Origin of the sequence: Plantibacter sp. M259 (assembly GCF_006065115.1) — a bacterium.
In the GTDB taxonomy this organism is placed as follows: domain Bacteria; phylum Actinomycetota; class Actinomycetes; order Actinomycetales; family Microbacteriaceae; genus Plantibacter; species Plantibacter auratus.
Window position 1 is genome coordinate 2,898,382 of sequence record NZ_CP040750.1, and the last position, 55,514, is coordinate 2,953,895.

The following is a 55,514-nucleotide window of genomic DNA, read 5'->3' on the forward strand; positions in this document are numbered from 1 at the left end:
GTGTCGTCGTCTCGGCCGGTGGCACCCGTGAGCCGCTCGACCCGGTGCGGTTCCTCGGGAACCGCTCGAGCGGTCGGCAGGGGCTGGCCATCGCGCAGGCGGCCGCCGAGCGCGGGGCCGACGCGGTGCTCGTCGCGGCGCACCTGGACGCCGACGTCGCGGCCGAAGCGGCTGCGGTCGACGGTCTGCGGGTCGTCCCGGTCGGCACCGCAGCGGAACTCGCAGCGGCCATGGAAGACGAGGCGGCCGACGCGACGCTCGTGGTCATGGCGGCAGCCGTGGCCGACTACCGCGCCGCCGAGATCGCCGAACGGAAGATCAAGAAAGACGACACCGGCGACGAGCTCACCCTGCGACTCGTGCGCAACCCCGACGTGCTCGCCGGACTCGCCGCGGCGCGGGTGCCGGGACGACTGGTCGTCGGGTTCGCCGCGGAGACCGCCGCCGACCGCGAGGAGCTGCTGGCCCTCGGCCGAGCCAAGGTGGCACGCAAGGGCGCCGACCTCCTCGTGCTCAATCGCGTGGGGTGGACCGACGGCTTCGGCACGCCCGACAACGAGGTCGTCGTGATCGACGGCGCCGGCGAGGTGGTCGGCGAGGCGACCGGCTCGAAGCGCAGCATCGCCGACCGGCTGCTCGACCTCGTGCGCGCCCACCGGGCCGAGCCGGTTCGTTCCCAGGCGGGCGAGCCTCCCCCGAACAGGGCTGACCACTGCCACGATGGCACCATGCCACGCCTCCGTCCCGCGCGCCGTCGCGCCTCCATCGCCGCGGCCCTCGCCGGAGTCATCGTCCTCTCGATGGGTCTCGCCCAGCCGGCCGCCGCTGCGGAGTACCCCAGCTGGGAGGACGTCGAGGCGGCCCGCTCGAGCGAGTCCTCCAAGCAGTCGACCATCGGGCAGATCGAAGGGCTCGTCCAGCAGCTGAAGACCGCTGCGGCGCTCGCCGAAGCTGAGGCCGTCCTCCGTGCCGACGAGTACGAGGCTGCTCAGCTGGCCGTCGACGAGGCGAGCTACCGTGCCGTCTCGCTCCGCGAGCAGGCCGTCGCCGCGACGACCGCGGCAGAGGCCTCCAAACGCCAGGCCGGCGCGCTCGTCGCCGCGTGGTTGCGGTCGGGGAACATCGACCTCAGCACCGCCGCATTCCTCGACGGCCAGGAGCCGGAGTCGCTCCTCGGGCGCTTGAGCACGATCACGAAGCTCAGCGAGTCGACGGACGGCACCTACGACCGGGCGAGGACCGATGCGAACACGGCGTCGCTGCTCACCGAGCAGGCGACCATAGCCGAGGCCGCCCTCGGCGAGCTCGCCGCTGCGGCCGAGACCGCCCTCGGGGACGCGGTCGCAGCCCGTGCCGACGCCGAGACCGCCGTGTCCGAACAGCAGGAGTACCTCGCGACGCTCGAGGCCCAGCTCGTGGTCCTCAAGGAGAACCGCGCAGCCACCGAGGCCGACTACCGCAAGGGCGAGGAAGTGAAGGCGGCTGCGGCCGCCGCTGCTGCAGCCGCTGCGGGTGCGGCTGAGGCTGCACGGGCGGCTGCCGAGGCCGCTGCGAACGCCGGCGGCGGCGGCGGCGGAGGTGGCGGAGGCGGAGGCGGCGGTGCCTCGGGTGCCGTCGGGAGCCAGGGGTGGGCCCTGCCGATCTCCGGCCGGATCACCGACAGCTACGGACCGCGACCCGGTCGCCCCGTGCCCGGCGTCAACCCGTTCCACTCGGGCACCGACATCGGAGCAGGTTGCGGGCGAGCGGTCTACGCCGCGAACGCCGGCACGGTCGTCTACGCGGGCTGGCTCGGCACCTACGGCAACTGGGTCCTCGTCGACCACGGTGGCGGCGTCATGACCGGGTACGCGCACAACAGCAGCATCCTCGTCGGCGAGGGGCAGTGGGTGTCCGCCGGTCAGAACATCTCGCTCGTCGGGACGACGGGTGCCTCGACCGGCTGCCACGTGCACTTCGAGGTCAGGATCGGCGGTTCGCGCGTCGATGCCGTCCCGTTCATGGCGGACCGGGGCATCCGCCTGGGCTGAGCGGCGACGAGCACCGGGGCGTCAGAGCCCGAGGCGCTCGAGCTCGGCGTCCATCCGCCGAGCCATCTCCGCGTACCCCTCGTCGTTCGGGTGGAGGCCGTCCGCGGCCATCCACTCCGGGTGCCCCTCGATCCAACGAGACGCCCCGGGGATGGTGTCGGCGTCGATCTCCTGCGCGGCGTCGGCCACCCAGCCGATGATCGTCTCGATCGACTGCGGGCGCTCGTCGGTGTACCAGAACGGTTCGACGACGATGAAGCGGGCCTCCGGGAGGGCGTCGCGGAGGCGATGCAGGTCCGTCGTGATCTGTTCGTGGATCCGGTCGGCGGCATCGTCGAAACTGAACGCGTCGTTGAGGCCCATCGTGACGAAGACGATGTCGGGCTGCTCGGCGATGATGAGGGAGGGCAGGTCGCCGCTGCCGTCGCCGAAGCGGTCGCGGTGGTTCACGAACCCGAGGCCGTTGACGCTGGGGTTGAACTCCCACCAGCCGCGTTCCTCGCTGACGACGGTGGACCAGCGGTCGGCCGGGTCGCTCGCTCCGGTGCCGAGGGTGTACGAGTCGCCGTAGAACGCGACGAGCGGTCCGTCGCCCGTGGCGCCGCCGGTCCCCGAGCCGGGGGACGCGCAGGCGGTGAGGCCGGTGGCGAGGGCGAGCAGGGTGACGGCGGCGAGCAGTCGTGATCTCATGCGGATGCTTCGGAGCGGTGGGCGTCGCGGAGGGCCGAAGCACCGGTCGACTGCCGGCGACTCGAAGCGCGAATGCGGATGCAGCTAGGTCGTGTCAACGCGAATGCGTGCACTAGCCTGTCTCCATGCCGCAGATCCGTATCCGAGACGCCGCCCTGTTCCTCGGGGTCAGTGATGACACGGTCCGTCGCTGGATCGACCAGGGCGCACTCGTCAGTGCGAAGGACGAGGCGGGCCGAGCGGTCGTGGACGGCCTGTCGCTCGCTCGGCTGGCCCGGGAGAACGCCGTCCTCCCCGTCGACCCCTCGGAGATCGGACGCTCGGCACGCAACCGCTTCGTCGGCATCGTCACCGACATCACGATGGACACGGTCATGGCACAGGTGGAACTGCAGTGCGGGCCGCATCGCGTGGTGTCACTCATGAGCAGTGAAGCTGTGCGCGAACTCGGTCTTGAACTCGGCTCCACGGCCATCGCCGTCGTGAAGGCCACGACGGTCCTCATCGAAACCCCGAAGGCGAGCTCGTGAACCGCATCGCACCCCGTCGATCCCTCCGACTGCTCAGCGCACTGGCCATCGGCACCGGGGTCCTGCTCGCAGCGTCCGCCTGCGCCGCCCCAGCGGCGACGCCGACCCCCACCGCCTCGACCACCGCGGACGAGCTCAGCGGCTCCATCACGGTGTACGCGGCGGCGTCGCTCAAGACGACCTTCACCGCGCTCGCGGAGGACTTCGAGGAGGCGCACCCCGGTACGACCGTCGAGTTGACCTTCGCCGGCTCCTCCGACCTCGTCACGCAGCTCACGAACGGTGCTCCCGGCGACGTGTTCGCCTCCGCAGACGAGAAGAACATGGCGAAGCTGACCGATGCCGATCTCGTCGAGGGCGACCCGGTCGACTTCGCGACCAACGTCCTGCAGATCGCCGTGCCCCCGTCGAACCCCGCCGGTGTGAAGACCTTCGCCGACCTCGCCCGTCCGGGCGTCAAGACGGTCGTGTGCGCGCCGCAGGTCCCCTGTGGAGCGGCCACCGTCGTCGTCGAGGACGCCACGGGTGTCGCACTCAGCCCGGTCAGCGAGGAGTCGTCCGTGACCGACGTCCTCGGCAAGGTGACCTCGGGCGAGGCCGACGCGGGGCTCGTCTACGTGACCGACGTCATCGCGGCCGGCGACGCCGTGCGGGGCATCACCTTCACGGAGTCGTCGAAGGCCGTCAACACCTACCCCATCGCGCCGCTCGCAGGGAGTGCGAACCCCACCGTCGCGGCCGCCTTCGCGGCCTACGTCGTGAGCGCCGAAGGACAGCGGGTGCTCGCCGACGCCGGCTTCGGCGCACCGTGACGCCGTGAGGGAACTCGGCTCGGGGGTGCCCCGCTGGATCGTCGTCGTCGCCATGGTCGGCGCGGCGTTCGTCCTGCTGCCGCTCGTCGCGATCGTCCTGCGGGTGGACTGGGCGGACTTCGGTGCACTCGTCACCTCCGAGTCGTCGGTCGCGGCGCTCGGGCTGAGTCTGCGGACGTCGTCACTCGCGACGGCCCTCTGCATCGTGTTCGGCGTGCCGCTCGCCCTCGTCCTCGCGCGCACCCGGTTCCCGGGGCAGCGCCTGCTGCGGTCGCTCGTCCTCCTCCCGCTCGTGCTCCCGCCCGTCGTCGGCGGGATCGCCCTGCTCTACACCTTCGGTCGGCTCGGCCTGCTCGGACCGGCACTCGCGGATGCCGGGATCAACATCGCGTTCTCCACGACCGCCGTCGTCCTCGCCCAGACGTTCGTCGCCCTGCCGTTCCTCGTGTTGAGCCTGGAGGGGGCGATCCGCACGACCGGCTCGCGGTACGAGGCCGTCGCCGCGACGCTCGGCGCACGTCCCACCACGGTCTTCCGCACCGTCACGTTGCCGCTCCTCGCGCCCGCCGTCGTGTCGGGCGCGATCCTCTCGTTCGCGCGGGCCCTCGGCGAGTTCGGGGCTACTCTCACGTTCGCGGGCAGCCTGCAGGGGGTCACGCGGACGCTGCCGCTCGAGATCTACCTGCAGCGCGAGTCCGACCCCGATGCCGCGGTCGCGCTGTCGCTCGTCCTCGTCGTCGTGGCCGTGCTCGTCGTCGGCGTCGCTGGGGCGCAGGGGTCGATCCGCCGTGGACGGACCGTCGCCGGAGTGGTGCGATGACCGGGGCGGCCTTGGAATTCCGAGCGACGTTGCGTGAACGCGACTGGGAGCTCGCCGTCGAACTCGCCGCGGGGGAGACCGTCGCCGTGCTCGGCCCCAACGGCGCCGGCAAGTCGACGCTGCTCGCGGTCCTCGCCGGGCTCCTGCGTCCGGACACGGGTCACGCGACCCTCGCCGGTCGCGAGCTGTTCGCGGTCGGTGGATCGGGTCGGGACCACTGGCTGCCGCCGCACCGGCGAGGGATCTCGCTCCTGGCGCAGGAGGCGCTGCTCTTCCCGCACCGCTCCGTGCTCGACAATGTCTCCTATGGCCCGCTGGTCGCCGGTGCGTCGCGCGGCGAAGCTCGGGACATCGCCCGACGACGACTCGCGGAGGTCGAGGCGTCCGAGCTCGAGGGGCGCCGTCCTGCCGAGTTGTCTGGCGGCCAGGCGCAGCGGGTGGCGCTCGCCCGCGCGCTGGCCCCGGATCCGGCCCTCCTCCTCCTCGACGAACCGATGGCCGCGCTCGATGCGACGGTCGCCCCGCACCTGCGCCGCATGCTCCGTGAGCAGTTGCGAGGGCGCACGACCGTCCTCGTGACGCACGAGGTGCTCGACGCGTACACGCTCGCGGACCGGGTGATCGTCCTGGACGCCGGGCGCATCGTCGAGCAGGGGCCGACGGTGGAGGTGCTCGAGCGGCCGCGGACGGCGTTCACCGCGGACCTCGCGGGACTCGAACTGCTGACGGGCGTCCGCACGGCACGCGGACTCCGTCTCCCGGACGGAACGGAGGTCGACGTCGACTCCTCCGCGGAGGCCGACCCGATCCCTGTCGGGGTCGCCGTCGCGTGCGCGTTCCGCCCGTCCCGCGTCGAGGTGCGCGAGGCCCGCGAGGCTGGCGGCCCGACCACGTCAGGAGCCGTCCGCGCGGCGATCACCGACCTCGAACCCAGGGGCGACGTCGTCCGAGTCCGCTCGGCGGTCATCACCGCCGACGTCGCCGTGCAGCAGCTCGCGGCCGCGGGGTGGTCGACGGGCGACGTCGTCGACTTCGTGGTCGACCCGCGGGCAGCGGTCCTCTACCCGCGCTGAGGCATCCTGCACCGGGACACGGCCGGGACGTGACAGAGTGAGTCGATGAACCGATTCTGGAGACACTGGTGGCCGCTCGTCGTCGGGGCCGCCGGCACGCTCGCGATCGGCGGGATCTGCGTGGCGCTCGTCGCCATGGGGCTGGTGCGGCCGAACGCCATCCTGGCCGCCTCGTACGCGGTGCGCGGTGTCGACGTCTCCTCGTACCAGGGCGAGATCGACTGGGACGTCCTCGCGGCTCAGCCCATCGACTTCGCGATCATGAAGGCGACCGAGGGATCCGGCGATCAGGACGAACGGTTCGCCGCGAACTGGGCGGGCGCACAGCGGGCGGCCGACGAGACCGGCTTGCTGATCGGGGCGTACCACTTCCTGAGTTTCGACAGCCCTGCCGAGACGCAGGCGCAGAACATCTTCGACACCGTGCCGGTCACGGCGGGCGCTCTCCCGATCACCATCGATCTCGAGTGCTACGCCGATTACTGCCGGACGCCACCGAGTGCGGAGCGGGTCGCCGCCGTACTCGATCCGCTCCTCGCGGCACTCGAGGAGCACTACGGTCGGCCGCCGATCATCTACGCCACCATGCGGTACTACGACGCGTTCCTCGCGGGCTCGTACGAGCGGAACCCGATGTGGATCCGCTCGGTCATCACGCCGCCGGTCTTGTCGGACGGGCGGGCGTGGGACCTCTGGCAGTACACCAGCCGGGAACGGATGCCCGGGTACGTCGGCAAGGAGGAGTTCATCGACGTGAACGTCTTCGACGGCTCCCTGCACGACCTCCGGGCACTCGTCGGCCCCTGAGCCGAGGCGTCCGGAGGTGCCTCGGGTTACGGGGCGGGAGCGGGACCGGTGGTCGGCTCGGCGACGGGGAGGAACGTGTCCTCGCCGTCGACCTCCTGCTCGATGGAGTCCTCGGTGGTCTCGTGGTCCTCGGGGAGGTTGTCGTCGTTCGCTGCGTGCTTGCTCATACGACCACGATACGACGGGTGTCGCGCTGGGCAATGGGGTTGCGTGCCGACGCCGGGCGCCGGTCGACGATCGCGCTCAGGAGGCGAAGGCGAGCGAGCGGGTTGCGAGTTCGGCGGTCAGGACGTCGACGGCCTTCGGGCCGACGCCATGGATGCGGAGCAGGGCGGCGGGGGAGACCCGCGCGAGCTGCTCGAACCGGGTGAAGCCGTGCGCGCCGAGCGCCTCGTGGGCGACCGAGCCGATGGTGGCCGGGAACTCGGACGCCTCGGCGGGCACGAGTTCGACGAACAGCGCGGCGATCCGCTCCTCGATGTCGTCGCGGATGCGGCGGACGGCCTCGATGCCCTGTCCGGCAGGGTCCTCGAGTTCCCAGTCCTCGTAGCGCTTGCCGGGGAAGATCGGGCAGGCGTCGCCGCAACCCATCGTGATGACCGCGTCGGACGCTCGGACGGCATCGGTCGTGAGGATGCGGGGGACGGCCGCGGTGATGTCGATGCCGTGTTCTGCCATCGCCTCCACCGCCACGGTGTTGATCCGGTCCTTCGGCTCGCTCCCGGCCGACAGCACGTCGACCCGGTCGCCGGCGAGGGCGCCGAGGAAGCCGGCTGCGATCTGGGAGCGACCAGCGTTGTGCACGCAGACGAAGAGGACGGTCGGGATCGTGGTGGTCATGGCGTCTCCTGGAGGTGGCGTGAGCCGAGCGCGGACGAATGGTCGAGCAGGTCCACGAGGGCAGCGTAGCTGGTGGCGGGGTCGGCACCGCGGGTGAAACCGCCGACGAGCTCGAGGGACACGAAGCCGTGGAGGGCCGCCCGGACGATGCGTCCGGCGTCCGTCATCGCCACACTGTCGAGACCGCGCCCCGCGAGGGCGCGTTCGACGAGCATCACGAGCTCACGGTCGGCCGGCTCGCCGGTGTCGGTGCGGACGTCCTCGATCGAGAACGCGAGGGCGTACCGACCGGGGTAGGCGAGGGCGAAGCGGCGGTACCCGTCGGCCAGTGCGGTGAGTGCGGGGGATCCGCTCAGGCTGGTCGTCGCGATGTCGAGCCCACTGGCCAGTTGGGCGAGGGCGAGCTGGGCGACAGCGGCGCGGAGGTCCTCGGTGCTGCGGACGTGCTTGAGCAGGGCCGGTGCCGAGGTGTCGAGCTCGCGGGCCAGGGCGGCGAGCGTGAGGGCGTCGGCGCCGTGCGTGTCGGCGAACTCGGCGGCTCCGACGATCACCCGTTGGCGGGAGAACTTCGTCCGGGGAACGGGTGCATCGGTCATCGGATCGAGCCTAACGGCCTGCGGCCCTGATGCCGTGCGGCGTCAGACCGTCGGCGGTGTCGCCTCGTGGTGGGGTGCGCCGTGCGTGCGGCGGTCCTCCTTCATGGCGGCTTCCGCGAGGTGGCGTCGGCCGCCCGCCAGTTCGTTCCGGACCTCCGCCTCGAGCGTGCGGAACGGTTCCCAGTAGTTGCCGTCGTAGTCCTCGACGATCTGGAACGTCCAGCGTCCGTCGATGACGTTGCGTCCGACCAGCTCGGTGTCGATCCGGTCGGCGAGGGCGTCGTGTCCTGCTTCGCGCAGGGCGTCCGCGGCTTCGCCGAGCGCGAGGTCCGCCTTGCCGGTCAGGCGATGGAATCCGTAGAGCATGCCGCGCGCCTGCTCGACCACCTCGAGCGCCTCGGTCACTTTGCCGACCGCTTCCACGGTCGCGTCGTCGACCCCTGCGGGGACTCGGTGCGCGTCGTCGGGGCCGTCGGTGGTGCGGTCGTCTGCAGAACTCATGCGACCAGTCTGTCCCGATCGGCGCCGGATGTCTGGGGCTTGCGGACGGAGGTGCACGATGTGAGCCGGCGGACGTCCTGCCGCGCTCCGAGCTGGTGGACAGGCTCAGGGACCGGAGCGTCGCCGGTGGACTTCTCCCGGTCACTGAGCTTGTCGAAGTGCCCACGAGCACGCCTCAACGTTCCGGGCACACCTCTCCCGGTCACTGAGCTTGTCGAAGTGCCCACGAGCACGCCTCATCGTTCCGGGTGCACCTCCTCCGGTCACTGAGCCTGTCGAAGTGCCCACGAGAACCCCTCATCGTTCCGGTGTACTTCTCCCGGTCACTGAGCCTGTCGAAGTGCCCACGAGGAACCCTTCGACAGGCTCAGGGACCGGTGGAGGTTAGAACGGTGCGGGATCAGGTTCCGTCCGATGGTGTTTCCCGTCGGGTGTCGTCCACTCGAGGACCCCGCCGGGACCGTGGTCGAGGTTCCAGTCGGGGAGGTGCTTCATCCGGTGGTGATGTCGGCAGAGGCAGGCGAGGTTGCCGACATCCGTCGTGCCGCCGTCTTCCCACGCGACCGAATGGTCGAGGTCACAAGCCCTGGCGCGTCGCCCGCAGCCCGGTGCCCGACACATGCCGTCCCGGAGGCGCACCGCGCGTTGCAGGTCGGCCGGAACGCGGTACTGGTTGCGACCGACGGAGAGCACCGCGCCGGTCTCGGGTTGGACGAGGATCCGGGTGAAGCTGGGCGCGTTCACCGCGATACGTGCCGCGGTCTCGGGGTCGATCGGACCGTAGCCGTCGAGCGTGGCCGGGGCATCGCTCACGCCGGCCATGCTGAGTGCCGGGACGGTGATCTGCACGGTCGGCGTGATGTGCTCCTGCACCTCGACCGGGTGCGGGAGGACCAGGCTCGTCATCACGTCTTCCGGGGTCACGCCGGTGAGCGCGAGGGCCGCGAGGGCGTCGGCCTGCAGCTGGGCGCAGGTGCGAGTGTCACCCGCAGCGCGTGACTCTGCCGCCGCAGCCTCGACCCGCTCGATGAGCCCCTGCGCGATGGGTGCGGTCGTGAACAGGTGCACCCACGCCATGCCGTCGGCGGCCGGTTCGAACTCCACCCGACGGTCTGCTTCTGATCGGACCGTGCGGGCGGTGATCGACTCGGGGTGGAGACGCTCGCGGAGCACGCGGGCACGCCTGCGGAGGTTCGCGTTGGTGGACTCTTCCGCAACCGGCAGAACCTCAGCAAGGAACACCGCCCGGCCCGCGACCGGCACGTCACTGAGCTGATCGATGATCGTCTGCGCGTGCCGGGCTGAGATGCGGCCGGCCTCGAGTGATGCCAGGACCTCCGGCGCTTCGTTCACGAGGCGCTCGGCGTCGTTCGTCGCCCGCTGGACCGTCTGCTCGGGGGTGCGGGTCGCCATGGCGAGGGCTGCGCAGGTGGAGCGGCGGGAGAGCGCCAGGCGCTCGGCCGGCGGGAAGATCGCCGGGACCGTGGCGTCAGCGAAGGCGTCCGCATAGGCGGCAGAGCGGGCGAGGAGGCGGGCCTCCTCGGCGTCGAGAGCCGCGCGCCGACGCTGGATGTCCGCGTAGCGGTCCGAGAACTCCGCGAGGCGCGCGGCGTATTCGTCGCCAGCGCGAACTGCGGCGGCGGTGGTCTCGGTCATGGAACAAGTCCACCATGAACCACTGACATTCCAGATGGTGAGTCGAGTCGGTTGTGGAAGTTGCTCGTGTGCCCTTCGACAAGCTCAGGGACCGGGAGGAGATCACCGGAGCGGGAGGGGCCTCGTGTGCCCTTCGACAGGCTCAGGGACCGAAGGGGATAGCTCAGGGACCGGTGGAGGGGTGCCGGATTCGTGAGGTGCTCCGCGGGCCCTTCGACAGGCTCAGGGACCGGAGGGGGGTCCACCGGAGTGGCAGGGGTTTCCTCATGTGCCCTTCGACAGGCTCAGGGACCGGTGGGGGTAGCTCAGGGACCGGTGGGCGTTGCCGGGTTCGGCAGGTGCTCCGTGGGCCCTTCGACAAGCTCAGGGACCGGAGGGGGTAGCTCAGGGAGCGGAGGGGGGTCAGGGATCGGGCGGGCGAGACTCGTCTGCCCGCGCGGTCGCTGGGTCCGGATGGGCTAGTAGTTCAGGCAGCGATCCGGATCCTCGGTCTCCGGAGGGTCACCCTGATACACGGTGAAGAAGTTCTCGGCCGGGCCGGACAAGGATCCGCGGGCGTGGACGCACAGGCGCGCGAGACCGTCGTCGCTCCGCACGTCGGACGTGATCCGGGACGTCTCGCATGCGCCGTCGCCGGGATGCAGGACGAGGTCTCGGTGGGTCCCCTCGTTGTCAACCATCCAGGTCCCGGAGAAGTCGATCGGGTCGTCCACGCGTGGGTCGTCGTCAAGACTGCACTGAACCTCCGAGGGCCAGGCGGTGGCCTCGAAGGTCCCGTCGTCGGCGAGCTCGAGCCGTGTGTCCCCGCTGCGCCAGGTGCCGACGGCCTCATCACGTGGCAGTCCGTACCTCGTGCCCGAGCACGCCGCGAGCGACGTCCCCAGCAGGACCGCGAGCACGGAGGCGGTCACCCAGCGTGACGGTTTCGATTCCACAGTGCGAGTCTGTCCGCCGTGGGCCAGGAGTGGCAACTCAGGTGGTGGCGTGGGTGTTCACGGGCATCCGGGCAAAAAAAGAACCCCCACCATGTAGAAGCTAGGTGGGGGTTCCGTGGCTCCGACGGGCGTCGATCCCGTGACCTCACGATTTTCAGTCGTGCGCTCTACCAACTGAGCTACAGAGCCGAGTACATCAGCTGCACGAACGGCGACGATGTCTCAAAAGCAGAAGCCCTCCCTTGCGAGAGGGCTTCCGACCTTTTGCGACCCTGACGGGACTTGAACCCGCGACCTCCGCCGTGACAGGGCGGCACGCTAACCAACTGCGCTACAGGGCCATACATGTTGAATTGCTGGTGATTCGAACTGCGGTGATGCTGGCGTTACTCGGTGCTTCTCGCAGTCGCGCAGATTCACTATACCTGAATCCGAGCGGCTGTTTTTCCAGTAGTCGGTGGTGACCCCAACGGGATTCGAACCCGTGCTGCCGCCGTGAAAGGGCGGTGTCCTAGGCCGCTAAACGATAGGGCCGCGAAGCCCTGAAGCTTCATGACTACCGAGCGACAAGCATACGGATGAAACGGCCGAATCCAAAATCGGGTTCGCGGAGCAGCGATCTGCGCTCCATGCCGGATGTGACGACAGGCACCGAATGACCGCTCCACGGCCCCCGGCCGGGGTTAGCCTCTGGCGTGGACCACTCCCGGATGCCGCGGCCGACGGGAGTGTCCGCAGCCGGTCCCGACCCCCGTCGGGCTAGCGTGGACAGTGGTACCGATGTGACCGATGTGACTGCAGCGAACCGAGATGGGCCCCTACTTCATGAGCAAGAAGCTTGCCGGCGCTTGGCGCCGAAGCCGGACGACCAACGCCGGATCGGCGTCCTCCGTGCGGTGGCGAGGACGCCTCACCGCCGCCATCGTCATGTCGCTCGCGATCGTCGGCTCGTTCGGCGTCGCCGGTCCGGCGTCAGCAGCCGACTACCCCTCGTGGGACGACGTCCAGGCCGCGAAGGGCAATGAGGCCGCCAAGGCCGCCGAGGTCACGAACATCAAGAACTTCATCGTCCAGTTGCAGGACGAGCTGCAGGTCGCCCAGGACGAGGCCGAGAAACGCGGTACCGAGTTCCAGGCCGCTGAGGAGGCCTTCTTCGAGGCCGACGCCCGGGCCACCGCGATCCAGTCGCAGGCCGACGCCAAGACGACCGAGGCCGACACCGCCACGAAGCAGGCCGGTCGGGTCGCTTCGCAGCTCTACCGCTCTGGCGGCGCCGACCTCAGCCTGAGCCTCTTCCTCGACGGCGAGAGTAAGGGCGCGACCGACCTGCTGTCCAAGCTCGGCAACATGAACCAGGTCGCCGAGCACAGCAACGGCGTCTACGAGCAGGCGGTCGCCGCACGCAACACCGCGGCTGCGCTCGGTGAGCAGGCCGGTGTGGCCCGCGACGAGCGCGAGTCGCTCCGGCAGGCGGCGCAGACGGCCATGGAGGCCGCCCAGGCGGCGGCGTCCGCGGCAGCCGACAAACTGGAGCAGAACCAGGAACTGATCGTCACACTCAACGCGCAGCTCAGCGCCTTGCAGGACTCCACTGCGAAGACCGTCAAGGATTACGAGGCGGGCGTCGCGGCCGCGAAGGCGAAAGCCGCGGCCGAAGCGGCGGCGCGTGGACAGAGTGCCGACGGCGGTCAGCTCAGCAGCCAGGGCTGGGCGATCCCGGCCTCCGGCAGCATCTCGGGCACCTACGGCTACCGTGACCCGATCTCCACCGGAGGCGGCAGCTCGGGCAGCTTCCACCGCGGGACCGACATCGCGGGCGGCTGCGGGATCCCGATCTACGCGGCGACCGGGGGCACCGTCAGCTACGCCGGCTGGTACGGCACCTACGGCAACTTCATCCTCATCGAGCACGGGGCCGGCGTCTCGACCGGCTACGCACACATCGTGAACGGCGGCATCCAGGTCGCTGTCGGTAGTCAGGTCTCCGCCGGACAGGTCATCGCCTACGTCGGCACGACCGGCGCCTCCACCGGCTGCCACCTGCACTTCGAGGTCCGGATCAACGGCAGTGCGATCGATGCGCAGCCGTTCATGGCCGACCGCGGGGCGCCGCTCGGCTGATCGAGCGCATCGCACCGCATGACGAAGCGGCCGGCACCCGAGGGTGCCGGCCGCTTCGTCATGCGGTGTGCGGAGATCCGCAGTGGGTCAGTGCCCCTCCGCCTTGAGCTTGTCGAAGCCCGCGAGGATGATCTTCTCGGCCGCGGCGGCGTCGCCCCAGCCGTCGATCCGCGCCCACTTGCCGGGCTCGGTGTCCTTGTAGTGGACGAAGAAGTGCTCGATCTCGTCGCGCGTCGCCTGCGGGATGTCGTTCAGGTCCTGGATGTGCGACCAGCGCGGGTCCTTGTACTGGACGGCGATGACCTTGTCGTCGCCGCCGCCGTCGTCCGTCATGTGCAGCACACCGACGGGGCGGACCTTGATGCCGACGCCCGGGAAGGTCGGGAAGTCGAGCAGCACCAGGACGTCGACCGGGTCGCCGTCCTCGCCGAGGGTGTTCTCGAAGAAGCCGTAGTCGGCGGGGTAGACGAAGCTCGTGAACAGGACGCGGTCCAGGAAGACCCGACCGGTCTCGTGGTCGATCTCGTACTTGTTGCGGCTGCCCCGCGGGATCTCGATGACGGCGTCGTACTCGGCCATAAGCCTGCTCCTTGCGCGGTTGGATGACGTGGAGTCGGCGCGGTCGCCGACGAGGACCAACCATAACCGATGCGTCCCGGAGCGAACGGTGTGGGGAGGCGCTCGGCGCGGTGCAATAGCGTGGTCCGCGTGAACGACGTCCGACCCCCGCTCCACCCGTCCGTCGCCGCCCTCCGGAAGGCGGTGCGCGACGCGATCGCGGGCACGGCGTCCACGCCGTCGCGTGACGCCGTCGGTGCCGACCTGCTCGTCGCGCTGAGCGGCGGTGCGGACTCGCTCGCGCTCGCCGCCGCGACCGCGTTCGAGGCCGGGAAGGCCGGTCTGCGGGCCGGCGCCGTGATCGTCGACCACGGACTGCAACCGGGCTCGGCCGATGTCGCGGCGCGTGCCGCGGACCAGGCGCGTGCCCTCGGGCTCGACCCCGTCCTCGTCCGGGCCGTCGAGGTGGGCTCCGAGGGGGACCGGAGGCCGCCGCACGGGCGGCCCGGTACACCGCACTCGACGCCGCGCGAGTCGAGGTCGGTGCGTCCCTGGTGCTGCTCGCGCACACCCTCGACGACCAGGCGGAGACCGTGCTCCTCGGCCTCGCCCGAGGGTCGGGCACGGGCAGCCTCCAGGGCATGGCGCCCGTCTCCGGTGCGCTCCTCCGACCGCTGCTCGGGATCCGGCGCTCCCAGACCCGCGAGGCGTGCGCGGCCGAAGGACTCGAACCGTGGCACGACCCGCACAACACGGACGACGCCTACGCGCGGGTCCGGGTCCGGGAACGGGTCCTGCCGGTGCTCGAGGCGGAACTCGGGCCGGGGATCGCCGAAGCCCTCGCCCGCACCGCCGACGCCGCTCGCGAGGACGCGGACGCGTTCGAGGAGATGATCGAGGAGACCATCGAGGAGCTCGTCGAGCACGCCGAGGCCGGGATTTCCGTCAGCGCGGGGGCACTCGCCGCCAATCCGGCGGCGCTCCGCCAGCGGATCATCCGCTACATCGTGCAGAGCGAGTTCGGTGTCTCGCTCACGAGGTCGCAGACGATCGAGGTCGCGCGGCTCGTCACCGATTGGGCGGGCCAGGGTCCGATCGACCTGCCCGGCCTGACGGCGTCCCGGCACGCGGGGCGCGTCGTCTTCGCGGCCCGCTGACCCGGGGCTCCCCGAGCAGGAGGCGCACGGGCGTCCGGGTCATCTCGCATACACTCGACGCATGGAGCAGAGCGACATTTCCGACGACCTCACGACCATCCTCGTCACCGAGCAGGAGATCCGCGACAAGCTCGCCGAACTCGCCCGGCAGATCGAGAGCGACTACGCCGGGAAGGACGTCCTGCTCGTCGGCGTGCTGAAGGGTGCGGTCATGGTCATGGCCGATCTCGCGCGCGAACTCCGCATCCCGCTCTCGATGGACTGGATGGCCGTCAGCTCGTACGGCGCCGGCACCAAGTCGAGCGGTGTCGTCCAGATCCGCAAGGACCTCGACGCCGACCTCACGGGCCGTCACGTCCTGATCGTCGAGGACATCATCGACTCCGGCCTCACCCTCTCCTGGCTGCTCGAGAACTTCGCCTCGCGCGGCGCAGCGTCCATCGAGGTCTGCGCGCTCCTGCGGAAGCCCGAGGCAGCCAAGGTGCACGTCGAGTGCAAGTACGTCGGTTTCGACATCCCGAACGACTTCGTCGTCGGTTACGGTCTCGACTTCGACGAGAAGTACCGCAACCTCCGCGACGTCGGTGTCCTCGCCCCGCACGTCTACGCCTGAACCACTCCACGAACCTCACACCGCACCCCCGTTAAGCCCACGGCAAACACAGGGGAGGCATCCAGCGGCGAGGGGGTAGCCTGATTTGCGACGCGGCTCCGCCCGTCGACCCCTCCTGCAGAAAGGGAACGGGCCAGCCCCGGCCTCTCAACTTATGAACGTCAAGCGTCTCTTCAAGGGTCCCATCCCGTACCTCATCATCGCCGCCTTGGTCTTCTGGATCGGCATCAGCCTGATGAGCATGAACGGCTTCCGTGAGGTCTCCACGCAGGAGGGTCTCGCCTTCCTCGAGAAGGGTCAGGTGAAGGAGGCCGTCATCACGGACGGCGACCAGCGCGTCGACCTCACGCTGACGAAGGCCGACGACGAGTTCGGCAAGCAGGTGCAGTTCTACTACGTCGGCGCCCGCGCGGCCGACGTGGTCGAGGCCGTCGACGCGGCAGACCCCTCCGGTGGCTACAACGACAAGGTGCCCCAGCCCAGCTGGCTCCTGTCGATGCTCGGACTCCTCCTCCCGTTGCTCCTCATCGGTGTCTTCTTCTGGCTGATGCTCTCCGGCATGCAGGGCGGCGGCAACAAGGTCATGCAGTTCGGCAAGTCGAAGGCGAAGCTCGTCTCGAAGGAGTCGCCGAAGGTGACCTTCGACGACGTCGCCGGCGCCGACGAGGCGATCGAAGAGCTCGAGGAGATCAAGGACTTCCTCAAGGAGCCCGCGAAGTTCCAGGCTGTCGGCGCCCGCATCCCGAAGGGTGTCCTGCTGTACGGTCCTCCCGGAACGGGTAAGACGCTCCTCGCCCGCGCCGTCGCCGGTGAAGCCGGTGTGCCGTTCTACTCGATCTCCGGTTCCGACTTCGTCGAGATGTTCGTCGGTGTCGGTGCGAGCCGCGTCCGCGACCTCTTCCAGCAGGCCAAGGAGAACTCGCCCGCGATCATCTTCGTCGACGAGATCGACGCCGTCGGTCGTCACCGCGGTGCCGGCATGGGCGGCGGCCACGACGAGCGCGAGCAGACCCTCAACCAGCTCCTCGTCGAGATGGACGGCTTCGACGTCAAGACGAACGTCATCCTGATCGCCGCGACCAACCGTCCCGACATCCTCGACCCCGCGCTGCTGCGCCCGGGCCGCTTCGACCGCCAGATCGGCGTCGACGCCCCCGACCTCGCCGGCCGCAAGAAGATCCTCGAGGTGCACGGCAAGGGCAAGCCGCTCGCCGCGAGCGTCGACCTCGAGGTCGTCGCCCGCAAGTCGCCCGGCTTCACCGGTGCCGACCTCGCCAACGTCCTCAACGAGGCCGCGCTGCTCACAGCGCGCTCCAACGCCCAGCTGATCGACAACCGCGCACTCGACGAGGCCATCGACCGCGTCATCGCCGGTCCGCAGCGCCGCACGCGCGTCATGCGCGAGCAGGAGAAGCTCATCACCGCCTACCACGAGGGCGGTCACGCGCTCGCAGCGGCAGCGATGAACAACACCGACCCCGTCACGAAGGTCACGATCCTCCCGCGCGGCCGTGCCCTCGGCTACACGATGGTGCTGCCCCTCGAAGACAAGTACTCCGTCACGCGCAACGAGCTGCTCGACCAGCTCGCCTACGCGATGGGCGGACGCGTCGCCGAGGAGCTCGTGTTCCACGACCCGACCACGGGTGCGTCGAACGACATCGAGAAGGCCACGGGCATCGCTCGCAAGATGGTCACCGAGTACGGCATGACCACCGACGTCGGTGCCGTCAAGCTCGGGCAGTCCTCGGGTGAGATGTTCCTCGGCCGCGACATGGGCCACCAGCGCGACTACTCGGAGGAGATCGCGCAGCGCGTCGACGCCCAGGTCCGCGAGCTCATCGAGGCCGCGCACGACGAAGCCTGGCAGGTCATCACGACCAACCGGGCCGTGCTCGACCGCCTCGCCGCCGAGCTGATGGAGAAGGAGACCCTCGACCACAACCAGCTGGCCGAGATCTTCAAGGACGTCAAGAAGCTCCCGCCGCGCCCCGTCTGGTTGTCCAGCAAGAAGCGTCCCGTCGGGTCGGGTTCGGCTGTCGGTTCCGCATCGTTCACCGCCCCCATCGACTCCGGTGCGGCCGACGGCGGCGTGAGCTCGGAGCCCGAGCCCGAGGCACCCGTGAAGCCCAAGCGCACCCGCGCGACGAAGCCGCGACCGGCGACCGCCTAGCCCGCATGACCCACGGCGAGCACACCGCGGACGACGCGGTCGCAGCCGCGCAGGCCGAGCCCGATCAGGGCTCGGCCTCGCGGTCGTCGGTGGACCGCGAGCGGATCGCCGCAGCGATCCTCGAGATCCTCGAGGCGATCGGCGAGGACCCCTCCCGCGACGGCCTCGCCGACACCCCGACGCGTGTCGCCGACGCGTACGCGGAGTTCTTCGGTGGCGTCGGCCAGGACGCCGGTGTGCACCTGGCGCGCCCCATCCCGATCGAGGAGGGCGCGACCAGCGACGTCGTGCTCGTCCGCGACATCGCCTTCCGTTCCGTCTGCGAACATCATCTGCTCCCGTTCCTCGGTACGGCGCACATCGCCTACCTGCCCGACGAACTCGTCATCGGACTCGGTGCCCTGCCGAAGCTCGTCGACACACTCGCGTCGCGCCCGCAGGTCCAGGAGCGCCTGAGCGAGCAGATCGCCGACACCCTCGTCGAACGGCTCGCGCCCCGCGGCGTCCTCGTCGTGCTCCAGGCCGCACACGGCTGCGTCTCGATGCGTGGTTCACGCCAGCTGACGAGCACCACCGTCACCATCGCCAGCCGTGGAGCCCTGGCCGATCCGGCCGCACGGGCCGAGCTGATGGTCCTGATCGGCGCGTCCGCCGACCAGGCGGGGTGATCGCATGTTCCAGATCATGGGCGTCGTCAACGTCACACCCGATTCGTTCAGCGACGGCGGTCGGTACCTCGACGTCGACGATGCCGTCGCCCACGGGCTCGAGCTCATCGCGGCCGGCGCGACCATCATCGACGTCGGCGGCGAATCGACGCGGCCCGGTGCCGCCCGGGTCGACACCCGTGAGGAGCAGCACCGGGTCGCACCCGTCATCGCCGCACTGGCCGCCGCTGGCGCGCGAGTGAGCATCGACACGATGAACGCGGAGACCGCCCGTGCCGCGGCCGACGCCGGTGCCTCGATCATCAACGACGTCTCCGGTGGCCTCGCCGACGATCGCATGCCGGGCGTCATGGCGGCGTCCGGTCTCGACTGCGTCATCAGCCATTGGCGCGGGCACTCGGCCGACATGGCGAGCCGTGCCACGTACACCGACGCGGCGGTCGACGTCGCTCGGGAACTCGACGACCGGGTGACGACCCTCCGCGGTCAGGGCGTCGACCCCGGCCGGATCGTCGTCGATCCCGGCCTCGGGTTCTCGAAGCACGCCGAGCACAACTGGCGCATCCTCGCCCGACTCGACCTGCTGCGCGAGCTCGGGTACCCCGTGCTGGTGGGCGCGTCCCGCAAGCGGTTCATCGGAGCGCTCCTCCCCGAGGACGCACCGATGGAGGCGCGCGACCTGCCGAGCGCCGTGGTGAGCGTGCTGGCCGCGCAGGCCGGAGCCTGGGGTGTGCGCGTCCACGACGTCGCCACCACCAGGCTCGCTCTCGATACCCTCGATGCATGGCAAGGTGGAGCCGATGACTGATTCGATCACCCTCACGGGCCTGCGGGCGTTCGCGCACCACGGCGTCTTCGACTTCGAGCGCGAGGCCGGACAGGAGTTCGTCATCGACGTCACCGTGTCGCTGGACCTCCGCCCGGCCGCCGGCGGCGACGAACTCGGCGCGACCATGCACTACGGCGAGCTCGCCGAGGCGGTCGTCGCTGCCGTGGAGCGCGACCCGGTCGACCTCATCGAGACCGTCGCCGAGCGCATCGCCGACGTGGTGCTCGCGAACGAGCGCGCGGAGGCGGTCCGGGTCACCGTGCACAAGCCGAGCGCCCCCATCACGGTGCCCTTCGCGGACGTGGCGGTGACGATCGAGCGCACCCAGGCCGACCGCACCCAGGCCGGGCGGGCCGTCTGATGGTCTCGCGCACGCCGATCCACGACCCCGCCCGCCGGCCCGGACCACCGAAGCCCCGTGCCGTCCGGGCGGTCGTGGCCTTCGGGGCGAACCTGGGGGACCGCCGCGCGACGATCGCACAGGCGGTGGACGACCTCGCCGCCGTCGACGGGGTGCTCGAGGTGCGGCCGTCGCCGCTCGTCTCGAGCGCGGCCGTCAAGTCGTCCGGTGTCGACGAGTCGGCTCCGGCCTACCTCAACGGTGTCGCGGTCGTCCGCACCCGCCTCCAGCCGCACGCGCTCCTCGACGAGCTCCAGCGGATCGAACTCGCGCACGGCCGCGTCCGCGAGGAGCGCTGGGGCGACCGGACGCTCGACCTCGACCTCATCGCCTACGACGACGAGACGATCGACGATGAACGCCTGACGGTCCCGCACCCGCGAGCCGCCGAGCGCGGGTTCGTCGTCGTGCCCTGGCTGCTGCTCGACCCCGACGCGACGCTGCCCGGTGTCGGCCGCCTCGACACCCTCGCGGCCGCCAAGGACGGCTCCGTGGTCCCCGACGACGGCACGCAACCGTGACCCGCACCACCGCGACACCGCTCATCGTCCTCGCCGGGGTGGGCGTCGTCTTCGGCTTCCTCGTCGAGGTCGCGATGGTCTCCGGCGGACGCGCGTCGATCATCCCGCCCGTCACCCTCGCGGTCTCGCTCGTGGCGGTCGCGATCATCCTCATCGCCCTGTCCTGGCCGATCCGCCGCAGCACGACCGGTCGCGCCACCCGTCGGATCGATCCGTTCCGCGCCATGCGGGTCGCGGCGCTCGCGAAGGCCTCGAGCCATGCGGGCTCCCTGGTCGCCGGGGCGACCGTCGGGATCCTGCTCTTCGTCCTGACCCGCCCGATCCTGCCCGCGATAGGCTCGTTGTGGCTGGTGATCGCGTCCATCGTGGGATCCGTCGCGCTCGTCGTCGCCGCCTTGGTGGCCGAGTGGTTCTGCACCGTTCCGAAGGATGATGATGACGACGCCGCACCCGGGGGAGCCCCGTCCCACACCTGATCAGCCCGCCGAACGGCCGCTGATCGAGACGCCGCTCGAGGAGCTGACGTCACCGGAGACGGTCCACGCCGACCCCGCGGAGCAGAGCGGCAAGCGGCTCGAACTGCCTGATGCCGAGTGGCGCCGCGTGAGTCGCAAGCTCATCGCCGTCGAGTTCATCTCCGAGGGCGCCGGCCTCGTGCTCGTCACGGCGGCCGTGGTCTTCGTCGCGCTCGTCTGGGACTGGACGTGGATCTGGTGGCCGTTCGCCGCCTTCGCCGTGATCTCCCTGGTCGCCGCTGCGTTCATCCCGCGCCGCATCCGATCGATCGGGTATCAGCTGCGCGCGGACGACCTGTTGTTCCGCCGAGGGATCATGTGGCAGCGCTTCGTCGCCGTGCCGTACGGGCGCATGCAGCTCGTCGACATCAACCGCGGGCCCCTCTCGCGGGCGTTCGGCCTCGCCGACCTCAAGTTCGTGACCGCCTCCGCCTCGACCGGAGTGGTGATCAACGGGTTGCCGGAAGCCGAGGCCGAGGGGCTGCGCGACCACCTGGTCGCCGTGGCGGAGAGCCGGCGGACCGGACTGTGAGCGAGCACCAGGCGGCAGGACCGCCGGAGCGGTTCGAGGCTCCGGCCGCGGGTCCTCGGGTGAAGCCGACGGCCGAGGCGATCGTCCCACGGATGGCCGGACAGAGTCTCGTCGACGGGCAGTGGCACCGGCTGCACCCGGCGACGCCGTTGCTCCGAGGTGGGATCGCGTTCGTCGCCATCCTCGGCATCGTCATCGCGAACCTCCGAGAGCGCCTCATCGAGTTCTTCATCCCCGCGCCGGGGATGGAGCAGCCGACCGACCCGATCGACTACATCCTCAACCACGGCTTCGTCGGATGGGTGCTGCTCGCGATCGCCGTCGGGCTCATCGTGGTGATCGCCGTGTTCTGGTTCTCATGGCGCATGCACACCTTCCGCGTCACCGACGAGGCGGTCGAGGTGCGCAGCGGCATCCTGTTCCGGACGAACCGCAAGGCGAAGCTCGACCGCATCCAGGGCGTCTCCATCGAGAAGCCGCTCCTCGCCAGGCTCATCGGGGCCTCGCGCATCAACGTGAGCGTCGCTGGCCAGGACGCGAACGTCAAACTCGAGTACCTGTACGGTGCCGACGCCGACGGCCTCCGCCGGGACGTGCTCACGCTCGCGAGCGGGGTGAAGCTCGCCGAACGTCGGCAGACCGCTGCAGCCGGCGACCCGGCCGAGCCGACCCTGCCGCCGCAGTCGGCGCCCGACGGCACCGGCGGGGTGTCCCGGTTCGTCACCGAGCGCGTCGACGACTTCATCTCGCCCGAACTCGACCCGGAGGAGGCGGTGCCCGACTCCGTCGTGCGCCTGACGCTCGGGCGCCTGGTCGGGTCCACGTTGCTCAGCCCGTTCACCGTGATCGTCCTGATCTCGGTCGTGGTCGGCGTCGTGCTCCTCGTCAACGGACTGGACTGGGCCTGGTTCTGGCTCGTCCCCATGGTGCTGAGTCTCGGAGCCTTCGTCTGGTCGAGCGTGACGAAGTCGCTGCGCTACAGCATCGCGGCGACGCCCTCGGGCGTCCGCATCGGCTTCGGGCTCTTCTCGACGACGAACGACACCGTCCCGCCCGGCCGGATCCACGCGATCGAGGTGTCACAGCCCATCATCTGGCGCCCGTTCGGCTGGTGGCGGGTGCGGATCAACAAGGCCGGCCTGTCGCTCGAGCAGGCCGCTCGCGGTGCGACGAGCAACACGGTGTTGCCGGTCGGGTCGCTCGTGGACGCCGCCCAGGTCGTGGAGCTGATGCTTGCGGGCCGCATCGACGGCAGCGCCTGGGCGCCCCTGCAGTCGGCCCTCGCCACGCGCGACGGTGTCGGTTTCGTGGGCTCGCCCCGCCGCTCGCGATGGATCAACTGGTTCTCGTGGCGTCGTACCGGCTACGCCCTGCGCGACGGGATGCTGCTGTTCCGGCAGGGGGTGGTCTGGCGCAAACTCCACATCCTCCCGCTCGCACGCCTGCAGAGCCTCCGGATCGACCAGGGGCCGCTCCTGCGCGCGCTCGACCTCGCCTCCGCGACCGCGCACACGGTCCCCGGCCCGGTGATCGCCAAGCTCCCCGCTATGGCCCGCGACGAGGCGGTGCGGATGTTCGACGCGGCGTCGGCGGCGATCGTGGTCGCGCAGTCGACCGACCGCAGTCACCGGTGGGCGAGCTTCGACCCCGAGCACCAGCCCGACGAGGCGCAGGCGCCGGCGCCCTACCTCGATGAGCCGATGGCGCAGTCGGACACCCAGCCGACGACGCAGGCGGACGCCGAGCCGTGGCAGGAGCAGAGCCCGGCACCGTCCGTGCCGCCCCCGACGACCGACCAGGACCGGAGGACCACGTGAGCGCGGAACGACGGAGCGCCAGGCTCGGCGTCGGGATCATCGGGAGTGGGCGCGTCGGCCCGGTTATCGGAGCGGCGCTCGGGGGAGCGGGACACGCGATCGTCGGCATCACCGCCGTGTCGGAGGAGAGCCTCGAACGGGCGAACGCCCTGTTGCCGGATGTGCCGGTGCTCGATCCGACCGACGTGGTCGAGCGCAGTGAGCTCGTCGTGATCGCCGTTCCCGATGGGGAACTGGCCTCGCTCGTCGAGGGATTGGCCGCGGTCGGTGCGTGGCAGCCGGGCCAGCTCGTCGCCCACACCTCGGCTCGGTTCGGGACAGCGGTCCTCGCTCCGGCCGCGCGCGCCGGTGCCATCCCGCTGGCGATCCACCCGGCCATGGTGTTCACCGGGACGAGCCTCGACCTCGCCCGGCTCCACGAGACGTCGTTCGCCGTGACCGCACCGGCCCCGGTCCAACCGATCGGACAGGCGCTCGTCGTCGAGATGGGCGCGGAGCCGGTGATCATCGCCGAGGCCGATCGAGCGGCCTACGCTGAAGCGGTGGAGACGGCCGCGAGCTTCTCCCGCGCGGTCGTGCAGCAGGCGACGGGTCTGCTCCAGGACATCGGCGTGGAGAACGCCGGCGGCTTCCTGTCCTCGCTCGTGCGGTCGTCGGTCGACGAGGCGCTGCGCGGGGCGACCACGCCCGACGTCGACGAGCTGCTCTAGCCGGGTGGACGGACCGCCGCCCGCCCACCCGAGTCCGGGCAGGCGGGCGGATATCCGTGTCAGCGGACCCGTGTCAGCGGGTGCGGCGGCGACGGATCAGCGCGTCGATCGCGAGTCGGCCAGGGCCGGCGAGGGTGAGCGCGAGCGACGCGAGTGCGAGCAGCATGACGTACTCGAAGCCACCGTCGGCGGCGTAGAACCCCGCCGGCAGATGCACGAGCACCATCGCCACGGCCATGGTCACCGCGAGCAGGGCGCCCACGATGCGCGTGCCGAGACCGACGATGAGCAGCAGGCCACCGACCACCTCGAGGCCGGCGACGACGACCGCCGCGACCTCTGGAGCCGGGATGCCCATGCCCCCGAATCCGGAGGCGACGCCCGGGATGGAGTCGACGAGGAACTTCTGGAGCCCGTGCGCGATGAAGACCACGCCGAGGGCCAGGCGCAGGAGGAGGAGACCGGCGTCGATCCCCGCCTGTCCGCGCGGCACGGCGGGGGAGGCCGGGACCGGTGGGACGGTGGTGGCTTCGCGGTGGTCGGTGTGCTGGTGGTCGGAGAGCGTCGTCATGACGAGCCTTTCGAGTTCGTTTCCGGCGTCGGTGCCCCCGATCGGGACTCCTGTCCTTCGAGCCAAGCACGGCCCGGGTACCCGGCGGTGTCCTCCGAATGGTTGTTCGCAGACCCTTGTCAGGGCGTCGATAGCCGGTTCATAGGAACCTGGCCGTGCGCACGGCCTGCACGGTCCCCGGTAAACTCCAGTGACCGCACGAGGAGAATCCCACCGCATGACTGACACGACGCCAGAGCCGATCGACGACGCAGCAGAGCAGGCAGAGCTCTCCGAGCAGAAGGCCGTCCGGCTCGCGAAGCGCCAGCGCCTCATCGACGAGGCGACGTCGGGTGCCGGTGGCGCCTACCCCGTCAGCCTCCCCATCACCGACACGATCCCGGCGGTCCGAGCCCGCTTCGGTGAGCTCCAGCCCGACGAGGCGACGGGCGTCACGGTCGGTGTCGCGGGCCGCGTCGTGCACCTCCGCAACACCGGCAAGCTCTGCTTCGCCAGCCTGCAGTCCGGCGACGGCAGCCGCATCCAGGCGATGGTGAGCCTCGCCAGCGTCGGCGACGAGCAGCTCGCCGCCTGGAAGGAGCTCGTCGATCTCGGCGACCACGTCTTCGTCTCCGGCGAGGTCATCTCCAGTCGTCGTGGCGAGCTGTCGATCATGGTGGCCGAGTGGACCATCGCGGCGAAGGCGATCCTGCCCCTGCCGAACCTCCACAACGAGCTGAACGAGGAGACGCGGGTCCGGAGCCGGTACCTCGACCTCATCGCCCGCGATCAGGCGCGCAAGAACGTGCTCGACCGGGCCAAGACGGTGGCCAGTCTCCGCCAGACCTTCACGGAGCGCGACTTCGTCGAGGTCGAGACGCCGATGCTCCAGGTCATGCACGGAGGAGCCTCGGCCCGCCCCTTCGTCACCCACTCGAACGCGTTCGACACCGAGCTCTACCTGCGCATCGCGCCCGAGCTGTACCTGAAGCGCGCCGTCGTCGGCGGCATCGACCACGTCTACGAGATCAACCGCAACTTCCGCAACGAGGGCGCCGACTCCACGCACAGCCCCGAGTTCGCCATGCTCGAGGCGTACGAGGCCTACGGCGACTACGGCACCATGGCCGACCTCACGCAGACCCTCATCCAGAACGCCGCGCTCGCGACGAGCGGGAGCCACGTCGTCACCTGGGCCGACGGCACGGAGTTCGACCTCGGTGGCGAGTGGGACCGCATCTCGATGTTCGAGAGCCTGTCGGCCGCCGCGGGTGTGGAGATCACGCCGCAGACGCCGATCGAGGAACTCAAGGCGCTCGCCGAGCGTGAGGGCGTCGAGGTCCCGCACCCCATCCACGGCAAGTACGTCGAGGAGCTGTGGGAGCACTTCGTCAAGGGTGGCCTCGAGCGCCCGACCTTCGTCATGGACTTCCCGGTCGACACGAGCCCGCTCGTGCGTGCCCACCGCTCCATCGAGGGTGCGGTCGAGAAGTGGGACCTCTACGTCCGCGGCTTCGAGCTCGCCACCGGCTACTCCGAACTCGTCGACCCGGTCGTGCAGCGCGAACGCTTCATCGAGCAGGCGAAGCTCGCCGCGCAGGGCGACGTCGAGGCCATGCGTCTCGACGAGGAGTTCCTGCGGGCGCTCGAATTCGGGATGCCGCCGTCCGGAGGCATGGGGATGGGCATCGACCGACTCCTCATGGCGCTGACCGGTCTCGGTATCCGCGAGACGATCCTCTTCCCCCTGGTCAAGTAGCGGCCATCCGGCAGCACGACCACCGACAGTCAGGCGCGACGATGAGCATGATGGACCCCGGCGACCACCAGGACCCGAAGAAGCAGGGGCCGACGACGGCGCGCATCACGATCTGGATCGTGGTGAGCGGGATCGGCCTGTACCTCGTCGTCAGCGGTCTGTGGGGCGCCCTCGCCGGAGGTTCCTGACCCTCCGGTCCCTGCCCTTCGACAAGCTCAGGGACCGCACGACCACGTCGTTCCGGTCCCTGAGCCAGCTCTCCGGTCCCTGAGCGAAGCCTCCGGTCCCTGAGTCAGCTTTCCGGTCCCTGAGCCTGTCGAAGGGCGGTACGATTGACGGGTGATCGAAGACTACTGGCTCAACGCGCTCTGGTCGCTGCTGCCCACCGTGGTCGTCGGCATCATCTTCTGGGTCGTCATGCGCGCCATCCTGCGGTCCGACCGCAACGAGCGCAAGGCGTACGCGCAGGTCGAGGCGGAGCAGCGCGCGAAGCTCGGGCTCCCGCCGGTCGAGCCCTCCGGACCTCGCGAGGTCTGACCCGTCCGTATCACGTGGCGAGCTCACCCCACAGCTGTCCGGCATGGTCAGTAGGCTGGAGCCTCGGCAGCTGAGCGGATGGGCGACATGACGATCGAGTTCTCCTGGAACTGGCTGGGCATCACGGCCCTCGTCCTGGACTTCATCATCCGTGTCATCGCGGTGATCGTCGTTCCGCGCAACCGGCGCCCCACCGCCGGGATGGCCTGGCTGCTCGCGATCTTCCTCATCCCGTATGTCGGTGTCATCGCCTTCCTCCTCATCGGCAACCCGAAACTGCCGCGGGTGCGCCGGCGGAAGCAGTACGACATCAACGTCTACATCCGCCAGACGACCCGCGACCTCGTCAAGGCCAACCTGACGTCGAACGCACCGGCCTGGTTCCGGTCGGTCGTGACGCTCAACCGCAACCTCGGGTCGATGCCGCTGCAGGGCGGGAACACCGCGAGTCTCATCGGCGACTACGAGGCCTCGCTCCACGCCATGGCCGATGAGGTCGACCGTGCCGAGCAGTTCGTGCACGTCGAGTTCTACATCCTCACCTGCGACCGCACCACGAAGCCGTTCTTCGACGCGCTCGAGCGCGCGGTGGCCCGCGGCGTCACCGTCCGGGTGCTCCTCGACCACTTCGCGAGCTGGCGGACCCCCGACTACAAGCACACCTTGAAGCGCCTCACCTCGATGGGGGCCCAGTGGGCGCTCATGCTCCCGCTCCAGCCGTTCAAGGGCAAGTTCCAACGTCCCGACCTCCGGAACCACCGCAAGATGGTGATCGTCGACGGCGCGGTCGCGTTCATGGGTTCGCAGAACATGATCGACCGGAGTTACAACAAGCCGGGCAACATCAAGCGGGGTCTCCAGTGGCAGGAGCTCATGACGCGGGTGGAGGGTCCGGGGGTCGCGGGGATCAACACGATCTTCCTGAGCGACTGGTACAGCGAGACGGGCGACGTCCTGTCCCATGAGGTCGGCCTGCTCGAGGCCCGACCGGTGGGCGACCTCGAGCTGCAGGTCGTGCCGAGCGGGCCGGGGTTCGACGGCGACAACAACCTCAAGCTGTTCCTCACGCTCATCTACGCGGCGCAGCGGCGCATCGTCATCACGAGCCCGTACTTCGTGCCCGACGAGTCGTTGCTCGCAGCGGTCACGACCGCGGTCCAGCGTGGTGTGCCGGTCGACCTGTTCGTCTCGGAGATCGGCGACCAGGCGATGGTCTGGCACGCGCAGCGCTCCTACTACGAGGCGCTCCTGCGGGCCGGTGTGCGGATCTTCCAATACCCGGCGCCGTACATCCTGCACGCGAAGCACTTCACGATCGACGACGACGTCGCCGTGATCGGGTCGAGCAACATGGACATGCGTTCCTTCGGTCTCAACCTGGAGGTCTCGCTCATGGTCCGCGGGCGCGAGTTCGTCCAGGAGATGCGCGGCGTCGAGGACGGGTACCGGGAGATCAGCAAGGAACTGACGCTCGCGGAGTGGCTGAAGCAGCCCCTCCGCTCGACGGTGCTCGACAACCTCGCGAGGCTGACCTCCGCGCTTCAATAGCACACCACTGAAATAATAAACATGTGTCATGTCGGTACAGATATATCTGTCTGATATTCTCTCCAGGTCGGCCACCTCGAGAAAGTGACGCATGTCCCTCCTGAACTCCCCGCCCCGGCCCCTCGCGGCCTGCACCGCCGCTGCTGCTGCGGCATTGATCGGCTTCGGTGCGATCGTGCCAGCCTCGGCCGCCACCGATCCGCCGCCGCCCGACGACAGCTCCACCACGTCGCCCGAGGAGGTGCCGACACCGGATCCCGTTCCGTCCCCCGACGCCTCCGGCGGCCCGGTGGCGTTGACGCTGCTGACCCAGTTGCAGCGGACGATCACCGGTACTGCGCCCTTCGACGAGGAGGCCGGCCCCGGTCACGACACGAGCGGGGACGACCTCGTCCTGCGTTCCCACGACACGGTCACCTATCGCGTGGAGGTGCAGGTCAACGGCGCACCCCAGGACGGTGTCGTGACCGTCCGGCAGACGCTCCCGTCCGGGTTGACCTGGCCGGCGGTCGGCTCGCTCCCCGGATACTGCGGTGAGGGCTCGACCGTGAGTGAGGACGCACGCACCGTCGACTGCGTGGTGCACGACGTCGCTCCCAACTCGGTGTCCACGTACGATCTCGTCGCGACGGCCAGCACGGCGCTGCCCGACGGCACGGTCCTGCCCGCTCCCACCGGAGCGGTCCAGGCGTCGGCGGTGGACGCCACGAGCGGGCAGACGGTGTCGTCGTCCACGACGCCCGACGACCTCGTGGTGAGCAGTGGGCCCCGCCTGAACATCGGCGCCAAGCGGTACAACACCGACCACGCCGTGGTCAATGCGGAGGGCGTCGCGGGTTACCGGGTGTCCTTCGACACCTACGTCGACCTGGCCGGCTACAACTCCGCGGGAGCGCTCGGCGCTCGCGGACAGTCGGCCGTCGTCGGCGACGTGGCCTTCGACATCGACCTCTCCGACTTCAGCGAGAACGCCGAGGTGGTCGACTTCGCCGGACAGCGTTGCGCCATGAACCCCTACGACGTCGGCGCCTTCCCGAAGAGCTCGGGCGGTGGGCCGAACGGCGTCACCGACTCCGGAACGTGGACCTGCACGCCCGACGCCTCGAATCCGAACCTCATCCACGTCGTGATCTCGGGCGCCGATTTCAGCGCGGACCACCTGCCGACCAAGTCTGCCGCGGGCTACAACATCGCGACTCGTGGCTATGTCGGGATCGGCAAGTTCGCGGTGTTCGTCGCGCACACCGACGTCCCCGCTGACGGCAGCATCGACTCGGTGGTCACGTTGCGCGACCTGGTCGCCTTCGGGGAGAACGCGGCGGGCGAGCGGATCGCGAACGCCGCCGAGCCGCTGGACGACAACACCGTGACCACCCGGCTCACCCGCCGTCTGGGTATCGGCCACAGCACGCGGTACGTCGACAACCCGGCGAACCTGACGAAGATCCCCGGTCAGAGCTCGATCGGGTCCGGTGACGGGCCGGTGACGACCGGGCAGACCTTCGTCGCGAACACGGCGATCAACAACTCCTCGACGACCGCATCGATGGAGGATGCGATCGTCTGCCAGGTGTTCGACCCGAAGACCCAGCACGTCTCGACCATCGACTCGACCTGGCCACCGGTCACGGTGCGCGCGTCCAGTTCGCTCGGCGACTTCAACCCCAGCCACGTCATCGTCGAGTACGGCACGACCCCGGTCACCGACCCCGGTGCCGACGACGCGACCCGCTGGCGCGACCTGAGTGCGGCGACCTGCGACGATGACGACGCCTCGTGGACGGCGAACTGGCAGTCGCTCGACCTCGAGGAGGTGACGCGTGTCCGGTACCGCCCCGTGGGTGACGCCCTCCCGCCTGGCGCGCAGTTCAACGCGGCGCTCACCCTGCAGCTCCGCGACGGCCTCCCTGTCGGCGAGACGGTGACCGAGACCTACTCGGTGAAGTCGCCCACCTTCTATCACGACGACGTCGACCAGCCGACCTACTGGACCGAGGACGACTGGTACCACGCGAAATACGACCCCGTGCAGGCGACGAACAAGGACTTTCCACGCGGCGACCGCGTGCTCGTCTCCGAGGGGTCCGTCGCGATCGCCAAGCGGGCCGTCGCGCCGGCCGTCGAGCCTGGAGCACCCGCGCACGTCGCCTCCGGGGATCGCGTGCAGTTCGCACTCACCCCGCAGATCGCCAGCAAGTCCGGACTCGTCGACTCCTCACGCGACGTCGTCGTGGTGGATCGGCTCCCGAAGGGGCTCACCTACGATCCGACGGACGTCTCCCACGTACCGGACTCCGTGGAGGTGGCCGAGGACGGCACCACGGAACTGACCTGGTCGTTCGACCGGATCGACCGCGGCAGCGAACCGGTGATCACCTACTGGGCGAAGACCGATTCCACGATGATCGGTGATCTCGTCAACCAGGTCGTCGTCTCGAGCCCCGACGACCCGTCGTCACTCACCGACATCCCCGCATCCCCGACGACCTCCGACGCCCATTATTCGCGTCAGACGGTCTCCCTCAGCTCGCCGGGTGGGCTGCGCATCGAGAAGTCGGTCGCGCAGACGGCGATCGAGTCCGGCGACGACGTCGACTACACCGTGTCCTTCGCGAACATGAACGCCGACACCCCGCAGCAGGACGCGTCGTCGATCGACGTCCTTCCCTACGTCGGCGACCAGCGTGGTTCCTCCGCCGCGGGGAAGCTCATCGGCGCGGTCGACGCCCCTGCGGGCGTCACGGTCCGGTACACCGACGCCGATCCGGTCGCCGTCACCGCGTCCTCCGCGGTGGACGGGAGCGCCGGGTACGGGGACCTCCCGGCCGGGTCCGCCTGGTGCACTGCCGCCGAGCTCGGCACCTCCGGGTGCGCCGCATCGTTCGGGGAGGTCACGGCCCTGCGTCTGGACGTCGCTTCGCTCGCTGCGATGGAGCGGGTCGAGGTGCAGTACACACTGGTCTCGAGCGGCGCCCCGAGTGGGTCCTCCTTCGGCAACGATGCGACCGTCCGTTCGGCGACACAGACGCTCGGCGCACGCTCGCCGCTCGTGAGCACCCGGGTCGTGTCCTCCTCGATCGGTCAACGACTGTGGTGGGACACGAACGAGGACGGCCTCGACAACGACGGGCCGGACGGGACGCCCGGTGCCGGAGTTCCGGACGTGGCGCTGCACCTGTCCGGCGTCGACAAGTTCGGTTCGCCCGTCGAAACCGACACGACGACGGACGCCGACGGTTCCTATCGGTTCTCCGGGCTCGTGTCCGGTGACTACGCGATCCTCGTCGACGTGCCGGCGAACGCGGGCGCGACGGCACTTCGGGTCGGGACGGACGACCTGCTGAACTCCGCCGTGGTGCCCGAGACGGGCGTGATGCAGGACATCTCCATCATCGACCCGTCTCCCACCGGTGCCGACGCCGAGGATCTCACCTGGAACGGCGGGCTCGTGGCCGGAGCCGAACCTCCGGTCCCGCCGGTCGATCCGCCGGGGATCCCGAAGGACGACGCACCCGCTGCGGCCGGCCGCGCGGGAGACCTGGCCGACACCGGAACCGCCTGGGTGTTCGCCGGCGTCGTGGCCGCGATCGTGCTCCTCGGAGGAGGCACGGGGCTCATGATGCTCCGTCGTCGCAGGACGGACGACTCCGCAGCGTGACCCGGGCGGAGGGGTCGGCCACCGAGTGGGCGACCCCTCCGCCTGAGGGCGCTGGTCAGCGTGCCTGCGCCGGCCGTCGCGCCTGAACACCGGCTCTGAATCTCCGCAGCATCGGTCCAGGACCGGGCTCCGGTGGCTCCCTATACTGGGGGCAAGTCAGGCCCACGACGGCGTCGCCTGCTCCCGGTCGACCCTTCGCCTGACGCGATCGAAGGAGGCATCAGTGCACCACACCGATATTCCGACCCGCTCCGACATCGTCGAGCTCGCGACCGCCCGAGAAGCCTCGAGCGTGTCCATCTACCTCGAGACGAGCACCAACCCGGCCGATACGAGCCACATCCGGTTGGACCTCAAGAACCAGGTCAAACACGCCGTGGAGCAGTTGACGGCCGCGGGAGCGGATCGTGCCGACATCGCGCGGTTCACGTCGGAGATCGATCGTCTCCTGGAGGATCCGGACTTCCTGCGGTATCTGTCGTCGAGCCTGGCGATCTTCGTCGGCCCGTCCCTCACCCGCTACTTCCGGGTGCCCAACGTCCTGCGGTCCTGCTCCGAGGTGTCCGACCGTTTCTACATCAAGCCGCTCATGCGCGCCCTCACCTTCCCGCAGTCGGCCTATGTCCTCGCCCTGGCGCAGAGCGGGGTCCGGCTCGTCGCGGTCGCGCGGGACCTCCCGGCGACCAGCATCGAGTTGGACGTCCCCGAGGACGTCGCCGCGGCCGCCCACGTCGACTCCATCCGGGGCCGGGGCTCGAACGGGCGCGAACAGCTGGGTCGCATCCAGGGCGCCGAGGGGCAGAAGATCCGCATGCAGGAGTACGCGCAGGCGATCAACAAGGCGTTGTCGCCGGTGCTCGCCGGTTCGAAGGAGCCGCTCATCCTCGCGGGCGCCGAACCGATGACGGGGATCTTCCGGTCCGTCTCGAGCTACAAGCACCTCGTGAAGCCCGAGATCGAGGGCAACCAGCAGGAGCGCTCGGACGAGCAGCTCGCCGCAGCGGCCCGCCCGATCCTCGACGAGCTGTACGCCGCCGAACTGCGCGCGCTGTGCGAGGAGTTCGGCACGCGCGCGTCGAACGGGCGAGCCGTGACCGACCTCGGCGACGTCGCGCGCGCCGCGACGGCGAACGCGGTCGACACCCTGTTCGTCGACATCGACAGCAACCTGCCGGGCACGGTCGACGAGACCACCGGTGTCGTCACGCTCGCCGACGACGCCGACGCGACGAACTACGGCGTGATCGACGAGATCCTCCGCCGGGCGCTGCTGTCCGACGCCCGGATCCTCGCCGTCCGCGCCGACGACGTCCCCGGTGGGGGCGCCCTCGCGGCGACCGTCCGGTTCCCGGTCTGATCGAGCCGCGATCAGCCGACACCCGCAGCGCACGTGCCCGGTGCACGTGCGCTGCGGCGTTCCCGGCGGCCGAGCATCACGCCCACGGCGAACAGGGGCGAAGAGAGCTGCGGCGGTCGTTACGCTCCTACTAACGGCATCACCACCCTGCCCGGTGCCGGAGGAGAGTGATCATGTTCGAGAGATTCACCGACCGTGCGCGTCGTGTCGTCGTCCTGGCCCAGGAAGAGGCCAAGATGCTCAACCACAACTACATCGGGACCGAGCACATCCTGCTCGGCCTCATCCACGAGGGAGAAGGAGTCGCCGCCAAGGCGCTCGAGTCCCTCGGGATCTCCCTCGATGCCGTGCGCGAGCAGGTCACCGACATCATCGGCACCGGCCAGCAGCAGCCGACGGGACACATCCCGTTCACGCCGCGCGCCAAGAAGGTGCTGGAGCTGAGTCTGCGCGAAGCGCTGCAGCTCGGCCACAACTACATCGGCACGGAGCACATCCTGCTCGGCCTCATCCGCGAGGGCGAGGGCGTCGCAGCCCAAGTCCTCGTGAAGCTGGGCGCCGACCTCAACCGTGTGCGCCAGCAGGTCATCCAGCTGCTGTCCGGCTACCAGGGCAAGGAAGCAGCCCCGGTCGGCGGCAACCAGAGTGAGCAGCAGGCGCAGGGCGGGTCGCAGATCCTCGACCAGTTCGGCCGCAACCTCACGCAGGCCGCGCGCGACAACAAGCTCGACCCGGTCATCGGTCGCGACAAGGAGATGGAGCGGGTCATGCAGATCCTCTCCCGTCGCTCGAAGAACAACCCGGTCCTCATCGGTGAGCCCGGCGTCGGCAAGACCGCCGTCGTCGAGGGTCTCGCTCAGGCGATCGTCAAGGGCGATGTCCCGGAGACGCTGAAGGACAAGCAGCTGTACTCCCTCGACCTCGGCTCGCTCATCGCCGGTAGCCGCTACCGCGGTGACTTCGAGGAGCGCCTGAAGAAGGTCACCAAGGAGATCCGCACCCGCGGCGACATCATCGTCTTCATCGACGAGATCCACACTCTCGTGGGTGCCGGTGCCGCCGAGGGCGCGATCGACGCGGCCTCCATCCTCAAGCCGCTGCTCGCCCGCGGTGAGCTCCAGACCATCGGCGCCACCACGCTCGACGAGTACCGCAAGCACTTCGAGAAGGACGCAGCCCTCGAGCGTCGCTTCCAGCCGATCCAGGTCATGGAGCCGTCGCTGCCCCACACGATCAACATCCTCAAGGGGCTGCGCGACCGCTACGAGGCACACCACAAGGTGTCCATCACCGACGGCGCGCTCGTCTCGGCGGCGAACCTCGCCGACCGCTACATCTCCGACCGCTTCCTGCCCGACAAGGCCATCGACCTGATCGACGAGGCCGGCGCACGCCTGCGTCTGTCGATCCTCTCGAGCCCGCCGGAGCTGCGCGAGTTCGACGACAAGATCGCCGGCGTCCGCGAGGCCAAGGAGACGGCCATCGAGGAGCAGGACTTCGAGAAGGCAGCGTCGCTCCGCGACGAGGAGAAGAACCTCCTCGGCGAGCGTCTGCGCCTCGAGAAGCAGTGGCGCTCGGGCGACGTCAAGACGACCGCCGAGGTCGACGAGGGTCTGATCGCCGAGGTGCTCGCCCAGGCGACCGGTATCCCCGTCTTCAAGCTCACCGAAGAGGAGTCCTCGCGACTCGTCTTCATGGAGAAGGCGCTGCACCAGCGGGTCATCGGTCAGGAGGAGGCCATCTCGGCGCTCTCCAAGACCATCCGCCGCACGCGTGCCGGCCTCAAGGACCCGAAGCGTCCCTCGGGCTCGTTCATCTTCGCTGGCCCCACGGGTGTCGGTAAGACCGAGCTCGCGAAGGCGCTCGCCGAGTTCCTGTTCGACGACGAAGGCGCGCTCATCTCCCTCGACATGTCGGAGTACGGCGAGAAGCACACGGTCTCGCGACTGTTCGGTGCTCCTCCCGGGTTCGTCGGCTTCGAAGAGGGCGGCCAGCTCACCGAGAAGGTGCGCCGCAAGCCGTTCAGCGTCGTGCTCTTCGACGAGATCGAGAAGGCCCACCCCGACATCTTCAACTCGCTCCTCCAGATCCTGGAAGAGGGCCGGTTGACGGATGGTCAGGGTCGCGTCGTCGACTTCAAGAACACCGTCATCATCATGACCACCAACCTCGGTGCTCGTGACATCGCCGGTGGTCCGGTCGGCTTCCAGATCGAAGGCAACGCCTCGACCGGGTACGACATCATGCGCGGCAAGGTGAACGAGGAGCTGAAGAAGCACTTCAAGCCCGAGTTCCTGAACCGTGTCGACGACATCATCGTGTTCCCGCAGCTGTCGAAGCCGGAGCTCCTGCAGATCGTGGACCTGTTCACGAAGCGTCTCTCGGAGCGTCTACTCGACCGCGACATGACGATCGAGCTCACGCTGCCGGCGAAGGAGCGCCTCATCGAGGTCGGCTTCGACCCGACCCTCGGTGCTCGTCCGCTGCGTCGTGCGATGCAGCGCGAGGTCGAGGACCAGCTCAGCGAGCAGATCCTCCACGGTGAACTCAACGCCGGCGACCACGTGCACGTCGACTTCGTGAACGGTGCGTTCGCCTTCACGACCTCGGCTCGTGGCGAGTCGGTCGGTGCCGGCGTCAACGCGCAGGCGTCGCTCGGTACGGGTTCGGCCACGCCGGATCTCGCGATCACGGGCGAGTAGTCCCGAGTCACCGAAGGCCCCCACTCCGCGGAGTGGGGGCCTTCGTCGTGTCGGGACGTGTTCGTTCGCCCATCTTCGGGCGCGCGAGCACTGGATCGCCCAAACCTGGGCGAACGAACGGTGGCGGTCAGCCGAGGCGGTCGAGGTAGCGGAGGATGATGCCTTCGCGAAGCGCCCAGGGGGAGACGTCGAGCTCGCGGACGCGGAAGGCGGCCATCGCCTCGGACAGGACGATGCCGCCGGCGACGATCTGGAAGGTGCGGTCGGCGGTGATCCCGGGGAGCGCGGGGCGGGCCTCAGCCGGAATACGGGCGAGCCGGGGGATCCAGTCGTCGAGCTGGCTGCGCCGGAGCAGGGCTCGCTCGGTGCCACCGATGCCGTCGGCCACCGATCCTGCGAGGCGTGCGAGGGAGCGGATGGTCTTGGACGACCCGACGACGTGATGGGCGTCGGGCTCCTCGGCGAACGCGGGGAGTGCTGCGGTGAGCACCTCGCGGGCGTGCAGGCGGAGTGCCTCCTGCTGTGCGGCGGTCGGCGGGTCGTCGTGGAGGAAGCCGACGGTGGAGCGGCCGGCGCCGAGCGGGAGGGAGATCGCGACATCGGGGTATTCGTCGCCGCCGGCCGCGATCTCGAGCGAGCCGCCGCCGATGTCGAGGAGGAGCATCTCGCCGGCCGACCAGCCGTACCAGCGGCGGACGGCGAGAAAAGTGAGCTTCGCCTCGTCGTCACCGGAGAGGACCTGTAGGGCGATGCCGGTCCGTTCCTCGACGAGGGCGAGGACCTCCGGCCCGTTCGTCGCCTCACGGATGGCCGAGGTCGCCATCGAGAGCAGTTCGTCGAGGCCGCTCTCCCGGGCGGTCGCTGCCGCTGCACCGATCGACTCGAGGATGACCGCGACGCCCTCCTCGCTGATCGATCCATCGGGCGTGAGGTATCGCATGAGTCGCAGCACCGACTTGTGCGACGACTGGGGGATCGGCCGCGCTCCCGGGTGGGCATCGACGATGAGCAGGTGGACGGTGTTCGATCCCACGTCGAGGACTCCGAGTCGCATGCGCTCACAGTACTGCCTGCCCTCCCGCGTCTGCTGTGGTCGTTCACCAGCGCGGTGCGCTGACGTGAGCGCGGGTCCAGGGCGTGAGCGCGGGTCTCCGGAGGGGCGCGCCCACGTCCCTGACCCGCGGTGAGGCCGATACCGCGCCACTCGTGTCAGCGCACCGCGCTGACGCCCACACCCTCGCGCTCGCGTCAGCGCACCGCGCTGGGCATGGGTGGGGTGGGACTTGGGAGGGCGCAAGGCCGCGCGACCTCGTCGGCGCACCGCGTAGGATCGCCGCATGACCGCCGCCACCTCGGAATCCTCCGCCCCTCGAACCCTCGTGATCCTCGGTGCCGGAGGCGACCTCACGGCCCGGCTCCTCCTGCCGGGACTCGCGTCGCTCCTCGCCTCCTCGCGTGGCGAGGCGGTGCGCCTCATCGGCGTCGACCGCTCCGAGTCGAGTGACGAGGCCTGGCGGAAGCGCGTCGAGACCGCGTTCGCGGACGCCCCGTCGACGCTCGCCGAGACGATCGTCGCCGAGACCACCTACGTGCAGGCCGACGTCTCCGACCCGGCGTCACTCGAACGCGTCCTCGCGGCCGCCGGACCGAACGTCGCCCTTTACTTCGCCCTGCCGCCCGCCATCACCCTGCTCGCGTGCAAGGCACTGCGGAAGCTGGAGCTCCCCAAGGGCATCATGCTCGCCCTCGAAAAGCCCTTCGGGACCGACTACGCCTCCGCTCGCTCGCTCAACCGCCTGCTCCAGCACCTGGTGCCTGAGGAGCAGGTGTTCCGCGTCGACCACTTCCTCGGTAAGTCGACGGTCCTCAACCTGCTGGGCCTGCGCTTCGCGAACCGCATCTTCGAGCCGCTCCTCTCCGCCGACAACGTCGAACGCGTCGACATCGTCTTCGACGAGCAGCTGGCACTCGAGGGCCGCGCCGGATACTACGACCGCGCAGGCGCCCTGATCGACATGATCCAGAGCCACCTGCTCCTCGTCCTCGCGTTCGCGGCCATGGAGCCACCGGCGAGCGTCGACGCCGAGGATCTGCGCGGCGGTATGGCCCAAGTGCTGCGAGCGACCCGCCCGTGGAAGGCGAACGGCACGGAGAGTCGGCGTGCACGCTACGGCGCCGGGACGATCGGCGACCGCAAGCTGCCCGCCTACATCGACGAGCAGGGCGTGGACCCGTCGCACCACACGGAGACGCTCGCCGAGATGACCCTCGCGATCGACAACTGGCGTTGGGCCGGTGTCCCGTTCGTGCTGCGGTCCGGGAAGGCGTTGGCGGACACCCGTCAGGAGATCGTCTTCACCTTCAAGCCGGTGCCGCACCTCCCGTCCGGCCTGCACGGCATGAAGACGCCGGCGCGGCTCCGCATCGGCCTGAAGCCGGCGTCGCTCGACCTCGACCTGATGATCAACGGCGAGGACGATCCCTTCGAGCTGGACCCGGTCGCCCTCCACGCAGAACTCCAGGCGGGGCAGCTCAGCGCCTACGGCGAGGTCCTGTCGAGCATCCTCGAGGGAGACCCGACCCTGTCGGTGCGCGGTGACGTCGCCGAGCAGTGCTGGCGGATCGTCGCGCCGGTCCTCAAGGCGTGGCGCAAGGACGAGGTGTCGATCGACACCTACCCGGCCGGTACCGCGGGCCCGAGGTCCTGGCACTGATCGTACTTCCTGCGTTGGCGCCAGCGCGGTGCGCTGACGTGAGCGCGCCCCACCGGACCGAGCGCGCCCCTCTGGAGGCTCGCGCTCGCGCGGCTGGGTAGCGCTCATGCCGCTTCGGCAGCGCTCGCTCGAGCGCACCGCGCTGGCGCCCACCAACCCGCGCTCGGTCGGGAGCACCGCGCTGGCGTCAGTAGACTTCTCGGAGGTTCTGACGTGAGGAGGCGGGATGGTCGAGCAGGCTCAGCAGGGGTACATCGTCCGTCGCGCCCGCACGAGCGACGTCCGCCGCATCCAGGCGCTCGTGGAACCACTCGTGCAGCAGCGCATCCTCCTCGGCAAGGACGACGTCGTGTTCTACGAAGCGGTCCAGGAGTTCCGCGTCGCCGAGACACCCGACGGCGAACTCATCGGCTGCGGCGCGCTGCACGTCATCTGGGAGGACCTCGGTGAGGTCCGCACGCTCGCCGTCTCCGCAGACCACCTCGGCACCGGGGTCGGCCACGCGCTCGTCGAGCGCCTCGAGCGCGACGCGATCGAGCTCGGCCTGCGTCGCCTGTTCTGCCTGACCTTCGAAACCGGCTTCTTCACGAGGCACGGCTATCAGGAGATCGGCGAGGAGATCGTCCCACCCGAGGTCTACGCACAGCTCGTGCGCTCCTCGGACGAAGGTGTCGCGGAGTTCCTCGACCTCGCGCGGGTCAAGCCGAATACGCTCGGTAACACCCGCATGCTCAAGCTGCTCTGAACCACAGCTTGAAGGTTGACGCTCGTCGGAGTGACCGATGAGACCGTTCACAATACCTCGCTGATCAGCGATTTCGCACATTTCCAACGCGAAGCCCGTGCTCAGATGAGCAGGCCCGGATTTACGTGCCGTTCACATTCGCGGTGGTCTTCCGTCACGCATGTCGGTTAGCTTGTGAGGCACTACCCATCGTCTGTGCCTCGAATGGGGGGTGCGTTGTCGCGCGCTCCGAACGAGGACGGCCCTCGATTCGGAGCCACATGTCGTTCAAACACCCGTGGAGGCTGTCCGCCTTCGCCGCCCTTGCCGGGCTCGTCGCCGCGCCCCTCGTGACGACACCAGCCGTCGCCTCGACCGACGGCCTCGGTGTCGTCATCAACGAGGCCTACCTCTCGGGCGGGAGCGCGAACGCGCCCTACCTGAACAAGTTCGTCGAGCTCTACAACCCGAGCGACGCGGTGGTCGATGTCAGCGGCTGGTCGATCCAGTACCGCAAGCTCGACGGCGTCGGCGCCTCGTCCACCGTCGTGCCACTCACCGGCTCCATCGCGGCCGGCGGCTACTACCTCGTCTCCGGCTCCTCGAACGGCGCCAACGGCGTCGCCCTGCCGACCCCCGACGTCACGAGCACCCTCAGCCCCCAGGGCCAGAACGGCACGCTCGCGCTCGTCGCCTCGACCACTGCGGTCACGCTCACGCCCGGCTCCGTCGTCGGCGACCCGGCTGTCGTCGACCTCCTCGGCTACGGCACGTCGAACACCTTCGAGACGGCCGCGTCGCCGTCCCCGTCGGGCAACACCGTTCCGCAGTCGATCGTGCGCACCACCTTCGCCGACACCGACAGCAATGCCGCCGACTTCACGCTCAGCGACACGGTCACGCCGCAGAACAGCGCCGGCGACACCCCGGTCGACCCCGAGCCCACGCCGGAGCCGACCCCCGAGCCCACCGACCCGACCACCCCGGTCGAGCCCGGTACGGCGACGATCGCGGAAATCCAGGGCACCGGTGCCGCGAGCACGATGGTCGGCCAGACGGTCACCACCACGGGCTTCGTCACCGCGAGCTTCCCGACCGGCGGCTTCAACGGCTACTACCTGCAGACCGCGGGCACCGGTGGAGCGATCGACCCCGCGACGCACCTCGCGTCCGACGGCGTCTTCGTCTACTCGCCGGCCACCGTCGGCTCCGTCGCCGTCGGCCAGTACCTGCAGGTCACCGGCGTCGTGGACGAGTACTACGGCCTCACGCAGCTGAAGGTCACCGACCCGGCCGCCGTCTCCGTGCTCGACGCCACCGGTGTCAGCGCTCCGACCGCCGCCAGTGTCGCCTTCCCGGCCACCGACGAAGAACGCGAGCGTCTCGAGGGCATGCTGCTCGACCCGGCCGGCGACTACACGGTCACCGACACCTACAGCACGAACCGCTACGGCGAGGTCGCGCTCGCGGCATCGACGACGCCGTTCGTCACGCCGACGGTCCTCGGCAAGCCCGGTTCTGCTGAGGCGCTCGCGGCCGCGGCCCGTGTGCCGGCGGAGAAGGTCGTCCTCGACGACGGCTCTACCGTGGACTTCTCGAAGGCTGAGAACACGGGCATCCCGCTCCCGTACGTCTCGACCACCGCGCCCGTCCGGGTCGGTGCCGCCGTCGACTTCACCGCACCGGTCGTCTTCGACTTCCGCAACAGCAACTGGAAGTTCCAGCCCACGCAGCACCTCACCGGCGCCAACGCCGCGGATGTGCAGCCGGCGTCCTTCGAGAACACCCGCTCCACCTCGCCTCGCGGGGTCGGCGGCGACGTGTCCCTCGCGACCTTCAACGTGCTCAACTATTTCGCCACCACCGGCGACTCGCGCACCGGCTGCACCTTCTTCACTGATCGCGAGGGCGGCAAGACGACCGTCGACGACTCCGATGCCGCCGGTTGCGGCGTCCGAGGAGCGGCGACGGCCGAGAGCCTGGCGCGTCAGCAGGCGAAGATCGTCTCGGCGATCAACGCCCTCGACGCCGACGTCGTCTCGCTCGAGGAGATCCAGAACTCCGCCTCGATCGGCCTCGACCGCGACGACGCGCTGAAGACCCTGACCGCGGCGCTCAACGCCGATGCCGGTGCGGGCACCTGGACGTTCGTCCCGTCGCCCGCGAAGGTCCCCGCGGACGAGGACGTCATCCGGACGGCGTTCATCTACAAGTCGGCCGCCGTCGAGACCGTCGGTGAGTCGCGCATCCTGCTCGACGAGCCGGCCTTCGACAACGCCCGTGAGCCAGACGCGCAGGCGTTCAAGCCCAAGGGTGCGGACGACGCGGCCACCTTCCTCGTCATCGCGAACCACTTCAAGTCGAAGAGCACCTCGAAGGCCGCGACGGGCGACAACGCCAACACCGGCCAGGGCGCCTTCACCGGCGACCGCACGCGTCAGGCCAAGGCCCTCGTGACCTTCGCCGACACGGTCTCGAAGGACATCGGCACGAAGAAGGTCTTCCTCGTCGGCGACTTCAACTCCTACGACGCCGAGGACCCGCTGGACGTGCTCCGCGACGCCGGCTACATCAGCCAGGAGGCCAAGACCGGCGAGTACACCTACGCGTTCGACGGTGCGGTCGGGTCCCTCGACCACATCTTCGCGTCGCCGGAAGCAGACCAGAGCGTCACCGGTGCCGACGTGTGGAACATCAACTCCGTCGAGTCGATCGCCCTCGAGTACTCCCGCTACAACGCGAACGTGACCGACTTCAACGTGCCGGACATGTTCCGCTCGAGCGACCACGACCCCGTGATCATCGGCATCAGCGCCGACGCGAGCGAGTCTGCGACCGTCAACCTGCTCAACATCAACGACTTCCACGGTCGGATCGACGCCAACACGACGAAGTTCGCGGGCACGATCGAGCAGCTCAAGGCGATGTTCGCACCCGACCAGACGGCGTTCATCTCCGCTGGTGACAACATCGGTGCCTCGCTCTTCGCTTCGTCGTCGCAGCAGGACCAGCCGACGATCGACGTGCTCAACGCACTCGGCCTGAAGGCCTCCGCGGTGGGCAACCACGAGTTCGACCTGGGCTACGGCGACCTCGTCGACCGCGTCATGGCCGACGGGAAGAACGCGGCCTGGCCGTACCTCGGGGCCAACGTGTACGAGAAGGGCACGAAGAAGCCCGCGCTCAAGGAGTACACGATCCTCGACATCGACGGAGTGAAGGTCGCCGTCGTCGGTGCCATCACCCAGGAGACGCCGACGCTCGTGTCGCCCGCAGGCATCGCCGACCTCGACTTCGGGGACCCGGTCGAGGCCGTGAACCGCGTCGCGGCGCAGCTGACCGACGGCGACGAGTCCAACGGTGAGGCGGACGTCATCGTCGCCGAGTACCACGAGGGTGCCGGGGCCGGCACGCCGGACGGCGCGACCCTCGAGCAGGAGCTCGCCGAACAGAGCGCCTTCACCGAGATCGTCACCACGACGAGCGCGGACGTCGACGCCATCTTCACCGGCCACACGCACAAGCAGTACGCGTGGGACGCTCCGATCCCCGGCGTGACCGGCAAGACCCGCCCGGTGCTCCAGACCGGCAGCTACGGCGAGTTCATCGGTCAGATCACGTTGACCGTCGACCGCGCGTCGGGTGACGTCACCGCCTACACGGCGAAGAACGTCGCACGCACCACGGTGGCCGAGGCCGACCTGGTCAAGCAGTTCCCGGCGGTCGCGACGGTCAAGACGATCACCGACAAGGCCCTCGCGGTCGCGGCGGAGATCGGCAACCAGAAGATCGGTGAGGCGAAGGCCGACATCACCCGCGCGTTCAACAACGGCGTGAAGGACGACCGCGGTGCGGAGTCGACGCTCGGTGCGCTCGTCGCCGACTCGCTCCGTGCCTCGCTCTCGAGCGCCGACCGGGGTGGAGCCGACATCGGCATCGTCAACCCGGGTGGCATGCGTGAGGAGATCCTCGCGGGCGACATCACGTACGCCGAGGCGAACGCCGTGCTGCCGTTCCTCAACAACCTGTGGACGACCTCGCTCACGGGTGCACAGTTCAAGACCGTGCTCGAGCAGCAGTGGCAGCTCGACGCGGCCGGGAACGTCCCGTCCCGTCCGTACCTGCAGCTCGGACTGTCGTCGAACGTGCAGTACACGTTCGACCCCACGAAGGCCCAGGGGCAGCGGATCACGAGCATCACGGTGAACGGTGCGCCGATCGACCCGAGCAAGAGCTACCGGATCGGCTCCTTCAGCTTCCTGCTGCAGGGTGGCGACAACTTCCGTGAGTTCGCGAACGGCACGGACACGCGCGACTCCGGTCTCGTCGACCGCGACGCGTGGATCGCCTACCTGACGGCGAACAGCCCGGTTGCCCCGGACTTCGCCCGCCAGAGCGTGCAGGTCACGAACGCGCCGACCGCAGCGGTCGCCGCAGGGAAGACGGTCTCGTTCGACGTCGCGAAGCTCGACCTCACCTCGACCGGCAGCCCGGTGAACACCTCGCTGGCGATCGAACTCAACGGCTCGCCGATCGGGACGGTCCCGGTCACCGCGGGTGCAGCAACGGTGTCCTTCACCGTGCCGGCGGGTACCGCTGACGGCGCGGCGACGGTGCGCCTCACGGCACTCGAGTCGGGGACGACGCTCACGGTGCCGCTCACGGTCGCGACGCCGCCGGTGGTCACGCCGCCGACGCCCGCACCGGAGTCCGCGCTCATCCAGGCGCTCAAGGACCTCATCAAGGCGATCACCGACTTCATCATCGGCAAGCTCGCCACGATCCACGTCGGCAAGGAGTACGCCGGCACCTGGGTCAGCGTCTGGCTGCACTCCGAACCGATCCTCGTCAGCGACGGCCTCGTGCAGGTCGACGCGGACGGCAACGTGCAGGTCACGGTTCCTGAGGACGCGCCGGTCGGTGCCCACCGCCTCGTCGTCCAGGACGCCGACGGCAACGTCATCGGCTGGCAGGACATCGTCGTGCAGGCTGCGGCGGTCGACCCCGGCACCGACCCGGGCACCCAGCCCGGTGCGGGCGGCGGGACCGGTTCGGGAACGGCCGGCGGCAGCCAGGACGGCAGCCTGAGCAAGACCGGTGCCGAGCCGTGGGGGAACGCGGCGCTCGCCGCTCTGCTCCTCGTCGGTGGTCTCGCGCTCGTGATCGCCCGTCGTCGCTCGGCGCAGCAGCTCTAGGCGCTCGCGGCACCCAGCAATACCCAGCACCATCCCGATGCCCTGTCATCGGTCGGACCACGGTCCGCGCCGACGGCGGGGCATCGGGCGTTTCCGCGCCACTGCACTTAATCTGTGAGCATGTCGAGCCTCACGAATCCCCGCGGACCGGAGCGGCCCGCCGTCTACTGGCGACGCAGGTTGATCGTGTTCGGCGTCCTGCTCGCCGTCATCGTCCTGGTCATCGTGCTCATCGTCCGGCTCGCGTCGGGTCCGGGCACCGAGAACACCGCGGCGAAGACGACCCCGACGCCCACCGCGACCCCCGCGCCGACGGCCGCGCCGGAAGCGTCGACGACCGCACCGATCGACGAGGCCGCGACCACCGACCCCGGTTCGGCGGCCGCGTGCACCGCTGACCAGATCCGCGTCGAGGCCGTCGTGAACGGGACGAGCTTCGCGGCGGACGAACTCCCGCAGCTCTCGCTGAGCGTGACGAACACCGGCTCGGCCGCGTGCACGATGAACGCCGGCACGAGCCAGCAGGTCTTCACGGTTTCGAGCGGTGAGGAGCCGTACTGGACGTCGACCGACTGCCAGACGGCACCGAGCGACCAGCAGGTGCTCCTCGAGCCGGGGAAGACGGTCTCGTCGAACCCGCCGATCACCTGGGACCGCACGCGGTCGGCGCCCGACACCTGCGACCAGCCGCGCGACCCGGTGCCCGCCGGTGGCGCCTCGTACCACCTGAACACCTCGATCGGCGGCTTCGCCTCCGCCGACAGCGCGCAGTTCCTGCTCAACTGACGGAACCTGCTCGTCGAGCCGCCCCGGTCACTGAGCCACCCCGATCGCGGAGCCTCCCGCGGTCACTGAGCCGTCCCGCCCCGGTCACTGAGCCTGTCGAATTGCTCGACCCGCAGCCCCGCACCGGCCTGCGACAATGGACGCATGGCGAAGCAGAAGCGACCCGAGTTCCGTTCCGAGCCCCTGGCCGCGGCGCTCGCCGCCGGCGACATGGTGGCCGTGGCACTCGCGTTGCGGAACGGCCGGTTCGTCGTCCCGCTCATGAAGCCGGGCAACCCCGACAAGCCGACCGAGACCGGTGAGGTCTGGATGTTCCGTCAGCCCGAGACCGCGAGGCTCGCGCTGCTCCTCTTCTCCGATGCGAAGAACAAGCCGGCCGCTCTGCCGCCCTACGTCGGCCTGCACGACGGCACCTGGCTGGCGAGCTTCCTCCGCACCTACGGCGACGACATCGAGACGGTGCTCTTCGACGTCGCCGGTCCGCACTCGCTGCAGGCCTCGCCGGAGGAACTGCTGCGGGTCCTCGAGCTCGAGGCGCCGGCCGCCGAATAGCTCGACCCGCGGGCCCTGCTCTCGGCGTCGTCCGCCGTTCACAACTCCTGCAGGTCGTCGTCCGAACACGGACAGGTCCCGTTCTGGGGCCCTACGGGACCAGTCCGCAGGAGTTGTGAACAAGAACGCCCCGATCCTGGTTCGTGGAGCAGGTGGTCGGGTGCGCTCAGAAGGCGGCGTCGAGCTCGCGTTCGCGTCGGGCGGGGCGCGCCGCCTCGGCTGCGGTCTTCGCGATGCCCAGAACCGACTTGAGGTCGTTGCTGACGTCGGAGTTGAGCAGCAGCTTGTAGCCCAGTCGGTTGCCCTCCGAGCCGCGCTGCTTCGCGACGCTCACCGGGCGCACTTCGCCGCTGAGGCTGATCTCACCGTAGGCCGCGAGGTCGCGGGGGAGGGCCAAGTCGCGGATGACGGAGACCAGGGCGAGGGCGATCGCGAGGTCGGCCGCCGGTTCGCTGATCTTCACGCCGCCGACGGTCGAGATGTAGACGTCGTGGTCGGTGAGGTCGTAGGAGTAGCGGCCGTGCAGCACCGCGAGGATCATCGCGACACGTGACGGGTCGACGCCATTGGTGACCCGGCGGGGGTTTGGTGCCTGCGTCTTGTTGATGAGCGCCTGGACTTCGACGGGGAGTGCGCGGCGTCCCTCCATGACGATGGTGACGCAGGTGCCGGCCACGGGTTCGTTCTGGCTGAGGAACAGGGCGCTGGGGTCGGGGACCTCGGCGATGCCGTCGCCGGCCATCTCGAAGCAGCCGACCTCGTCGGTGGCGCCGAAGCGGTTCTTCTGCGCGCGGAGGAAGCGGAGCGCGGTGTGGCGGTCGCCCTCGAACTGGCAGACGACGTCGACGAGGTGCTCGAGGAGTCGGGGGCCGGCGATCGATCCGTCTTTCGTGACGTGGCCGACGAGGAGGATCGGGAGGTCGCGTTCCTTGGCGATGCGGGTGAGGACGGCTGAGACCTCGCGGACCTGGCCGGGTTGTCCGGCGAGGCCGTCGGACTGCGAGGAGGAGACGGTCTGGACGGAGTCGACGATGAGGAGCTTGGGCTGCACCTGGTCGATGTGGCCGAGGATGGTGGCGAGGTCGGTCTCGGAGGCGAGGTAGAGGTCGTCGTGGAGGGCACCGGTGCGTTCGGCGCGGAGGCGGACCTGGCTGACCGACTCCTCGGCGCTGACGTAGAGGACGCGGGCGCCGGTCTTCGCGGCGCGGGATGCGACCTCGAGCAGCAGGGTCGACTTGCCGACGCCCGGCTCACCGGACAGGAGGATCGCGGCGCCGGGGACGATGCCGCCGCCGAGCACCCGGTCGAACTCGGCGATGCCGCTCGACCAGCGTGGAGCCTCATCGGCGCTTGCCTGGGTGATGGGACGCGCGGCGCGCTCGTCGGTCGCGCGAATCGGAGTCAGCTTGCCGAGGACACCGGTGGGAGCGGAGGCTTCGACGACCGTGCCCCACTGCTGGCATTCGCCGCAGCGACCGGCCCACTTGGCGGTGGTCCAGCCGCATTCGGTGCAGCGGAATGCGGGGAGGGTGCCTTGGCCATGCGGCCAGCCTAAGCGCGACCGCCGACACCGCCGGCCCTCCGCGCCGCCTGTGGATAACCGGCATCGCTCAATTCGCGTCGGCGCTCGTCTTCTATTACACTCGACCCCGGTACCGTGTCCGAGCGGCCGAAGGTGCAACTCTCGAAAAGTTGTGTGCTTGAAAGAGCACCGTGGGTTCAAATCCCACCGGTACCGCCATAGAAAACCCCTGGTTATCCAGGGGTTTTCTGCATTTCTGGCTGTGGCGTGGTGCGAGCGTCATGCAGGTCTTCGGACAAGTGTGCCGATCAAGGTTCATTCGGCGGGGTTCGAATGGGGTCAGGTCCGACCTCGCATGACGGCTCAGGTGTCGAGGACGTATGAAGCTTGAGAAGCGCACTCGGGTGAGTCATCGATTCGCCTCTGCAGCAGCCTTTGTGAGCGCGCGCCCCGCGAGGAGCATGATGACGACAGCGATCGCTGTCAGCGTCGATGCGATCCAGATCGGAGCGAGTAAGCCCAGCCCGGTCGCGAGCCCGAATGCGCCAAGCGCGGGCCCCGCGGCAGCTCCAATGTTCAATGCTGCGGTTGCGTACGAACCGCCCATCGTTGGCGCACCCGACGCCGCATAGAGCACACGAGTGATCACGGTGCTACCCACGCCGAATGACAGGAAGCCCTGAACGAAGACAAGGATGATGAGCGCCACGGGATGCGATGCGACCAATGCCAATGCGATCCAGCCTGTCAGCAGCAGCGGACTGCCGACCGCAAGCACGACGCCCGGGCGTCGATCCGACAGTCGCCCTGCAATCGTGACGCCAAGGAACGATCCCATGCCGAACATCACCAGCGCGACGGACACCCACCCACCAGTCATCCCCGCGGTCTCGGTCACGACGGGTGCAAGGAAAGTGAATGCCGCGAAGGTCCCTCCGTTGATCAGCGCTCCAAGTGCCATGGCCAGGATGAGGCGTGGCTGTGCCAACTGGCTGAGCTCGGCATGAAGCCGTGGCGAGAAAGCGCTTGAATCGGTCTGACCGGCGTCGTTCGTGATCCCTCGGATAACTCCGCAGACCGCCGGAATACAGAGGATTGCGATAGCCCAGAACGTCGTTCGCCAGCCCAGCGCTGTGCCGAGTAAAGACCCCGCGGGGACACCCGCGACGGTTGCGATCGTCGTGCCGGAGAGCAGGATCGACAGTGCCCGCCCCTTCTGGTTCGCTGGCACGAGGGTAGTTGCCGTGCTCAGTGCTACGGCGAGGAATCCTGCGTTCGCAAGAGCGCTGAGCACCCGGGTGATGAGGAGGAGCGAGAACACGGGTGTCATCGCTCCGACCACGTGACTTCCCGCGAACACGAGAAGGCAGACGATCAACGTGAGCCGCGGTGGCCAACGGCGAGCGAACGCCGCCATTACTGGCGCGCCGGCGACCATGCCGACCGCGAAGGCCGAGGTCAGCAGGCCTGCCGTGCCGACCGCGACGTCAAGCTCGGTCGCGATCGCGGGGAGCAATCCCGCGAGCATGAATTCTGAGGTGCCCATGACGAAAACCGCCAGGGCAAGCATGTAGAGAGCAAAAGGCATCGAATACTCCGAGGTGAGAGATCAAGAAATGGTTCTTCTTGTCACCACGGCCAGTACCCCGGGCACGCCAGAAATACGCCCACACCGGTTGTGGGCGTCGCAACTACTGGTTCACGGGGCTGGCGGTGTGACCGACAACCCCTGGCCTGTCTGACTCGGGACTCGACATGTCCCAAACTCTACTGCGCTCAACTGCGCGTGGCGTGGAGCGATCGGTCCCCCTCGATCCGGCGTCATCCGCCCGCGCGTGAGATGAAGTTGAGACGGAGTGGGCTTCGTTCGTTATAGGTCGCAGGGACGCTCGCTATCGTCGAGTATGGGGAACTTCGATGAGGAACGTGACCGGAACGCGCATCTGCCGACAGGAGAAGCGGCGCCTCCGAGCCCACCAGGAGCGCCTGAGCCGCCGTTTCAGGCGATCTTCCCGAATCTGGACCGCGTGTCCCGAGACTCATTGCGGAAGGGCACGTTCAGTCGCCGCCGAATCATCCGCGCAGCGATCGGGTTCCTGATCGTCGTCATCACGATCGTCGTCATCGTCTGGCTGACCGGGCCGAGCGGCTAGCCCAGCCCGACGACCGACCGTCGGAGCAACCCCTCGTTCACGATGAGGGACGCTGTTCGATGCCGGCACGGCGAGGTACGAAGCGCGACAACCATTTCGTCGCCTCCTCTGCGACAGCGGACAGCACCAGCCCGGGCGTCATGATCAGTGCTACAGCCGCGATGCACATGAGCGACACGAAGGCGTCGGAAGCCGTCGCCGCTTCCCACACACCAGCGGGGATCTCGCGCAGCATCGCGTTCCGCAGCCCCTCCCAAAAGAGGTAGCCGACCCCGAGGCCCAGCAGACCGCCGAGGGTGCGAGCGAGCGCGTACCGGTTCAGCATGCACGGAGCCTTTCGTCGCATCGATCAGGCATCATCACGGGGCCGGGATGTCTGAATCGCGTCCGCGACCTCGTGATCGGAGAAGCCGTCCTCGAACAAGTGCGCTCGGAGCTCGGCGTCGGCGCGCGCCACCTTGCCCTGCGGCCGTCGGCGGCGCATCCGCACGTACTGGGTGCCCAGCGCGAGGACGAGGAAGAGGACCAGCCCGGCGAGCAGGAGTCCGAGGGCGAGCAGCAGCCCACCACCCACGTCTTCAATCAGGCCCACGATGCACCCCCCCGGATATCACGATCGTTGCACCCAGGGTAGAGGAAACGATTCGGAAGATCGGGGCGTATCGACAGTGCCCAGAACGAGTGCGGTCTCTGCTCATGTCGGGCAGCGGCTCAGAGCGTCTGAGGTCCGCGTTCCCATCGCGCTCGCTGGAGTAGGCGATATCTGACGCGCGGATTCAGCACGGCGCAGGGGCTGACGAGCCCTGTGTGCGACCGCGCGACGCCTCTCGGTGTCAGGTCAGTTCGCCGGATCCAGCCGGTCGATTTCCGCCGCACGGAGGCGCACGAGGGTCAGATCGAGCAGCGGCGTCGGGATCTCGAGATCGCGTGCACGGTCTGCCAGGTCGCCGAGGATGTGTTCGGCCTCCGTCGAGTTCCCCGCCTTGAGGTCGCGGAACAGCGATGAGGTGAAGGTCGAGCCGGGTTCGGCCAGAATCTGGACGGATTGTGCATGAGCAGCCGCGCGCGGCGGATAGCCGGCCGCGATGGCGACAGCCGCTGTCTCCGCGATCGCCGCTTCGATGTACCTGCGGCCGCCGGCTTCCTGGATCCGACCCACGGTGTTGTCGAACAGGCAGGTGATGATGCCTGCCGCTGCGATGAACGCCCACTTCTCCCAGAGACGCAGTCGGATGTCCTCCGCGTCGATGACGGTCAGGCCCGGCACGTCGAGCAGGGTGGCGATCGGTCCCAGCGGTGAGTCCGAGGAGAGCGACCCGATGGTGATCTCGGCCAGCGGGGTCATCTGCACGGCGCCGCCTTCCTCATCCACGGTGGCGACGATCTTCATGAGGCCGCCGGCGACCCGTGCTGGATAGCGATCGGAGAGGATGTCGAGGTGTCGCAACCCGTTGAGGAGCGGAACGATGACCGTCGTTGGGCCGACGGCGGGAGCGAGGTCTTCGACCACCGCGGCGAGTGCGCTTGCTTTCACAGCGACGACGATCAGGTCGAAGGGACCGGTCAGCGCGTCGGCAGTGACCGCGGAAGCATCGAGCACGTGCTTTCCGGCGGGTTCGGTCAGCGTCACCCCGTGCCGCTCGAGTCGTCGTCGACGCTCTGGTCGAACCAGGTAGGTGACATCCCGACCTGCTTCCGCCAGTCGAACCCCGACAGCTATTCCTGTTGCGCCGGCTCCAACAATCAAGATCTTCATCCGACTATCGTCGCGTGGGCGGTATGCCACCTGACGCATAGAAGGCCGGAATCGAAACCTCGAAGACGAAGAGTCTCGACGAGGCACCGCAGAACTGAAAAACACCGATTCCCAGCGAAGCCCAGGGACACCTCACCTGAGGTTCAGAACGCCGTCGCACAGTGATTCCATGACCAGATCACGTGCCCTCGTCGTCCCCCTCGTCCGCACCGCCGCCGTCCTCGCCGGCGTCTCATTGCTTGCGGGGTGCCAGGCCACCTCGGCAGCCGTGCCCGATCCGTCGTCCTCGGTTTCGTCGGCGCGGAAGGGAAGCGCCGACGGCGGCTCGACGGGCGACCGCAGCGACTCGAAGACCGAACAGAAGAACCTCGCCGCCGTGCTCAAGCTCTACACGGACGCCTTCCCCGACCCCGCCTCCTCGAAGGCGGTGGCGACGACCGACAAGCTGGTCGCGGCCGACGCCGTCGCGCACGGTTCCGGGCAGAAGTCCGGTCCGAGCGGACTCCTGGCGGAGTTCACCGCCGACCGGACGCGGGTCCCCGGGGCGCAGGCGGTCGTCAAGCACACCGCGGCCGACGGCGACCTCGTCGCCGTGCACTACCAGGTCGCCTCCGACCCGGCCGACGAACGGACAGGCGAGGCCGCTGTCGACCTGTTCCGGGTGCGGGACGGCGCCGTCGTGGAGCGCTGGGCGTTCGATCAGCCGATCGCGACCGGGACGCCCGCGAGTGGGAACACCAACACGATGTTCAGCGACCTCTACAACCCGGCGAAGCCCGCGGTCGCGCCGTCGGAGTCGCAGGAGGAGCAGAACCGGACGTTCGCGGTGAGCGCGTACAACACGCTGTTCCGCGACCAGGACGTCTCGATCCTCGACAAAGCGTTCGACCCCGCCTACCTCCAGCACAACCCGGTCGCACCGAACGGCACGGCAGCGCTCAAATCCTTCTTCTCGGGTTCCGCGACCTTCCCGCCGCAGGAGTCGGTCATCTCGCTGAGCGACGGCGACCTCGTGTGGACCTTCTCGCAGAGCGTCGGAGCGAAGGCCGACGACCCCGTTCTGGCAGCGGACATCTTCCGGGTCGACGACAAGCTCATCCGCGAGCACTGGGACGTCGTGCCGACCGCCGGGTGATTGTCGGCCCTCCAAGCTGCGCGCTCATTAGGCTCTGGGGATGACTCAGGACTTCGCAACGCTGAACGCCCACGCCATGGAGGTCGCCGCCGCCTACGACGATCTCAGCACGAAGCGGATCGGACGCCCGTGGACGAACCAGGAGGTCGCCCTCGGCTTCGTCGGCGACGTCGGTGACCTCGCCAAGATCGTGATGACGCTCGACGGGACGCGTCGCATCGACGGCATCGGACTCGAACAGCTCGAGCACGAACTGTGTGATGCCATCTGGTCGTGTCTCGTGCTCGCCGACCGGTTCGGCATCGACATCGGCGAGGCGTTCCCCCGTCAGATGCAGGACTTGGTGCGGCATGTGTCCGAGCTCCGGGCCGACGAAGCGAGCACTGACTCCGCGACGCCCGCTGGCTAGAATCGCGACATGAGCGACGACAGCACGGCCAGCACCGACGACGGCGAGTCCTTCGGCGTCGAGCCCGGCACCTACCGGCACTTCAAGGGTGCGCGCTACGAGGTCATCGGCGTCGGACGCCACAGCGAGACCGAGGAGCCGTACGTCTTCTACCGGACGACCACGACCCCGCCGACGTCGTGGGTGCGACCGCTCGCGATGTTCGTCGAGCCCGTCTCGCGCGACGGCTACGAGGGACCGCGCTTCGCCCGCGTCGAGGACGACGCCGACTGACCACGGAGGAGCACCGCATGACCGACACCGATCACACGCAGCCCGAACCGGCCGACGAACGCGACCTGTTGGTCGAGCGCATCATCCACGCGCCGCGATCGGCCGTCTGGGCGGCGTGGACCGACCCCGCGACGCTCGGGCAGTGGTGGGTGCCGTCGCCGGCGGTGTGTCGGGTCGTCGAGTTCGAGTTGCGACCCGGCGGGTCCTTCCGCACCGAGTTCAGTGAGGACGGCGTCGACTTCGTGCCGCAGATCACCGGATGCGTGCTGGAGGTCGTTCCGGAGCAGCGTCTCGTCTGGACGACGGCGCTGACCGCAGGCTGGCGGCCAGCCGAGCAGCCGTTCATCACCGCCGTGATCGACCTCGCTGACCACCCCGACGGCACCCGCTACCGAGCGACCGCGCTCCACAGCGGGGTCGCCCAGCGCGACGAACACCTCGAACTCGGCTTCCACGCCGGCTGGGGGATCGTCACGGAGCAACTCGCCGCGCTGGTGGAGCAGCGCTGAGCAAGCCCTCCACTCACGCCGTCTCCGGATCGGTCGCAGTGCTGGGTTCTGGCGTCAGCATCATGCCGCCCGGCGTGTAGGAGGAGTCGAGTAGGGCGCGCACCCACGCCTGGTTGACCGACGGCTCCGGCTGCGCGAACCGGAACTGCAGCGGGACGTCGCTCGTGATCCAGAGGCTCACCCGCCCACCGCCGTCCACAGCCCCCTTCGTCCACTCGACGAAGAAGGACTCCCGACGCCGCAGCTTGTTCCCGATCGCCGCCCTGAGGTGGGCGAGCACGCGGTCGTCGAAGTCGTAGTGACTTCCGGCACCGTAGATGAGAACGCCCATGCAGTGATTGTGCCGCATCGGCCCCGCCGCACCGCTCGGCGACGCCCCGCCGCTCCGCGTAAACTCGTGGGATGCCGAGTCCGACCCCCGCACCCGCACCCTTCGCCCTCCGCCCGGCGCTCATCCCGGGCATCATGGGTGCGGTCGCGCTCATGCTCGGTCTCGCGCTGCTCGAACTCGACGCCTTCACGATCGTGCTGTTCGTGGTGAGCATCCTCGCGCTCATCATGGCCGTGTTCGCCTGGCAGGCCAAGCAGCCGCTGTGGATGATCCCGACGCTGCTCGTCGCGATCGTGTGGAACCCGGTCCTCCCGCTCCCGTTCAGCGGCATCCCCTGGATCATCGCGCAGTTCCTCGGCGCGGTCGTGCTCGTCTCCGTCGGTGTCCTGCTCGAGAACAAGCACGCCGCCCCGCCCGCCTGATCGGAAATGTTTCGGGAACGCCTGCGGGTCGTCCCGGCTCTGGCAAGCTTGCGCTCATGACGCTTGAACGCAACTGGGCCGGTACACACACCTTCGCAGCGCCGCGGATCGTGAACGCCACGTCGATCGACGAGGTCCGCGCGCTCGTCGCGGAGGCCGCCAGGACGGGCACGCGGGTCCGAGCCCTCGGCACCCGACACTCGTTCACCGACCTCGCCGACTCCGACGGCACGCTCATCACGGTGCTCGACATCCCCGCCGACCTGGTGTTCGACGAGGCCGCCGGCTCGGTGACGATCGGAGCCGGGACCCGATACGGGATCGCCGCCGCCTGGCTCGCCGAACAGGGCCTCGCCTTCCACAACATGGGCTCGCTCCCGCATATCTCCATCGGCGGCGCGATCGCGACCGGCACCCACGGATCCGGCAACGACAACGGCATCCTGTCCTCGGCCGTCAGCGGTCTCGAGTACGTCGACGCCACGGGCGAACTCGTCCACGTCCGTCGCGGGGACCCCGGCTTCGACGGCCTCGTCATCGGGCTCGGCGCGTACGGCATCGTGGTGCGCGTGACGGTCGACGTGCAGCCCGCCTACCGCGTGCGTCAGGACGTCTACCGCGACGTCCCGTGGGACGCCGTCCTCGCCGACTTCGAGGGCGTCACCGGTGGTGCATACAGCGTCAGCATCTTCACGAACTGGCTCGGCGACACCGTCGAGCAGATCTGGTGGAAGACCCGCCTGGCCGCTGGTAACGACGATCTGCCCGTGGTTCCGGAGTCGTGGCTCGGCGTGCAGCGGGACTCTCTGACCGCCGGCAACCTCGTCGAGACGGACCCCGACAACCTCACGCTGCAGGGTGGTGTCCCCGGCGACTGGTGGGAACGGCTGCCGCACTTCCGGCTCGAATCGACCCCGAGCAACGGCGACGAGATCCAGACCGAGTACTTCATCGACCGCGCCGACGGACCCGCCGCGATCACTGCCCTGCGCGCGCTCGGTGACCGCATCGCCCCGCT

At 69.3% G+C, this 55,514-nt stretch carries 51 protein-coding genes, 4 tRNA genes and 4 pseudogenes (2 of these 59 only partly in view); 39 read left to right on the top strand and 20 right to left on the bottom strand.

What is annotated here, in order from left to right:
• Together coaBC and FGL15_RS21005 are read left to right on the top strand one after the other, a co-directional pair.
• Positions 1-659, top strand: a pseudogene (gene coaBC / locus FGL15_RS21000) (bifunctional phosphopantothenoylcysteine decarboxylase/phosphopantothenate--cysteine ligase CoaBC); its annotated part reaches 607 nt to the left of the window's first position; the annotation flags it as partial.
• Between the two features lie 141 nt (positions 660-800).
• Positions 801-2,030 (top strand): M23 family metallopeptidase, encoded by a 1,230-nt coding sequence (locus tag FGL15_RS21005; RefSeq protein WP_240773959.1) that lies wholly within the window; start codon positions 801-803, stop codon positions 2,028-2,030.
• A 21-nt stretch (positions 2,031-2,051) separates the two neighbouring features.
• Here FGL15_RS21005 and FGL15_RS13570 read toward each other — a convergent pair whose 3' ends face one another.
• Positions 2,052-2,720: an SGNH/GDSL hydrolase family protein gene (locus tag FGL15_RS13570; protein WP_138946437.1), complete on the bottom strand. Its 669-nt coding sequence runs from the start codon at positions 2,718-2,720 to the stop codon at positions 2,052-2,054.
• A gap of 125 nt (positions 2,721-2,845) precedes the next feature.
• On the opposite strand from FGL15_RS13570, the gene FGL15_RS13575 reads away from it, so the two are divergent.
• The 5 genes from FGL15_RS13575 to FGL15_RS13595 are packed head-to-tail and all read left to right on the top strand — an operon-like array spanning position 2,846 to position 6,762.
• Positions 2,846-3,250: a molybdopterin-binding protein gene (locus FGL15_RS13575; RefSeq protein ID WP_064296069.1), complete on the top strand. Its 405-nt coding sequence runs from the start codon at positions 2,846-2,848 to the stop codon at positions 3,248-3,250.
• Complete coding sequence (gene modA, locus FGL15_RS13580) at positions 3,247-4,062, top strand: molybdate ABC transporter substrate-binding protein (RefSeq protein ID WP_138946438.1); 816 nt, start codon at positions 3,247-3,249, stop codon at positions 4,060-4,062. Before FGL15_RS13575 ends, modA begins: the two co-directional genes overlap by 4 nt.
• A 52-nt stretch (positions 4,063-4,114) precedes the next feature.
• The gene (locus FGL15_RS13585; RefSeq protein WP_138947320.1) at positions 4,115-4,882 is read left to right on the top strand and encodes an ABC transporter permease; all 768 of its coding nucleotides are present in this window, start codon (positions 4,115-4,117) and stop codon (positions 4,880-4,882) included.
• Positions 4,879-5,955 carry a sulfate/molybdate ABC transporter ATP-binding protein gene (locus FGL15_RS13590; protein ID WP_138946439.1) on the top strand — a complete coding sequence of 359 codons (1,077 nt, stop codon included), beginning with the start codon at positions 4,879-4,881 and terminating at the stop codon, positions 5,953-5,955. Before FGL15_RS13585 ends, FGL15_RS13590 begins: the two co-directional genes overlap by 4 nt.
• Before the next feature lie 45 nt (positions 5,956-6,000).
• Positions 6,001-6,762: a GH25 family lysozyme gene (locus tag FGL15_RS13595; protein WP_138946440.1), complete on the top strand. Its 762-nt coding sequence runs from the start codon at positions 6,001-6,003 to the stop codon at positions 6,760-6,762.
• Between the two features lie 26 nt (positions 6,763-6,788).
• Here the strand turns inward: FGL15_RS13595 and FGL15_RS20375 are convergent, their stop codons facing one another.
• From FGL15_RS20375 to FGL15_RS13635, 9 genes and pseudogenes are all read right to left on the bottom strand, one after another.
• Positions 6,789-6,929, bottom strand: a complete 141-nt coding sequence (locus FGL15_RS20375; RefSeq protein WP_153303386.1) for a hypothetical protein — start codon at positions 6,927-6,929, stop codon at positions 6,789-6,791.
• 271 nt (positions 6,930-7,200) lie between these two features.
• Positions 7,201-7,602 (bottom strand): annotated as a pseudogene (locus tag FGL15_RS13600) (arsenate reductase ArsC); the annotation flags it as partial.
• On the bottom strand, positions 7,599-8,198 hold the full coding sequence (locus tag FGL15_RS13605; RefSeq protein WP_138946442.1) for a TetR-like C-terminal domain-containing protein: 600 nt from the start codon (positions 8,196-8,198) through the stop codon (positions 7,599-7,601). The pseudogene FGL15_RS13600 and the gene FGL15_RS13605, both read right to left, overlap by 4 nt.
• A gap of 42 nt (positions 8,199-8,240) precedes the next feature.
• A complete protein-coding gene (locus FGL15_RS13610) occupies positions 8,241-8,699 on the bottom strand; it encodes a hypothetical protein (RefSeq protein WP_064294389.1) in 459 nt (152 codons plus the stop codon).
• A 384-nt stretch (positions 8,700-9,083) separates the two neighbouring features.
• Positions 9,084-10,355, bottom strand: coding sequence for an HNH endonuclease signature motif containing protein (locus FGL15_RS13615; protein WP_138946443.1), 1,272 nt, complete (start codon positions 10,353-10,355; stop codon positions 9,084-9,086).
• 458 nt (positions 10,356-10,813) lie between these two features.
• Complete coding sequence (locus FGL15_RS13620; protein ID WP_138946444.1) at positions 10,814-11,290, bottom strand: hypothetical protein; 477 nt, start codon at positions 11,288-11,290, stop codon at positions 10,814-10,816.
• 116 nt (positions 11,291-11,406) lie between these two features.
• Positions 11,407-11,479, bottom strand: a tRNA-Phe gene (locus FGL15_RS13625).
• Between the two features lie 78 nt (positions 11,480-11,557).
• Positions 11,558-11,631: transfer RNA gene (locus tag FGL15_RS13630), tRNA-Asp, on the bottom strand.
• 117 nt (positions 11,632-11,748) lie between these two features.
• Positions 11,749-11,824: transfer RNA gene (locus FGL15_RS13635), tRNA-Glu, on the bottom strand.
• Between the two features lie 291 nt (positions 11,825-12,115).
• Here FGL15_RS13635 and FGL15_RS13640 point away from each other — a divergent pair.
• Positions 12,116-13,411 (top strand): M23 family metallopeptidase, encoded by a 1,296-nt coding sequence (locus FGL15_RS13640; RefSeq protein WP_138946445.1) that lies wholly within the window; start codon positions 12,116-12,118, stop codon positions 13,409-13,411.
• 87 nt (positions 13,412-13,498) lie between these two features.
• Here the strand turns inward: FGL15_RS13640 and FGL15_RS13645 are convergent, their stop codons facing one another.
• The gene (locus FGL15_RS13645) at positions 13,499-13,990 is read right to left on the bottom strand and encodes an inorganic diphosphatase (protein ID WP_064294335.1); all 492 of its coding nucleotides are present in this window, start codon (positions 13,988-13,990) and stop codon (positions 13,499-13,501) included.
• Positions 13,991-14,119: 129 nt separating this feature from the next.
• Between FGL15_RS13645 and tilS the strand changes: the two are divergent.
• The 11 genes and pseudogenes from tilS (at position 14,120) to FGL15_RS13700 (ending at position 23,904) form a co-directional block, all read left to right on the top strand.
• A pseudogene (tilS, locus tag FGL15_RS13650) lies at positions 14,120-15,126 on the top strand (tRNA lysidine(34) synthetase TilS).
• A gap of 61 nt (positions 15,127-15,187) precedes the next feature.
• Positions 15,188-15,739, top strand: a complete 552-nt coding sequence (gene hpt, locus FGL15_RS13655) for a hypoxanthine phosphoribosyltransferase (RefSeq protein ID WP_138946446.1) — start codon at positions 15,188-15,190, stop codon at positions 15,737-15,739.
• 154 nt (positions 15,740-15,893) lie between these two features.
• Positions 15,894-17,912 carry an ATP-dependent zinc metalloprotease FtsH gene (gene ftsH, locus FGL15_RS13660; protein ID WP_079705154.1) on the top strand — a complete coding sequence of 673 codons (2,019 nt, stop codon included), beginning with the start codon at positions 15,894-15,896 and terminating at the stop codon, positions 17,910-17,912.
• A 5-nt stretch (positions 17,913-17,917) separates the two neighbouring features.
• Positions 17,918-18,580, top strand: a complete 663-nt coding sequence (gene folE / locus FGL15_RS13665; RefSeq protein ID WP_138946447.1) for a GTP cyclohydrolase I FolE — start codon at positions 17,918-17,920, stop codon at positions 18,578-18,580.
• A 4-nt stretch (positions 18,581-18,584) separates the two neighbouring features.
• A complete protein-coding gene (gene folP / locus FGL15_RS13670) occupies positions 18,585-19,388 on the top strand; it encodes a dihydropteroate synthase (RefSeq protein WP_138946448.1) in 804 nt (267 codons plus the stop codon).
• Positions 19,381-19,770: a dihydroneopterin aldolase gene (folB, locus tag FGL15_RS13675; protein ID WP_079705157.1), complete on the top strand. Its 390-nt coding sequence runs from the start codon at positions 19,381-19,383 to the stop codon at positions 19,768-19,770. The genes folP and folB overlap by 8 nt, the downstream gene beginning before the upstream one ends.
• A complete protein-coding gene (gene folK, locus FGL15_RS13680; protein ID WP_138946449.1) occupies positions 19,770-20,330 on the top strand; it encodes a 2-amino-4-hydroxy-6-hydroxymethyldihydropteridine diphosphokinase in 561 nt (186 codons plus the stop codon). Before folB ends, folK begins: the two co-directional genes overlap by 1 nt.
• Positions 20,327-20,806: a DUF3180 domain-containing protein gene (locus FGL15_RS13685; protein ID WP_086474548.1), complete on the top strand. Its 480-nt coding sequence runs from the start codon at positions 20,327-20,329 to the stop codon at positions 20,804-20,806. The genes folK and FGL15_RS13685 overlap by 4 nt, the downstream gene beginning before the upstream one ends.
• Positions 20,766-21,377 (top strand): PH domain-containing protein, encoded by a 612-nt coding sequence (locus tag FGL15_RS13690; RefSeq protein ID WP_138946450.1) that lies wholly within the window; start codon positions 20,766-20,768, stop codon positions 21,375-21,377. The genes FGL15_RS13685 and FGL15_RS13690 overlap by 41 nt, the downstream gene beginning before the upstream one ends.
• Positions 21,374-23,194 (top strand): PH domain-containing protein, encoded by a 1,821-nt coding sequence (locus FGL15_RS13695; protein WP_138946451.1) that lies wholly within the window; start codon positions 21,374-21,376, stop codon positions 23,192-23,194. Before FGL15_RS13690 ends, FGL15_RS13695 begins: the two co-directional genes overlap by 4 nt.
• Entirely contained in the window at positions 23,191-23,904 is a 714-nt protein-coding gene (locus FGL15_RS13700) for a Rossmann-like and DUF2520 domain-containing protein (protein ID WP_138946452.1), read from the top strand. Before FGL15_RS13695 ends, FGL15_RS13700 begins: the two co-directional genes overlap by 4 nt.
• 73 nt (positions 23,905-23,977) lie before the next feature.
• On the opposite strand, the gene FGL15_RS13705 is transcribed toward FGL15_RS13700, so the two are convergent.
• Positions 23,978-24,475, bottom strand: a complete 498-nt coding sequence (locus FGL15_RS13705; RefSeq protein WP_138946453.1) for a DoxX family protein — start codon at positions 24,473-24,475, stop codon at positions 23,978-23,980.
• 217 nt (positions 24,476-24,692) lie between these two features.
• Between FGL15_RS13705 and lysS the strand changes: the two genes are divergently transcribed.
• The 7 genes from lysS to FGL15_RS13735 all read left to right on the top strand — a co-directional run bounded on the left by lysS (position 24,693) and on the right by FGL15_RS13735 (position 36,015).
• Positions 24,693-26,213 carry a lysine--tRNA ligase gene (gene lysS, locus FGL15_RS13710; RefSeq protein WP_138946454.1) on the top strand — a complete coding sequence of 507 codons (1,521 nt, stop codon included), beginning with the start codon at positions 24,693-24,695 and terminating at the stop codon, positions 26,211-26,213.
• A gap of 41 nt (positions 26,214-26,254) precedes the next feature.
• Positions 26,255-26,401: a hypothetical protein gene (locus FGL15_RS20380; RefSeq protein ID WP_157579829.1), complete on the top strand. Its 147-nt coding sequence runs from the start codon at positions 26,255-26,257 to the stop codon at positions 26,399-26,401.
• 151 nt (positions 26,402-26,552) lie between these two features.
• Positions 26,553-26,750, top strand: coding sequence for a hypothetical protein (locus FGL15_RS13715; RefSeq protein WP_213014309.1), 198 nt, complete (start codon positions 26,553-26,555; stop codon positions 26,748-26,750).
• 78 nt (positions 26,751-26,828) lie between these two features.
• Entirely contained in the window at positions 26,829-28,298 is a 1,470-nt protein-coding gene (gene cls / locus FGL15_RS13720; RefSeq protein WP_138946455.1) for a cardiolipin synthase, read from the top strand.
• Between the two features lie 91 nt (positions 28,299-28,389).
• Positions 28,390-31,956 carry an SdrD B-like domain-containing protein gene (locus FGL15_RS13725; RefSeq protein WP_138946456.1) on the top strand — a complete coding sequence of 1,189 codons (3,567 nt, stop codon included), beginning with the start codon at positions 28,390-28,392 and terminating at the stop codon, positions 31,954-31,956.
• A 223-nt stretch (positions 31,957-32,179) separates the two neighbouring features.
• Complete coding sequence (locus FGL15_RS13730) at positions 32,180-33,313, top strand: hypothetical protein (protein ID WP_138946457.1); 1,134 nt, start codon at positions 32,180-32,182, stop codon at positions 33,311-33,313.
• A 173-nt stretch (positions 33,314-33,486) separates the two neighbouring features.
• Positions 33,487-36,015: an ATP-dependent Clp protease ATP-binding subunit gene (locus tag FGL15_RS13735; protein WP_064294324.1), complete on the top strand. Its 2,529-nt coding sequence runs from the start codon at positions 33,487-33,489 to the stop codon at positions 36,013-36,015.
• 127 nt (positions 36,016-36,142) lie between these two features.
• Here the strand turns inward: FGL15_RS13735 and FGL15_RS13740 are convergent, their stop codons facing one another.
• Entirely contained in the window at positions 36,143-37,069 is a 927-nt protein-coding gene (locus tag FGL15_RS13740; protein WP_138946458.1) for a Ppx/GppA phosphatase family protein, read from the bottom strand.
• 283 nt (positions 37,070-37,352) lie between these two features.
• Between FGL15_RS13740 and FGL15_RS13745 the strand changes: the two genes are divergently transcribed.
• From FGL15_RS13745 to FGL15_RS13765, 5 genes are all read left to right on the top strand, one after another.
• Entirely contained in the window at positions 37,353-38,729 is a 1,377-nt protein-coding gene (locus FGL15_RS13745; protein WP_138946459.1) for a glucose-6-phosphate dehydrogenase, read from the top strand.
• Between the two features lie 226 nt (positions 38,730-38,955).
• Positions 38,956-39,474 (top strand): amino-acid N-acetyltransferase, encoded by a 519-nt coding sequence (locus FGL15_RS13750; RefSeq protein ID WP_138946460.1) that lies wholly within the window; start codon positions 38,956-38,958, stop codon positions 39,472-39,474.
• A gap of 260 nt (positions 39,475-39,734) precedes the next feature.
• The gene (locus FGL15_RS13755) at positions 39,735-44,648 is read left to right on the top strand and encodes an ExeM/NucH family extracellular endonuclease (RefSeq protein ID WP_138946461.1); all 4,914 of its coding nucleotides are present in this window, start codon (positions 39,735-39,737) and stop codon (positions 44,646-44,648) included.
• Between the two features lie 120 nt (positions 44,649-44,768).
• Positions 44,769-45,434 (top strand): hypothetical protein, encoded by a 666-nt coding sequence (locus tag FGL15_RS13760; protein WP_138946462.1) that lies wholly within the window; start codon positions 44,769-44,771, stop codon positions 45,432-45,434.
• A gap of 144 nt (positions 45,435-45,578) precedes the next feature.
• Entirely contained in the window at positions 45,579-45,986 is a 408-nt protein-coding gene (locus FGL15_RS13765) for an SseB family protein (protein ID WP_079705172.1), read from the top strand.
• Positions 45,987-46,152: 166 nt separating this feature from the next.
• On the opposite strand, the pseudogene radA reads toward FGL15_RS13765, so the two are convergent.
• A pseudogene (gene radA, locus FGL15_RS13770) lies at positions 46,153-47,505 on the bottom strand (DNA repair protein RadA); the annotation flags it as partial.
• A gap of 132 nt (positions 47,506-47,637) precedes the next feature.
• Between radA and FGL15_RS13775 the strand changes: the two are divergent.
• Positions 47,638-47,727 (top strand) — tRNA-Ser (locus FGL15_RS13775).
• Between the two features lie 190 nt (positions 47,728-47,917).
• Here FGL15_RS13775 and FGL15_RS13780 read toward each other — a convergent pair.
• Complete coding sequence (locus tag FGL15_RS13780) at positions 47,918-49,096, bottom strand: Cmx/CmrA family chloramphenicol efflux MFS transporter (RefSeq protein WP_138946463.1); 1,179 nt, start codon at positions 49,094-49,096, stop codon at positions 47,918-47,920.
• Positions 49,097-49,117: 21 nt separating this feature from the next.
• On the bottom strand, positions 49,118-49,171 hold the full coding sequence (locus FGL15_RS21550) for a chloramphenicol resistance leader peptide (RefSeq protein ID WP_124770126.1): 54 nt from the start codon (positions 49,169-49,171) through the stop codon (positions 49,118-49,120).
• A gap of 364 nt (positions 49,172-49,535) precedes the next feature.
• Between FGL15_RS21550 and FGL15_RS21270 the strand changes: the two genes are divergently transcribed.
• Positions 49,536-49,661 carry a hypothetical protein gene (locus tag FGL15_RS21270; RefSeq protein WP_255467566.1) on the top strand — a complete coding sequence of 42 codons (126 nt, stop codon included), beginning with the start codon at positions 49,536-49,538 and terminating at the stop codon, positions 49,659-49,661.
• A gap of 37 nt (positions 49,662-49,698) precedes the next feature.
• On the opposite strand, the gene FGL15_RS13790 is transcribed toward FGL15_RS21270, so the two are convergent.
• The 3 genes from FGL15_RS13790 to FGL15_RS13800 all read right to left on the bottom strand — a co-directional run bounded on the left by FGL15_RS13790 (position 49,699) and on the right by FGL15_RS13800 (position 51,417).
• Positions 49,699-49,986, bottom strand: a complete 288-nt coding sequence (locus FGL15_RS13790) for a hypothetical protein (RefSeq protein ID WP_138946464.1) — start codon at positions 49,984-49,986, stop codon at positions 49,699-49,701.
• 24 nt (positions 49,987-50,010) lie between these two features.
• A complete protein-coding gene (locus FGL15_RS13795) occupies positions 50,011-50,253 on the bottom strand; it encodes a hypothetical protein (protein ID WP_138946465.1) in 243 nt (80 codons plus the stop codon).
• A gap of 246 nt (positions 50,254-50,499) precedes the next feature.
• Positions 50,500-51,417: a ketopantoate reductase family protein gene (locus FGL15_RS13800; protein ID WP_138946466.1), complete on the bottom strand. Its 918-nt coding sequence runs from the start codon at positions 51,415-51,417 to the stop codon at positions 50,500-50,502.
• Positions 51,418-51,586: 169 nt separating this feature from the next.
• Between FGL15_RS13800 and FGL15_RS13805 the strand changes: the two genes are divergently transcribed.
• The 4 genes from FGL15_RS13805 to FGL15_RS13820 are packed head-to-tail and all read left to right on the top strand — an operon-like array spanning position 51,587 to position 53,743.
• Positions 51,587-52,552: a nuclear transport factor 2 family protein gene (locus FGL15_RS13805; RefSeq protein ID WP_138946467.1), complete on the top strand. Its 966-nt coding sequence runs from the start codon at positions 51,587-51,589 to the stop codon at positions 52,550-52,552.
• A 40-nt stretch (positions 52,553-52,592) separates the two neighbouring features.
• Positions 52,593-52,961: a nucleotide pyrophosphohydrolase gene (locus tag FGL15_RS13810; protein ID WP_229939433.1), complete on the top strand. Its 369-nt coding sequence runs from the start codon at positions 52,593-52,595 to the stop codon at positions 52,959-52,961.
• Positions 52,962-52,970: 9 nt separating this feature from the next.
• Positions 52,971-53,234, top strand: a complete 264-nt coding sequence (locus tag FGL15_RS13815) for a DUF1653 domain-containing protein (protein WP_086474529.1) — start codon at positions 52,971-52,973, stop codon at positions 53,232-53,234.
• Between the two features lie 17 nt (positions 53,235-53,251).
• Complete coding sequence (locus tag FGL15_RS13820; protein WP_138946468.1) at positions 53,252-53,743, top strand: SRPBCC family protein; 492 nt, start codon at positions 53,252-53,254, stop codon at positions 53,741-53,743.
• Between the two features lie 13 nt (positions 53,744-53,756).
• On the opposite strand, the gene FGL15_RS13825 is transcribed toward FGL15_RS13820, so the two are convergent.
• Positions 53,757-54,074, bottom strand: coding sequence for a hypothetical protein (locus FGL15_RS13825; protein ID WP_124768759.1), 318 nt, complete (start codon positions 54,072-54,074; stop codon positions 53,757-53,759).
• 71 nt (positions 54,075-54,145) lie between these two features.
• Between FGL15_RS13825 and FGL15_RS13830 the strand changes: the two genes are divergently transcribed.
• Together FGL15_RS13830 and FGL15_RS13835 are read left to right on the top strand one after the other, a co-directional pair.
• Entirely contained in the window at positions 54,146-54,496 is a 351-nt protein-coding gene (locus FGL15_RS13830) for a DUF6804 family protein (protein WP_138946469.1), read from the top strand.
• 56 nt (positions 54,497-54,552) lie between these two features.
• On the top strand, positions 54,553-55,514 hold the 5' portion of the coding sequence (locus FGL15_RS13835) for an FAD-binding protein (protein WP_240773547.1). It continues 193 nt past the right edge of the window; 962 of the gene's 1,155 nt are visible here — the first part of the coding sequence; its start codon is at positions 54,553-54,555; its stop codon lies beyond the right edge, outside the window.

Bases quoted from the DNA above. Each gene is read 5' to 3' on its own strand.
- FGL15_RS13790 (WP_138946464.1), bottom strand. From the start codon at position 49,986: ATGCTGAACCGGTACGCGCTCGCTCGCACCCTCGGCGGTCTGCTGGGC.
- FGL15_RS13750 (WP_138946460.1), top strand. From the start codon at position 38,956: ATGGTCGAGCAGGCTCAGCAGGGGTACATCGTCCGTCGCGCCCGCACG.
- FGL15_RS13570 (WP_138946437.1), bottom strand. From the start codon at position 2,720: ATGAGATCACGACTGCTCGCCGCCGTCACCCTGCTCGCCCTCGCCACC.
- FGL15_RS13735 (WP_064294324.1), top strand. From the start codon at position 33,487: ATGTTCGAGAGATTCACCGACCGTGCGCGTCGTGTCGTCGTCCTGGCC.
- FGL15_RS13590 (WP_138946439.1), top strand. From the start codon at position 4,879: ATGACCGGGGCGGCCTTGGAATTCCGAGCGACGTTGCGTGAACGCGAC.
- FGL15_RS13765 (WP_079705172.1), top strand. From the start codon at position 45,579: ATGGCGAAGCAGAAGCGACCCGAGTTCCGTTCCGAGCCCCTGGCCGCG.
- ftsH (WP_079705154.1), top strand. From the start codon at position 15,894: ATGAACGTCAAGCGTCTCTTCAAGGGTCCCATCCCGTACCTCATCATC.
- FGL15_RS13640 (WP_138946445.1), top strand. From the start codon at position 12,116: ATGAGCAAGAAGCTTGCCGGCGCTTGGCGCCGAAGCCGGACGACCAAC.
- hpt (WP_138946446.1), top strand. From the start codon at position 15,188: ATGGAGCAGAGCGACATTTCCGACGACCTCACGACCATCCTCGTCACC.
- FGL15_RS13830 (WP_138946469.1), top strand. From the start codon at position 54,146: ATGCCGAGTCCGACCCCCGCACCCGCACCCTTCGCCCTCCGCCCGGCG.
- FGL15_RS13740 (WP_138946458.1), bottom strand. From the start codon at position 37,069: ATGCGACTCGGAGTCCTCGACGTGGGATCGAACACCGTCCACCTGCTC.
- FGL15_RS13800 (WP_138946466.1), bottom strand. From the start codon at position 51,417: ATGAAGATCTTGATTGTTGGAGCCGGCGCAACAGGAATAGCTGTCGGG.
- FGL15_RS13605 (WP_138946442.1), bottom strand. From the start codon at position 8,198: ATGACCGATGCACCCGTTCCCCGGACGAAGTTCTCCCGCCAACGGGTG.
- FGL15_RS13815 (WP_086474529.1), top strand. From the start codon at position 52,971: ATGAGCGACGACAGCACGGCCAGCACCGACGACGGCGAGTCCTTCGGC.
- folP (WP_138946448.1), top strand. From the start codon at position 18,585: ATGTTCCAGATCATGGGCGTCGTCAACGTCACACCCGATTCGTTCAGC.
- FGL15_RS13690 (WP_138946450.1), top strand. From the start codon at position 20,766: ATGACGACGCCGCACCCGGGGGAGCCCCGTCCCACACCTGATCAGCCC.
- FGL15_RS13745 (WP_138946459.1), top strand. From the start codon at position 37,353: ATGACCGCCGCCACCTCGGAATCCTCCGCCCCTCGAACCCTCGTGATC.
- FGL15_RS13585 (WP_138947320.1), top strand. From the start codon at position 4,115: ATGGTCGGCGCGGCGTTCGTCCTGCTGCCGCTCGTCGCGATCGTCCTG.
- FGL15_RS13760 (WP_138946462.1), top strand. From the start codon at position 44,769: ATGTCGAGCCTCACGAATCCCCGCGGACCGGAGCGGCCCGCCGTCTAC.
- FGL15_RS13615 (WP_138946443.1), bottom strand. From the start codon at position 10,355: ATGACCGAGACCACCGCCGCCGCAGTTCGCGCTGGCGACGAATACGCC.
- FGL15_RS13645 (WP_064294335.1), bottom strand. From the start codon at position 13,990: ATGGCCGAGTACGACGCCGTCATCGAGATCCCGCGGGGCAGCCGCAAC.
- FGL15_RS13575 (WP_064296069.1), top strand. From the start codon at position 2,846: ATGCCGCAGATCCGTATCCGAGACGCCGCCCTGTTCCTCGGGGTCAGT.
- FGL15_RS13780 (WP_138946463.1), bottom strand. From the start codon at position 49,096: ATGCCTTTTGCTCTCTACATGCTTGCCCTGGCGGTTTTCGTCATGGGC.
- FGL15_RS20375 (WP_153303386.1), bottom strand. From the start codon at position 6,929: ATGAGCAAGCACGCAGCGAACGACGACAACCTCCCCGAGGACCACGAG.
- lysS (WP_138946454.1), top strand. From the start codon at position 24,693: ATGACTGACACGACGCCAGAGCCGATCGACGACGCAGCAGAGCAGGCA.
- FGL15_RS13825 (WP_124768759.1), bottom strand. From the start codon at position 54,074: ATGGGCGTTCTCATCTACGGTGCCGGAAGTCACTACGACTTCGACGAC.
- folK (WP_138946449.1), top strand. From the start codon at position 19,770: ATGGTCTCGCGCACGCCGATCCACGACCCCGCCCGCCGGCCCGGACCA.
- folE (WP_138946447.1), top strand. From the start codon at position 17,918: ATGACCCACGGCGAGCACACCGCGGACGACGCGGTCGCAGCCGCGCAG.
- FGL15_RS13805 (WP_138946467.1), top strand. From the start codon at position 51,587: ATGACCAGATCACGTGCCCTCGTCGTCCCCCTCGTCCGCACCGCCGCC.
- FGL15_RS13725 (WP_138946456.1), top strand. From the start codon at position 28,390: ATGTCCCTCCTGAACTCCCCGCCCCGGCCCCTCGCGGCCTGCACCGCC.
- FGL15_RS13595 (WP_138946440.1), top strand. From the start codon at position 6,001: ATGAACCGATTCTGGAGACACTGGTGGCCGCTCGTCGTCGGGGCCGCC.
- FGL15_RS13820 (WP_138946468.1), top strand. From the start codon at position 53,252: ATGACCGACACCGATCACACGCAGCCCGAACCGGCCGACGAACGCGAC.
- cls (WP_138946455.1), top strand. From the start codon at position 26,829: ATGGGCGACATGACGATCGAGTTCTCCTGGAACTGGCTGGGCATCACG.
- FGL15_RS13755 (WP_138946461.1), top strand. From the start codon at position 39,735: ATGTCGTTCAAACACCCGTGGAGGCTGTCCGCCTTCGCCGCCCTTGCC.
- FGL15_RS13705 (WP_138946453.1), bottom strand. From the start codon at position 24,475: ATGACGACGCTCTCCGACCACCAGCACACCGACCACCGCGAAGCCACC.
- FGL15_RS13810 (WP_229939433.1), top strand. From the start codon at position 52,593: ATGACTCAGGACTTCGCAACGCTGAACGCCCACGCCATGGAGGTCGCC.
- folB (WP_079705157.1), top strand. From the start codon at position 19,381: ATGACTGATTCGATCACCCTCACGGGCCTGCGGGCGTTCGCGCACCAC.
- FGL15_RS13610 (WP_064294389.1), bottom strand. From the start codon at position 8,699: ATGAGTTCTGCAGACGACCGCACCACCGACGGCCCCGACGACGCGCAC.
- FGL15_RS21005 (WP_240773959.1), top strand. From the start codon at position 801: ATGGGTCTCGCCCAGCCGGCCGCCGCTGCGGAGTACCCCAGCTGGGAG.
- FGL15_RS20380 (WP_157579829.1), top strand. From the start codon at position 26,255: ATGAGCATGATGGACCCCGGCGACCACCAGGACCCGAAGAAGCAGGGG.